Annotated in this window: 48 protein-coding genes, 1 tRNA gene and 1 pseudogene (1 of these 50 running past the window's edge); 24 read left to right on the forward strand and 26 right to left on the reverse strand. The window is 65.3% G+C overall.

Annotated elements, in window-relative coordinates; genetic code table 11:
- The 7 genes and pseudogenes from AC3DE2_RS12855 to AC3DE2_RS12885 form a co-directional block, all read left to right on the forward strand.
- Positions 1-380 (forward strand): annotated as a pseudogene (locus tag AC3DE2_RS12855) (methyl-accepting chemotaxis protein); the annotation flags it as partial.
- Between the two features lie 69 nt (positions 381-449).
- Positions 450-1,331, forward strand: a complete 882-nt coding sequence (locus AC3DE2_RS12860) for a CheR family methyltransferase (RefSeq protein ID WP_295376041.1) — start codon at positions 450-452, stop codon at positions 1,329-1,331.
- Positions 1,328-1,930: a chemoreceptor glutamine deamidase CheD gene (gene cheD, locus AC3DE2_RS12865; RefSeq protein WP_295376043.1), complete on the forward strand. Its 603-nt coding sequence runs from the start codon at positions 1,328-1,330 to the stop codon at positions 1,928-1,930. Before AC3DE2_RS12860 ends, cheD begins: the two co-directional genes overlap by 4 nt.
- Positions 1,930-3,003, forward strand: coding sequence for a protein-glutamate methylesterase/protein-glutamine glutaminase (locus AC3DE2_RS12870; protein ID WP_295376045.1), 1,074 nt, complete (start codon positions 1,930-1,932; stop codon positions 3,001-3,003). Before cheD ends, AC3DE2_RS12870 begins: the two co-directional genes overlap by 1 nt.
- 169 nt (positions 3,004-3,172) lie before the next feature.
- A complete protein-coding gene (locus AC3DE2_RS12875) occupies positions 3,173-4,363 on the forward strand; it encodes a methyl-accepting chemotaxis protein (RefSeq protein ID WP_295376047.1) in 1,191 nt (396 codons plus the stop codon).
- A gap of 124 nt (positions 4,364-4,487) precedes the next feature.
- The gene (locus AC3DE2_RS12880) at positions 4,488-5,147 is read left to right on the forward strand and encodes a sensor histidine kinase (protein WP_488426521.1); all 660 of its coding nucleotides are present in this window, start codon (positions 4,488-4,490) and stop codon (positions 5,145-5,147) included.
- Complete coding sequence (locus AC3DE2_RS12885) at positions 5,144-6,865, forward strand: EAL domain-containing protein (RefSeq protein ID WP_488426523.1); 1,722 nt, start codon at positions 5,144-5,146, stop codon at positions 6,863-6,865. Before AC3DE2_RS12880 ends, AC3DE2_RS12885 begins: the two co-directional genes overlap by 4 nt.
- 328 nt (positions 6,866-7,193) lie before the next feature.
- On the opposite strand, the gene AC3DE2_RS12890 is transcribed toward AC3DE2_RS12885, so the two are convergent.
- The 4 genes from AC3DE2_RS12890 to flgA form a co-directional block, all read right to left on the reverse strand.
- On the reverse strand, positions 7,194-8,360 hold the full coding sequence (locus AC3DE2_RS12890) for an ATP-binding protein (protein ID WP_295382519.1): 1,167 nt from the start codon (positions 8,358-8,360) through the stop codon (positions 7,194-7,196).
- A gap of 167 nt (positions 8,361-8,527) precedes the next feature.
- On the reverse strand, positions 8,528-8,878 hold the full coding sequence (locus AC3DE2_RS12895; protein WP_295382517.1) for a flagellar protein FlgN: 351 nt from the start codon (positions 8,876-8,878) through the stop codon (positions 8,528-8,530).
- Positions 8,875-9,183 carry a flagellar biosynthesis anti-sigma factor FlgM gene (gene flgM / locus AC3DE2_RS12900; protein ID WP_295382516.1) on the reverse strand — a complete coding sequence of 103 codons (309 nt, stop codon included), beginning with the start codon at positions 9,181-9,183 and terminating at the stop codon, positions 8,875-8,877. Before flgM ends, AC3DE2_RS12895 begins: the two co-directional genes overlap by 4 nt.
- 166 nt (positions 9,184-9,349) lie before the next feature.
- Positions 9,350-9,991: a flagellar basal body P-ring formation chaperone FlgA gene (gene flgA / locus AC3DE2_RS12905; protein WP_488426525.1), complete on the reverse strand. Its 642-nt coding sequence runs from the start codon at positions 9,989-9,991 to the stop codon at positions 9,350-9,352.
- A 179-nt stretch (positions 9,992-10,170) separates the two neighbouring features.
- On the opposite strand from flgA, the gene AC3DE2_RS12910 reads away from it, so the two are divergent.
- From AC3DE2_RS12910 to AC3DE2_RS12970, 13 genes are all read left to right on the forward strand, one after another.
- Positions 10,171-11,124: a chemotaxis protein gene (locus AC3DE2_RS12910; RefSeq protein ID WP_295382514.1), complete on the forward strand. Its 954-nt coding sequence runs from the start codon at positions 10,171-10,173 to the stop codon at positions 11,122-11,124.
- 306 nt (positions 11,125-11,430) lie between these two features.
- Positions 11,431-11,820: a flagellar basal body rod protein FlgB gene (gene flgB, locus AC3DE2_RS12915; protein WP_488426527.1), complete on the forward strand. Its 390-nt coding sequence runs from the start codon at positions 11,431-11,433 to the stop codon at positions 11,818-11,820.
- Between the two features lie 3 nt (positions 11,821-11,823).
- Positions 11,824-12,231 carry a flagellar basal body rod protein FlgC gene (flgC, locus tag AC3DE2_RS12920; RefSeq protein WP_295382512.1) on the forward strand — a complete coding sequence of 136 codons (408 nt, stop codon included), beginning with the start codon at positions 11,824-11,826 and terminating at the stop codon, positions 12,229-12,231.
- A 26-nt stretch (positions 12,232-12,257) separates the two neighbouring features.
- Entirely contained in the window at positions 12,258-12,938 is a 681-nt protein-coding gene (locus AC3DE2_RS12925; protein ID WP_295382511.1) for a flagellar hook capping FlgD N-terminal domain-containing protein, read from the forward strand.
- A gap of 50 nt (positions 12,939-12,988) precedes the next feature.
- The gene (flgE, locus tag AC3DE2_RS12930; RefSeq protein ID WP_488426529.1) at positions 12,989-14,209 is read left to right on the forward strand and encodes a flagellar hook protein FlgE; all 1,221 of its coding nucleotides are present in this window, start codon (positions 12,989-12,991) and stop codon (positions 14,207-14,209) included.
- 196 nt (positions 14,210-14,405) lie between these two features.
- The gene (locus AC3DE2_RS12935; RefSeq protein WP_488426531.1) at positions 14,406-15,158 is read left to right on the forward strand and encodes a flagellar basal body rod protein FlgF; all 753 of its coding nucleotides are present in this window, start codon (positions 14,406-14,408) and stop codon (positions 15,156-15,158) included.
- A 196-nt stretch (positions 15,159-15,354) separates the two neighbouring features.
- On the forward strand, positions 15,355-16,140 hold the full coding sequence (flgG, locus tag AC3DE2_RS12940; protein WP_141452527.1) for a flagellar basal-body rod protein FlgG: 786 nt from the start codon (positions 15,355-15,357) through the stop codon (positions 16,138-16,140).
- An 8-nt stretch (positions 16,141-16,148) separates the two neighbouring features.
- Positions 16,149-16,835: a flagellar basal body L-ring protein FlgH gene (gene flgH, locus AC3DE2_RS12945; RefSeq protein WP_488426533.1), complete on the forward strand. Its 687-nt coding sequence runs from the start codon at positions 16,149-16,151 to the stop codon at positions 16,833-16,835.
- Positions 16,836-16,968: 133 nt separating this feature from the next.
- Complete coding sequence (locus AC3DE2_RS12950) at positions 16,969-18,051, forward strand: flagellar basal body P-ring protein FlgI (RefSeq protein WP_488426836.1); 1,083 nt, start codon at positions 16,969-16,971, stop codon at positions 18,049-18,051.
- On the forward strand, positions 18,051-19,121 hold the full coding sequence (gene flgJ / locus AC3DE2_RS12955) for a flagellar assembly peptidoglycan hydrolase FlgJ (RefSeq protein WP_488426535.1): 1,071 nt from the start codon (positions 18,051-18,053) through the stop codon (positions 19,119-19,121). Before AC3DE2_RS12950 ends, flgJ begins: the two co-directional genes overlap by 1 nt.
- Before the next feature lie 12 nt (positions 19,122-19,133).
- On the forward strand, positions 19,134-21,017 hold the full coding sequence (flgK, locus tag AC3DE2_RS12960) for a flagellar hook-associated protein FlgK (RefSeq protein ID WP_488426537.1): 1,884 nt from the start codon (positions 19,134-19,136) through the stop codon (positions 21,015-21,017).
- Positions 21,014-22,216, forward strand: a complete 1,203-nt coding sequence (gene flgL / locus AC3DE2_RS12965) for a flagellar hook-associated protein FlgL (protein WP_295382505.1) — start codon at positions 21,014-21,016, stop codon at positions 22,214-22,216. The genes flgK and flgL overlap by 4 nt, the downstream gene beginning before the upstream one ends.
- A gap of 568 nt (positions 22,217-22,784) precedes the next feature.
- Positions 22,785-23,039, forward strand: coding sequence for an XAC0095 family protein (locus tag AC3DE2_RS12970; protein WP_488426540.1), 255 nt, complete (start codon positions 22,785-22,787; stop codon positions 23,037-23,039).
- A gap of 330 nt (positions 23,040-23,369) precedes the next feature.
- Here the strand turns inward: AC3DE2_RS12970 and AC3DE2_RS12975 are convergent, their stop codons facing one another.
- The 18 genes from AC3DE2_RS12975 to AC3DE2_RS13060 all read right to left on the reverse strand — a co-directional run bounded on the left by AC3DE2_RS12975 (position 23,370) and on the right by AC3DE2_RS13060 (position 51,198).
- Positions 23,370-23,906, reverse strand: coding sequence for a hypothetical protein (locus tag AC3DE2_RS12975; RefSeq protein ID WP_488426542.1), 537 nt, complete (start codon positions 23,904-23,906; stop codon positions 23,370-23,372).
- 12 nt (positions 23,907-23,918) lie between these two features.
- Positions 23,919-24,863, reverse strand: a complete 945-nt coding sequence (locus AC3DE2_RS12980; RefSeq protein WP_488426544.1) for an RHS repeat domain-containing protein — start codon at positions 24,861-24,863, stop codon at positions 23,919-23,921.
- Positions 24,864-24,877: 14 nt separating this feature from the next.
- A complete protein-coding gene (locus AC3DE2_RS12985; protein WP_488426546.1) occupies positions 24,878-30,292 on the reverse strand; it encodes an RHS repeat protein in 5,415 nt (1,804 codons plus the stop codon).
- A 750-nt stretch (positions 30,293-31,042) separates the two neighbouring features.
- Positions 31,043-31,306 carry a hypothetical protein gene (locus tag AC3DE2_RS12990; protein WP_488426548.1) on the reverse strand — a complete coding sequence of 88 codons (264 nt, stop codon included), beginning with the start codon at positions 31,304-31,306 and terminating at the stop codon, positions 31,043-31,045.
- The gene (locus AC3DE2_RS12995; RefSeq protein WP_488426550.1) at positions 31,303-32,355 is read right to left on the reverse strand and encodes an RHS repeat-associated core domain-containing protein; all 1,053 of its coding nucleotides are present in this window, start codon (positions 32,353-32,355) and stop codon (positions 31,303-31,305) included. Before AC3DE2_RS12995 ends, AC3DE2_RS12990 begins: the two co-directional genes overlap by 4 nt.
- A complete protein-coding gene (locus AC3DE2_RS13000; RefSeq protein ID WP_488426552.1) occupies positions 32,319-36,326 on the reverse strand; it encodes an RHS repeat protein in 4,008 nt (1,335 codons plus the stop codon). The genes AC3DE2_RS12995 and AC3DE2_RS13000 overlap by 37 nt, the downstream gene beginning before the upstream one ends.
- Positions 36,327-38,026: 1,700 nt before the next feature.
- A complete protein-coding gene (locus tag AC3DE2_RS13005; RefSeq protein ID WP_488426554.1) occupies positions 38,027-39,142 on the reverse strand; it encodes an HDOD domain-containing protein in 1,116 nt (371 codons plus the stop codon).
- Positions 39,143-39,327: 185 nt separating this feature from the next.
- Positions 39,328-40,197, reverse strand: a complete 870-nt coding sequence (locus AC3DE2_RS13010; protein WP_488426556.1) for a ribonuclease H-like domain-containing protein — start codon at positions 40,195-40,197, stop codon at positions 39,328-39,330.
- Positions 40,194-42,614 (reverse strand): DEAD/DEAH box helicase, encoded by a 2,421-nt coding sequence (locus AC3DE2_RS13015; protein WP_488426558.1) that lies wholly within the window; start codon positions 42,612-42,614, stop codon positions 40,194-40,196. Before AC3DE2_RS13015 ends, AC3DE2_RS13010 begins: the two co-directional genes overlap by 4 nt.
- A 136-nt stretch (positions 42,615-42,750) precedes the next feature.
- A tRNA-Val gene (locus AC3DE2_RS13020) sits at positions 42,751-42,825 on the reverse strand.
- A gap of 97 nt (positions 42,826-42,922) precedes the next feature.
- Positions 42,923-43,267: a RidA family protein gene (locus tag AC3DE2_RS13025; RefSeq protein WP_295379600.1), complete on the reverse strand. Its 345-nt coding sequence runs from the start codon at positions 43,265-43,267 to the stop codon at positions 42,923-42,925.
- A gap of 102 nt (positions 43,268-43,369) precedes the next feature.
- The gene (locus AC3DE2_RS13030) at positions 43,370-45,196 is read right to left on the reverse strand and encodes a diguanylate cyclase (RefSeq protein WP_488426560.1); all 1,827 of its coding nucleotides are present in this window, start codon (positions 45,194-45,196) and stop codon (positions 43,370-43,372) included.
- A 137-nt stretch (positions 45,197-45,333) separates the two neighbouring features.
- On the reverse strand, positions 45,334-47,202 hold the full coding sequence (locus AC3DE2_RS13035) for a tetratricopeptide repeat-containing diguanylate cyclase (protein ID WP_488426562.1): 1,869 nt from the start codon (positions 47,200-47,202) through the stop codon (positions 45,334-45,336).
- Between the two features lie 46 nt (positions 47,203-47,248).
- Complete coding sequence (locus tag AC3DE2_RS13040) at positions 47,249-47,527, reverse strand: hypothetical protein (RefSeq protein WP_488426564.1); 279 nt, start codon at positions 47,525-47,527, stop codon at positions 47,249-47,251.
- A complete protein-coding gene (locus AC3DE2_RS13045) occupies positions 47,502-48,347 on the reverse strand; it encodes an SAM-dependent methyltransferase (protein WP_488426566.1) in 846 nt (281 codons plus the stop codon). The genes AC3DE2_RS13040 and AC3DE2_RS13045 overlap by 26 nt, the downstream gene beginning before the upstream one ends.
- Before the next feature lie 106 nt (positions 48,348-48,453).
- Positions 48,454-50,190 (reverse strand): M1 family metallopeptidase, encoded by a 1,737-nt coding sequence (locus tag AC3DE2_RS13050; protein ID WP_488426567.1) that lies wholly within the window; start codon positions 50,188-50,190, stop codon positions 48,454-48,456.
- 106 nt (positions 50,191-50,296) lie between these two features.
- Complete coding sequence (trxC, locus tag AC3DE2_RS13055) at positions 50,297-50,743, reverse strand: thioredoxin TrxC (protein WP_295379614.1); 447 nt, start codon at positions 50,741-50,743, stop codon at positions 50,297-50,299.
- On the reverse strand, positions 50,740-51,198 hold the full coding sequence (locus AC3DE2_RS13060; protein WP_295379616.1) for an acetyltransferase: 459 nt from the start codon (positions 51,196-51,198) through the stop codon (positions 50,740-50,742). The genes trxC and AC3DE2_RS13060 overlap by 4 nt, the downstream gene beginning before the upstream one ends.
- A gap of 147 nt (positions 51,199-51,345) precedes the next feature.
- Here AC3DE2_RS13060 and AC3DE2_RS13065 point away from each other — a divergent pair, with 147 nt between their 5' ends.
- Positions 51,346-52,458: a tetratricopeptide repeat protein gene (locus tag AC3DE2_RS13065; protein WP_488426568.1), complete on the forward strand. Its 1,113-nt coding sequence runs from the start codon at positions 51,346-51,348 to the stop codon at positions 52,456-52,458.
- Between the two features lie 12 nt (positions 52,459-52,470).
- Here the strand turns inward: AC3DE2_RS13065 and thpR are convergent, their stop codons facing one another.
- Positions 52,471-53,049: an RNA 2',3'-cyclic phosphodiesterase gene (gene thpR / locus AC3DE2_RS13070; protein ID WP_488426569.1), complete on the reverse strand. Its 579-nt coding sequence runs from the start codon at positions 53,047-53,049 to the stop codon at positions 52,471-52,473.
- 131 nt (positions 53,050-53,180) lie between these two features.
- On the opposite strand from thpR, the gene AC3DE2_RS13075 reads away from it, so the two are divergent.
- On the forward strand, positions 53,181-54,164 hold the full coding sequence (locus tag AC3DE2_RS13075; protein ID WP_488426570.1) for a tetratricopeptide repeat protein: 984 nt from the start codon (positions 53,181-53,183) through the stop codon (positions 54,162-54,164).
- A 42-nt stretch (positions 54,165-54,206) separates the two neighbouring features.
- Here AC3DE2_RS13075 and AC3DE2_RS13080 read toward each other — a convergent pair whose 3' ends face one another.
- Positions 54,207-54,473: a DksA/TraR family C4-type zinc finger protein gene (locus tag AC3DE2_RS13080; RefSeq protein ID WP_488426571.1), complete on the reverse strand. Its 267-nt coding sequence runs from the start codon at positions 54,471-54,473 to the stop codon at positions 54,207-54,209.
- 92 nt (positions 54,474-54,565) lie between these two features.
- Positions 54,566-55,492 carry a M14 family metallopeptidase gene (locus AC3DE2_RS13085; RefSeq protein WP_488426572.1) on the reverse strand — a complete coding sequence of 309 codons (927 nt, stop codon included), beginning with the start codon at positions 55,490-55,492 and terminating at the stop codon, positions 54,566-54,568.
- A gap of 211 nt (positions 55,493-55,703) precedes the next feature.
- Here AC3DE2_RS13085 and AC3DE2_RS13090 point away from each other — a divergent pair, with 211 nt between their 5' ends.
- Positions 55,704-56,306, forward strand: a complete 603-nt coding sequence (locus AC3DE2_RS13090) for a DUF1579 domain-containing protein (RefSeq protein WP_488426573.1) — start codon at positions 55,704-55,706, stop codon at positions 56,304-56,306.
- 54 nt (positions 56,307-56,360) lie between these two features.
- On the opposite strand, the gene AC3DE2_RS13095 is transcribed toward AC3DE2_RS13090, so the two are convergent.
- Complete coding sequence (locus tag AC3DE2_RS13095) at positions 56,361-57,275, reverse strand: VOC family protein (RefSeq protein WP_295379633.1); 915 nt, start codon at positions 57,273-57,275, stop codon at positions 56,361-56,363.
- 266 nt (positions 57,276-57,541) lie between these two features.
- Between AC3DE2_RS13095 and AC3DE2_RS13100 the strand changes: the two genes are divergently transcribed.
- On the forward strand, positions 57,542-57,671 hold the 5' end (the start) of the coding sequence (locus tag AC3DE2_RS13100; RefSeq protein ID WP_488426574.1) for a YaiI/YqxD family protein. The gene runs 347 nt beyond the window's last position; only the first 130 of its 477 coding nucleotides appear in the window; its start codon is at positions 57,542-57,544; its stop codon lies off the right edge, out of view.

Consider the following 57,671-nt stretch of genomic DNA (forward strand, 5'->3'; position numbering starts at 1 on the left):
TGGGTGAAATCGTCGCCTCGGTGCAGCGGGTCACCGACATCATGGCCGAAATCGCCGCCGCCTCGCAGGAGCAGTCCGCCGGCATCGAGCAGGTCAACCAGACCATCACCCAGATGGACGAGACCACTCAGCAGAACGCCGCATTGGTCGAGGAGGCTTCCGCCGCCGCGCGCAGCATGGAGCAGCAGGCGCAGGGCCTGGCCGAAGCGGTGTCGGTGTTCGAACTGGACGAACTGGCGCCGGCGCCGGTGGCCGTCGCGGCCCCCGCCCCGCGCGCGGCAGCCGCTCCCGTCGCCCGCCCCGCGCAACCGCGCCAGACACCCGCCGCCATCGTCGAAGCCGCGCTGGCGACGGAAGGGGAAGACTGGCAGGAATTCTGATCCCGCCATTCGCTGCAACGGGCGCCTCCTCGGCGCCCGTTCTCGATAACCGCTTCCCACGAGTCCTCCATGTCCGTCCCGCTCCGCACCTCTCCCGCCGCAACCGATGACGACGCCCCGCGCACCCACGGTCGCGAGTTCGAATTCGGCGATCGCGACTTCCGCCGCGTCTGTGATCTGATCCGCCAGCGCGCGGGCATCGCCCTGGCCGACGGCAAGCGCGACATGGTCTACGGCCGGCTGTCGCGACGCCTGCGCGCGCTCGGCATGCGCAGCTTCCGCGAGTACCTGGACCAGCTGGAGAGCGACGGCGGCGACGAGTGGCAGGCGTTCACCAACGCGCTGACCACCAATCTGACCGCGTTCTTCCGCGAACCTCACCATTTCGATCGCCTGCGCGAGGAACTGTCCCGGCGCACCGGCGACGGCCTGCTCCGCCTGTGGTCGTGCGCCGCCTCCACCGGCGAGGAGCCCTACTCCATCGCCATCACCGCCTGCGAGGTGTTCGGCAGTCTGAATCCGCCGGTGCGCATCCTCGCCACCGACGTCGATACCCAGGTGCTGGCCACCGGTGGACGCGGGGTCTATCCGCTGGAGCGCATCGCCGGGCTGGACGACGGCCTGCGCCGCCGCTACTTCCAGCGCGGCACCGGTCCCAACGAAGGCCATTGCCGGGTCCATCCGGCCCTGCGCCAGTTGATCGAGTTCCGCCCGCTCAACCTGCTGGCGCCGCGCTACGACGTGGAAGGGCCGTACACGGCGATCTTCTGCCGCAACGTGATGATCTACTTCGACAAGCCGACCCAGCGCGGCATCCTGTCGCGGCTGGTGCCGCACCTGGCCGACGACGGCATGCTCTATACCGGGCACTCGGAGAACTACCTGCACGCCGCCGACATCATCCAGCCCTGCGGACGCACCCTGTACCGCCGCGCCGGGGTCCGCGCATGAGCGCCGCCGCCCTCGCCTTCGCCGACGGCGGCGTGCTGCGCTACCACGACGCCCGTTTCCAGACCCCGGCCGCCAAGTTGCTGCCCACCCAGTACCTGGTGGTCGACGACGACACCGCGCTGGTCACCGTGCTCGGTTCGTGCGTGGCCGCCTGCATCCGCGATCCGCTGCTCAAGCTCGGCGGGATGAATCATTTCCTGCTGCCCGATGGCCAGGCCGGCGACGGCGCGCCGTCGCGTTATGGCAGCTTCGCGATGGAACTGCTGATCAACGACCTGCTCAAGCGCGGCGCCAGCCGATCGCGGCTGGAAGCCAAGGTGTTCGGCGGCGCCAACGTGCTCAAGGGCTTCACCAGCAATCCGGTCGGCACCCGCAACGCCGAGTTCGTGCGCCGCTACCTGGACACCGAGCGCATCCCGGTGGTCGCCGAGGATCTGTGCGGCATCCACCCACGCAAGGTCTGGTTCTTCGCCGCCACCGGCCGGGTGGTGGTGCAGCGCCTGCCGCACGCGCACGACGCCGAGGTGGTCGCCGCCGAATCCGCCGCCCGCGCGCGGCTGTCGCGCACGCCGGTCAGCGGTGGCGTGGAGCTGTTCTGATGAGCGCGCCCTGCAAGGTCCTGATCGTCGACGATTCCGCGGTCGTGCGGCAGATGCTCACCGAGATCCTTTCCAGCGATCCGGGCATCGAGGTGGTCGGTTCCGCCAGCGATCCGCTGATCGCGCGCGACAAGATCAAGCGCCTGAATCCGGACGTGCTCACCCTGGACGTGGAAATGCCGCGCATGGACGGGCTGGCGTTCCTGGAAAACCTGATGCGGTTGCGCCCGCTGCCGGTGGTGATGATCTCCTCGCTGACCGAGCGCGGCGCCGACACCACCCTGCAGGCGCTGGCGCTGGGCGCGGTCGACTTCGTCTCCAAGCCCAAGCTCGACGTGGTCCGTGGGCTGGAATCCTATGCCGACGAGATCATCGCCAAGGTCAAGGCCGCCGCGCGCGCCAAGGTGCGCCCGCTGGCGCGTCCGGCCAGCGTGCGCCAGAGCGCCGACGCGGTGTTGCCCGCCACGCAGCCGGCGCGGGCCCTGCGTTTCCAGACCACCGATCGGCTGATCGCGATCGGCGCTTCCGCCGGCGGCACCGAGGCGCTGCGGGTGGTGCTGGAACAGATGCCGGCCGACGCGCCGGCGATCGTGATGACCCAGCATATTCCCGCCGGTTTCAGCCGCGCCTTCGCCGAACGCCTGGACCGGCATTCGGCGATGGCCGTGCGCGAGGCCGGCGACGGCGAGGCGATCCTGCCCGGCCACGCCTACCTGCCGCCGGGCGGACGCCACCTGCGGGTGATCCGCGACGGTGCGCGCTGGCGCTGCCGGATCGACGACGGTCCGCCGGTCAACCGGCACAAGCCGGCGGTCGATGTACTGTTCCGCTCGGTCGCGCACGCGGCCGGCGACAACGCCATCGGCGTGATCCTCACGGGCATGGGCGACGACGGCGCGCGCGGCCTGCTGGAAATCGCCCAGGCCGGCGCCCCGACCTTCGTCCAGGACGAGGCCACCAGCGTGGTCTGGGGCATGCCCGGCGCCGCCGTGCGGCTGGGCGCGGCCAGCGAGACCGTGGCGCTGGACAACGTCGCCGAGCGCCTGGTGCAACTGTCCGGACAGGCGCGCTGACGCCGCTTTCCCGGTGCGTGCGTTCCGGGGTGTGCTTTCCCGCGCCTGCTTTTCGACACATCCCCACGCCGGTCACAGTTTCGCCTGCGCATCGCGCATCGTCGCGACGAACGCTAAAGAGCCATCCCCCATGGCCGATATCCATACCGTGATTCAGTAGAGAGCACCCATGTATTCGCGCATTCTGGTTCGTCTTGCCGCTCCCTTGATCCTGACGCTGGTGTTCCCGCTGTCGGTCGCCTTCGCCTGGCCCGGCGCGGTCCAATGGGCCATCCTGACCACGATGACGCTGGCCTGGCTGCTGTTCGCCTTCCTGACCGTCTGGGGTGCGCAGAAACCCAGTGCCGAACACACCACCATCCTGCGCGAACAGGACAGCCTGCTGAACGAACTGCGCCGCTTCGTCGGCAATGAAATCGACGGTTCGCGCGCCGAAATCGAACGTGCCCGCGGCCTGATCCGCGACGCGGTCGGCGGCCTGGGCGAGAGCTTCGACGCGATGATGCGCAAGTCGCGCGAGCAGAGCCAGGCGGTGTCGCGCATCGTCGACCGCGCCGGCGACGGCGATCGCGCCGGGGTCGACGTGGCCCGCTTCGCCCAGCACGCCAGCCAGCGCATGGAACAGCTGGTGGAAGCGCTGGAGCAGGTCAGCGGCCAGAGCACCACCACCGTGCACCACATCGACGAGATGGCCCAGCATCTGGACGGCATCTTCTCGCTGCTGGAAGACGTCAAGTCGATCGCCGACCAGACCAACCTGCTGGCGCTCAACGCCGCCATCGAAGCGGCCCGCGCCGGCGAGGCCGGCCGCGGCTTCGCGGTGGTCGCCGACGAGGTGCGCAACCTGTCCGAGCGCTCGACCGCGTTCAACGAACAAATCCGCAAGCTGGCGCACAGCTCCAAGGACGCCATCGCCAAGGTCCGCGAGACGGTCTCGCACATGGCCTCGCGCGACCTGGACCGGTCCCGCGAAGCGCGCGGAGAAGCCGCCAGCATGCTGACCCAGGTCGCCGCCATCAACGCCTCGCTGGGCGACGGCATGCGCGAAATCTCCCAGTGCGGCCATGCCATCGACCTCAGCGTGGCCGAGGCCGTGCGCGCCCTGCAGTTCGAGGACATCGCCACCCAGTCGCTGGGCAGCGCGGCCACCCACCTGGATCGCCTGACCACCATCAACCAGGAAGCCCTGGCCCTGCAGGAACTGCTGCACCGCAGTGGCGGCGTGATGGACCAGGAACTGCTCTCGGCCCTGCGCCACATCGGCAACCGCCTGCGCGATCGCCGCAGCGAATGGGAGCGCCCGCCGCACAAGCCGGTGGCGCAGCAGAACATGGGCGCCGGCACCGTCGAACTGTTCTGATCCCGACGCCATCGCCATCCCCGACGCCGGTGCCGCTTCCGCGGTGCCGGCGTCGTCGCATCCGCCGCACCGGCCCCGCAGGCAACTGGCATACTGGCGCGGTTGTTTCCCTGCCCGTTGCCCGATGACGGCCCGCACGCCTCCAACCACCTCCACCGCCACGCCCACCGCCCCCGACGCCCTGCGCGAGCTGTACGCGCGCCAGGAAGCCGAGCGGAAGCAGGTCGCGCGGGCGCTGCACAACGAAATCGGCCAGGCGCTGTCGGCTATCAAGATGTCCGCGCACCTGGCCGGAGACGAGGAGGATGCCGACCAGCGTCGCCAGGATCTGGCCGACATCGTGCGCATCGCCGACGACACCGTCGCCCGCCTGCGGGATCTCTACGCCGACCTGCGACCGCCGCAGATCGACACGCTGGGGCTGGCCGCCTCGCTGCGCGGCGAGGCCGAACGCTGGCAGGCGCGCTGGGGCATCACCCCGCGGTTCGAACTGGTGGAACCGTCGCCGCGCGCGTCCGCGGCCATCGAGCTGGCGGCGTTCCGCCTGGTCCAGGACCTGCTGTGGCCACTGGCCGGCCTGTCGGCGCTGGAGCTGCGGCTGGCGCCCGCGCAGGCGGACACGGCCGTGCTGGAAGTCCACCATGACGGCGCGCTTCCCGACGCAATCACCGAAGCCTTGCTGCGTTCGCGCGCGGACGCGCTCGGACTTCCCCTCGCCCTGGCCGGCGACACCTTGGTACAGCCGCGCCTGCGCCTGGCGCTGCCGGTGATGGAGGAGGATTGAGCGTGTCCGCCTATCCTGCCACCGCCTCGCCGATCGCCCGCCTGGGCGCGCAGGATCCGGAACTGCAGGCGCTGATCGACGAGGCCATGCGCGGCGGCACGCCGTTGATGCTGCTGCACATCGACATCGATCACTTCCGTTCGATCAACGAGAACATGGGCGCCGATGTCGGCGATCAGGCGCTGCTGCTGCTCGGCCAGCACCTGACCACCCAGCTCGGCCCGGAGGCGCGGGTATGGCGCCAGGGCAGCGACGAGTTCATCGTCGCCATGCCGCGCCTGCCGCACGTCGCCTCGCCGGATGAGTTCGGCGCCTTCGTGCGTGACCAGGTGGAACTGCCGATGGCGGTGCTGCCCTACACCCTGTTCCTGACCGCCACGGTCGGCGTCGCGCTGTGCCCGGAAGACGCGACCACCGCCAGCGGCCTGCTGCAATGCGCGGAGACCGCGGTCGGCCAGGCCAAGCACGAAGGCCTGAACCTGGTCCGTCGCTACGCCCGCGATGCCGCCATCAGCGTCCGCAGCGACAGCATCATCGCCCGCCAGATCGTCAACGCGATCGACAACAACGAGTTCCGCCTGCACTACCAGCCGCAGATCAATGCCCACGACGGCCGCGTGGTCGGCATGGAGGCGTTGCTGCGCTGGCATTCACCGGCATTGGGCGTGCTGGTGCCGGAGCGCTTCATGCACGTGGCCGAGAAGCTGGGCGTCATCGTCCAGATCGGCGACTGGGTGCTGCGCCAGGCGTTCCGCCAGGCGCGGGTGTGGCGCGACTGGGGGTTCGACGACTTCGAAATCGCGGTCAACGTCTCCACCCTGCAGCTGCTGCGGCCCAACTTCGTGATGGAGGTGCTGGAGGCCATGCAGGACGCCGGCATCCCGCCGCAGATGGTGGTGCTGGAAGTACGCCAGAACGCGCTGGCCAAGGACACCCTGCTGGTCCACCGCACCCTCGCCAGCCTGCATCGCGAAGGCGTGCGCCTGACCCTGGACGATTTCGGCATGGGCGATTCCAACCTGGACTCGCTGGTGCGCTTCGCGGTGGACAAGATCAAGATCGACCGCAGTTTCGTCAAGGGCGTGCCGGCCAGCAACCGCGAGGTCGCGATCACCTGCGCGATCATCGCCATGGGCCACCAGTTGGGCATGAAGGTGATCGCGCACGGCGTGGAGACCGACATCCAGCTCGGCTTCCTGCGCCGCAACCACTGCGACATGTTCCAGGGCCATCTGTTCGGCGAACCGATGTCCGCCGAGGACGCCGGCGCGGTGCTGCGCCGCCGCTACCTGCGCGCCGACGCCTTCGCCGCGACCAAGCCGGATCGCACCCTGTTGCTGCTGGACGACGAGGAGAACATCCTGCGCTCGCTGGTGCGCCTGTTCCGCCGCGACGGCTACCGCATCCTGGCCGCCTCCAGCGTCAACGACGCCTTCGAACTGCTGGCCACCAACGACGTGCAGGTGATCCTCTCCGACCAGCGCATGTCCGACATGAGCGGCACCGAGTTCCTCGGCCGCGTACGCGTGCTCTACCCCGACACCGTGCGCCTGGTGCTGTCCGGCTACACCGACCTGGCCACCGTCACCGAGGCGATCAACCGCGGCGAAATCTACCGTTTCCTGACCAAGCCCTGGAACGACGACGACCTGCGCGAACACATCCGCCAGGCCTTCACCGCCTACGAAAACCAGCCGCATCACCGCGTGGTGGGTTGATATCCGGCTAGCGGGGCCTGGAAAGGCCCCGCGGAAGCGAAGCCTCGCGAAGACGGGTCATCGCAAAAACCCATGGATTCCAGCCTTCGCTGGAATGACGACAGTTTGTGCCCCCGCAACAGGGAGCACAGGCTCGTCATCCCCGGTGTTCATCATCCCGAGACTCATCACCCCGAGACTCGTCACCCCGAGACTCATCACCCCGAGGCTCGTCATCCCAGCGAAAGCTGGGATCCATTTGCTCTTGCCCTTGCCCTTACCGTTGCAGCCGCCCCAGCCTTCGCATTGACCCACTCCAACCAACGTCCCCCGAGCCTGCTTCACCCCCTCAGAAAGCCGCCACATCCTTCGCCGGCTGCCGCACCGGCAGGGTGATGCGGAAGCGCGAGCCTTCGCCCGGCTTGCTGTCCACCTCGATGCGGCCGTTGTGCTTCTTCACGATGCCGTAGGAAATCGACAGGCCCAGGCCGGTGCCGCTGCCGACCGGCTTGGTGGTGAAGAACGGATCGAAGATGTTCTGCAGGATGCTTTCCGGGATGCCGCTGCCGGTATCGGCGATCTCGATCCAGGCCTCCTCGCCGGCCAAGCCGGTGGTGACGCTGATGCGCCCCTTTTCCTCGATCGCATGGCCGGCGTTGAGCAGGATGTTCATGAACACCTGGTTGAGCTCGGACGGCAGGCACTGCACCAGCGGCAGCTTGCCGTAGTGCTTGTCCAGGGTGACCTTGTACTTGAGCTCGTTCCAGATGATGTTGATGGTCGAGTCCAGGCCGTGGTGCAGATCCGCCAGCTTCCAGGAGTCGTCGCGGCCGGAGTAGGAGAAGTCCTTCAGGCTGCGCACGATCTGGGTCACCCGCTCGATGCCCTCGCGCGATTCGGACATCAGCTGCGGCAGGTCGCTGGTGATGAAATCGATGTCGCAGCGCGCGCGCATGTCGTCGATTTCCGGCAGCAGCGCCTTGGGGTCCGGCGCGCGCAGGGCGCGCTCGTACACCTCGATCAGGGCGAACAGGCTGTGCAGGTATTCCTGCAGCGAACCCAGGTTGGAATGCACGTAGCCGATCGGGTTGTTGATTTCGTGCGCCACGCCAGCGGCGAGCTGGCCGATGGACGCCATCTTCTCCGACTGCACCAGTTGTTCCTGGGTGCCGGCCAGGCGGATCAGGGTCTGGCGCAGCTGCGCGTGGCGGCGCTGCAGTTCCTGCTGGCGCGCATGGCCTTCGCTGATGTCGTGGAACAGGATCAGCGCGTAGCCGTCGTCGCCCGGCGCATGGTGGTGATAGATCCGCAATTGCAGGATGCGACCGTCTTCCAGCCCCAGCTCGCCGCTCCAGCGGCCGGTCGCGCGGGCGGCGCGGCGGGCGTCGGCCGGCACCAGATCCAGCAACGCCTGCAGCGATTCCGGATCCTCGCCTTCGGGCAGCAGCGCCAGCGCGGACGCGTTGGCGTGCAGGGCGCGGTCATCGCCGCGGCACAACAGCACGCCATCGTCCATCAGCTCGGTGAGCGCCTGAATGTCGACGAAGGACGGAATGTCCGCGGGGAGACGGGAAGCGGGAGAAACACTCACGACGGATGGCCCTGCGAAAGGGTCTGGCGACAAACGGGGCCGCCAGTATCGGCAAGCGTCGCGATGGCGGCAAGCATGCGCCGCCGCCCGGCTCAGACCACCGCGAGCGGGCGGCTGCCGCGCAGGACGTCGGTCTGTCCGTTGGCGTCGTAGGCGCCGCTGCTTTCGCTGCGTCCCAGGTGACGCAGCGCCCAGTTCACTTCGCGGCGGCGGCGCGCCAGCAGCGCGCCGTTGGCCTGGTTGGCTTCGGACAGCTCGCGCAGGCGGGCTTCGAATGGTGCCGCCGGCTGCGCGGGCATCCGGCTTTCCAGCTCGCGCAGCGAGGCGAGCTTTTCACGCGTCGACTGCACCAGCGCCTCGACGTCGTGTTCCAGGATCGCGCGGCGCTCCTCGGCCAGCGCCGAGGCCAGGCGCTCCAGCGGCGTCTCCAGTCCGGCGCTCATCGGCCGAGCTGGCGTTCCAGGCTCAGCATGCCGTCGGCGATCGCCTCGGCATTGATCTGATAGGTGCCGGCCTGCAGCGCGTCGCGAATCTGCTGCACGCGCGCGGTATCCACGGCCGAGGCCGAGGACAGTTCACGCTGCAATGCCTGCAAGCTGGTCGCTTCGCCGGTCAGGCGCAGGCTGTCGCCGCCCGCGCTGGCTTCCACCGGACGGGAACGTTCGGCGCCGGAGGCCGCCACCTTGCCACCGACGGGTCCGGTGGTGCGGATGGCAGAAGGCGCGTTGCCTTCGATTTTCTGGCTCATGTCGGTCTACCTGTTGCGGGTTCAAACAGCATATCGGCCGTCAAAGGCAAAGCTTTAGTGACGGAATCCACAATTTTTCATCGGAAGCGCAGCCGGGGCGCACTTCCCTGCAAGCTCGGTATCGGCGGCGCCGGCCGGGACTTTAGGGCCGTCGCGCATCTTTCCTTCACCGGCTCACCCAGACGTCGCCGCCCGGCCCCACCACGCCCTGCACCACCCGGCGCGAGGACAGGTTCTCCACCGTCACCCGCTCGTTCTCGCCGGCGTCGGCCAGCGCCTTGCCGGCCACGCGCACCTCGACACTGCCACGCCGGGAGACCAGCGCCACGTTGTCGCCGCGCCGGATCAGCCGTGGCGCGACCAGATCATTGGCGCCCAGCACCGATCCGGCGACCAGCATGCGCCGGGCCACCTGCCCTGTCGCCTGCGCGGGATCGGTCAGCGCACCGGCGCCAATCCGGGCGCCATCGCGGGTTTCGGCGACGAAGGCATCGGCGGTGACCACCTGCCCCGGCGCGATGCCGCGATTGAGCACCAGCACCGTCTGGGTGCGACGCACCCGCACCGGCACGAACAGGCGCCAGCCCTGCGGGCAACCGACCTCGACCGAACCGCTGTTCTGCACCCGCGCCTCCAGCGGCGCCGCGCAACGCGGCAGGCGCAGGTTGGGATCCAGCGTGGCCTCGGCTTCGCCGGCCGACGCCATCGCGCCGACCGCGGCCTGGCGGATGCTGTCCACCGGCTGGAAGTCCGTCGCGGGCGCGGCGAACGCCGCCAGCAGCGCGGGCAGCAGCACGAGTCGTCGCATGATCGGGTTTCCTCGGTTCATCGTCCTGGCGGATGCAAGCGATGTGCCGGAACCGGGCTGCGCCCTGCGGCGTGTTCCCGCCGGCACGCGATTCCGCGCGATTGCGCGGCCCATGCCGGATCCGCACCGGCGCATCCGGACCACGCTCAAGCCGCCCACATCCCGGCCGATATGCCTGCATGACCCAGGATCTGCTCAACCGCATCGACCAGCGCACCCGCCTGGCCGGCCACAACCGGCTCGCCCTGTTGCTGTTCCGCCTGGGCGGGCGTCAGCTTTTTGGCGTCAACGTCTTCAAGGTGCAGGAGGTGCTGCGCCGCCCGCCGCTGTTCCAGCTGCCCGGCCTGCCCACCGAGTTCGCCGGCGCCGCCGACGTGCGCGGCCGCTCGATTCCGGTGCTGGACCTGGGCCTGAGCATCGGCCATCCGGAACGGGATCCGGATCCGGCGCGCGCGCCCAACTACCTGGTGGTCACCGAATTCAACCGCTCGGTGCAGGGCTTCCTGGTCAGCGACGTCGAGCGCATCGTCAACATCGCGGTGGAGGACATCCACCCGCCGCCGGAACTGGGCGCCGAAGCCAGCTACCTGACCGCGGTCACCCGCTTCCAGGGCGAGCTCATCCAGGTGATCGACGTGGAAAGCGTGCTGGCCGACATCTCGCAGGCGCGCATGGATGCCCCGCTGGCGCCGGAGATGGCGCTGCCGGCCGACGCGCCGCCGTTGCAGGTGCTGGTGGTGGACGACTCGCGCGTGGCCCGCTCGCAGATCCGCAGCGTGCTGGACCAACTGGGGGTCAGCGCCACCCTGCTGTCCGACGGCAAGCAGGCCCTGGACCACCTCCTGCAGATCCAGGCCGCCGGCGAGGACCCGGCCGAGCGCTACGCCATGGTCATCTCCGACATCGAGATGCCGGCCATGGACGGCTACACCCTGACGACGGAAATCCGTCGCCACCCCGGCCTGGCCGGCCTGTACGTCCTGCTCCACACCTCGCTGTCGGGCGTGTTCAACAACGCCATGGTCGAACGGGTCGGCGCCAATGCCTTCGTCGCCAAGTACAGCCCGCACGAGCTGGCGGACTATGTGCTGAACCGGTTGAAGCAGGTGGTGGCGACGAAACGGGCGGCGTGAGGCGGCGCCAGGCGGCTGAAGGAACGCCGGGATTGAGGACGGCGGGTCCGCACCCGAGGCCCCGTCGTCCCAGCGAACGCTGGGACCCATTTTCGCTCCTGCTCCTGCACCCCGCCGGCGATGCACGCCACGCAAAGCCACAGGGATCCCGGCTTTCGCCGGGATGACGACAGGACGACGACGGTTCCACCCTGCCCCGGTGAATCCCTGTCGACAAGGTGAACCGAACCGGCAGACGACCGGCGTTTCGGCGGACTGGCACAAGCCTTGCACCCACCCGGGCAACGTTCCCAACGGGGCCCGCCAATGTCCAATCCCATCCGCGATTATCTCGGCGTGCATGCCGCCGCCCTGCCGCTGCGCGAGCAGCGCATGCAGCTGATCGCCAGCAACCTCAGCAATGCGGACACCCCCCACTACAAGGCCAGGGATCTGAACTTCCAGGCCGTGCTGGAGAACGCCGCCGCCCGCCAGGCCGCGCCGCTGCAGACCAGCGACGCGCGCCATCTGAACGGACTCGAGTTTGGCCCGCAGATCTACGAGCGCCAGGGCGTGCAACCCAGCCTGGACGGCAACACCGTCGACGCCGACACCGAGCGCGCCGCCTACGGCCGCGCCGCGCTGGAGTACCGCGCCTCGCTGAGTTTCATCGAATCCAAGGTGCGCACCATGCTCACCGCCATCACGGGGCAATAAGCCATGAGCAACCTGCCGATCTTCGATGTCGCCGGTTCGGCCCTGCAGGCGCAGTCCGTGCGACTGAACACCATCGCCAGCAACCTGTCCAACGCCGATTCCATCGCCTCCTCGCCCGACGCGGTCTACAAGCCCATCGAACCGATCTTCCAGGCACGTCCGCTCAATGCCGACGGGTCGCTGACCTCGGTGCAGGTCAAGGAGATCACCCAGAGCGAGGCGCCGCCGATCAAGCGCTACGAGCCCGGCCACCCGATGGCCGACGCCGAAGGCTACGTCTACGCACCGGACGTGGATCCGGTCGCGCAGATGGTCAACCTCATTTCCGCTTCGCGCGGCTACCAGGCCGGCGTCGAGGTCCTCAACACCGCCAAGGAACTGGCCCTGGCCACGCTGACCATGGGCCGCTGACGCGGCCCGTCCACCGGAGCAACCGCATGACCACCGCCGTCAACGGCGATCCCTTCGCCGCGATCAACAACAGCACCACCGGCACCGGGTCGAACAAGAAGAAGGAGAGCCTGGGCCAGGCCGAGTTCATGCGCCTGATGACCGAGCAGCTCAAGCACCAGGATCCGCTCAAGCCGCTGTCCAACAGCGAGTTCATCGGCCAGCTGGCGCAGTTCTCCACCGTGCAGGGCATCAGCGAGCTCAACACCACCGTCAACGGTTTCACCACCGCGCTGACCGGCGACCAGGTGCTCAAGGGCGCCTCGCTGGTCGGCCACGACGTGCTGGTGCCGTCGGAAAAGCTCGCGCTCGGCGCGCAAGGCAACGCCACCGGCCTGGTGATGTCGCCCGCCACAGGCACGCTCAAGGTGGAAATCACCGACGCCAGCGGCGTGGTCGTGGACACCCTCGAAATCGACGCAGCCAAGGGCGAGACCGCGTTCGCCTGGGACGGCCTGAAGGCCAACGGCGAACGCGCGCCGGAAGGCGTGTATTCGATCAAGGCCACCCATACCGACGATACCGGCAAGGCCACCCAGCTCAATACCTACGTCGATTCCACCGTGGAAAGCGTGACCATCGGTTCCGATGGGCTGTACCTCAACCTGCCCGGCCTGGGCACCGCCCCGCTCGACTACGTGCTGCGCATCGGCAAGTCGGCTTCCTGATCCCTGACATCCACGGGCCATCCGACCCGGCATCCGCTAAGGAGTTCTCCATGGCTTTCAACAGTTCGCTCTCCGGCATGAAGGCGGCCAACGCCGACCTCAACGTCACCTCGCACAACATCGCCAACGTCGGCACCACCGGTTTCAAGGAATCGCGCGCCGAATTCGCCGAAGTGTTCTCCACCACCGGCTACGGCCTGCTGCGCAACGGCATCGGCGCCGGCGTGCGCCTGACCAACGTGGCCCAGCAGTTCTCCCAGGGCGACATCAACCAGACCGGCCGCTACCTGGATCTGGCGGTGGATCGCGAAGGCTTCTTCACCGTCAGCAACAACGGCACCAACGTCTACACCCGTGCCGGCAACTTCCAGCGCGACTCCAACGGCTACGTCACCACCCCCGACGGCTTCCGCCTGCAGGCGTTTCCGCCGCGCGCCGACGGCAGCGGATTCGATACCGGCCGCCTGGTCGACCTGCAGTTGCTGACCAGCGACAGCCCGCCTGCGCCGACCACCTTGGTCAATCTCGGCGTCACCCTGCCCGGCAACGCCGCCCAGCCGACCATCGCCCCTTTCAACCCCAACGATGGCAACAGCTACAACGAGACCACCTCGGTGACGGTGTACGACTCGCTCGGCGTCGCCCACCAGCAATCGGTCTATTACGTGAAGACCGCCACCCCCAACGAGTGGCAGGCGCACGTGTACGTCGACGGCACTTCGATGGGACCGGCCACCACCGTGCGCTTCGACAACAACGGCGCGCTGACCTTGCCGGCCAACGGCCGCATCACCCTGGCCCCGTTCACCCCGACCACCGGCGCGGGCGTGCTCAACATGACCCTGGACATCACCGGCACCAACCAGTACGGCGAAGCCTTCGCCAAGAAGGACCAGCGCCAGGACGGTTATGCCAGCGGCAAGCTCAACGAGTTCACCGTCTCGCCGGAAGGCGTGGTCTACGCGCGCTATTCCAATGGCGTGGATCGCGCCATCGGCCAGGTCGCGCTGACCAACTTCACCAACCCGCAGGGCCTGGTCTCGCAAGGCAACAACACCTGGACCCACAGCTATGCCTCGGGTGAGCCGCGCACCGGCGCGCCGGGCACCTCCGACTTCGGCCAGGTCGCCTCCGGCGCGCTGGAAGCCTCGACCGTGGACCTGACCGAGCAACTGGTCAACATGATCGTCGCCCAGCGCAACTTCCAGGCCAACTCGCAGATGCTGTCCACCCAGGATCAGATCACCCAGACCGTCATCAATATCCGTTGATGACGGCCCCTTGAGCACGCCGAAGTAGCCAGAACCCAAGCCCCTTTGAAAAAGGGGGCGGGCGCCAAAGGCGACGGGGGACTTTCTCTTCGCGCGAACAGCAAATCCCCCTCAATCCCCCTTCTCCGAAGGGGGAGGCAAAGCCAAAGCGGCCCTTCCCCAATCCCGAATCCCCAATCCCGAATCCCTGCTCCCAATGGACAAAGCCCTCTACGTCGCCATGACCGGCGCCCGCGCCTCGCTGCAGGCCCAGGGCGCCGTGTCGCACAACCTCGCCAACGTGGACACCAAGGGATTCAAGGCCGCGCTGGCCGCGACCGAGGCGTTCAAGATTCCCGGCCAGGGATTTCCCTCGCGCGTGGACGCGGTGCTGACGGATCCGGGTTTCGACTCGCGCACCGGCACCCAGATGGTCACCGGCCGTTCGCTGGACGTCTCGCTGCAACCGGGCCGCTGGCTGGCGGTGCAGGCGCCGGACGGCGGCACCGCCTATACCCGCAACGGCGAACTCAGCGTCACCCCCAACGGGCAACTGGTCACCAACGGCGGCCGCGCCGTGCTGGATGAGAACGGCAATCCGATCGCCATTCCGCCGGCGCAGTCCTTCGACCTCGGCGCGGACGGCACCATTTCCATCGTGCCGCAGGGCGAAGGCCCGCAGACCATGGCGATGGTCGCGCGCATGCGCATCGTCGACCTGCCGGCCTCGCAGCTGGCGCGCGGCGCCGACGGCCTGATGCGCCCGGCCGACCCGACCCAACCGCCGCCGCCGATGGCCCAGGGCAACAGCCTGACCACCGGCGTGCTGGAAGGCAGCAATGTCGACGCCGCCGGCGCCCTGGTCCAGATGATCCAGCTCCAGCGCCAGTTCGAGATGCAGGTGAAGGTCGTCCGCACCGGCGACGACATGGCGCAATCGTCGAACCAGTTGCTGCGGCTGGGGGGTTAGGGGCCGTGATTGGGAAGTCGGGATTCGGGATTGGTAACAGCGACTTTGTGGCCGTCGTCCCGGTTCTTGTCCGCGTCGAAATCCCGACCACCGGGTTGGCACGGACCTTGCCTCATCCCCATGCGAAGAAGGATCCGACGCCCACGTCGAATCCCCAATCCCGAATCCCCAATCCCATCGCTCAAAGGACCACGCCATGAATCAGGCACTCTGGGTCGCCAAGACCGGTCTCGATGCGCAGCAGACGCGCATGTCCGTGGTCTCCAACAACCTGGCCAACACCAACACCACCGGCTTCAAGCGCGACCGCGCCAGCTTCGAGGATCTGCTGTACCAGCAGCTGCGCCAGCCCGGCGGTTCGACCTCGCAGCAGACCCAGTTGCCGTCCGGCGTGCAGTTGGGCACCGGCGTGCGCGTGGTCGCCACGTCCAAGGATTTCCAGCAGGGCAATCCGCAGCAGACCGGGCGCTCGCTGGACGTGATGGTCAACGGCCGCGGCTTCTTCGAGGTGATGCTGCCCGACGGCACGCCCGCGTACACGCGCGACGGCTCGTTCCAGATCAACGCGCAGGGCGAACTGGTCACCAACAGCGGCTATGCCGTGCAACCCGGCATCCAAGTACCCGAAGGCGCCCAGTCCATGACCATCGGCAACGACGGCACGGTCAGCGTGACCATGGCCGGCGAGGCGCAGGCGGTGGAAATCGGTTCGCTGACGCTCACCGATTTCGTCAACCCGTCCGGCCTGCAGGCCAAGGGCGAGAACCTGTATGTGGAAACCACCGCCTCCGGCCCGGCCCAGAACGGCACGCCCGGCCTCAACGGCCTGGGCAACCTGGTGCAGGGTTCGCTGGAAGGTTCCAACGTCAACGTGGTGGAAGAGCTGGTCAGCATGATCGAAACCCAGCGCGCCTACGAAATGAACGCCAAGGCCATCTCCACCACCGACTCCATGCTCGGCTATCTGAACAACAACGTCTGAGGCCCGCCATGAACCGCCTGTCCCGCACCGCCACCCTCGCCTGCTGCCTTCTCGCGCTGGCCGGCTGTTCGCGTTCGTTCGGCGACGTGCGTCCATTCGCGCCGATGCAGCCGGTGCAGGTGGTGATGGCGCCGCAGGCCGAGCCCACCTCCGGCGCGATCTACCGTGCCGGGCCGGGCCTGAACCTGTACTCCGATCGCCGCGCCCGCGACGTCGGCGACCTGCTGACCATCAATCTGGTCGAGAACACCAACGCGCAGACCAGCGCGACCACCCAGGTCGACAAGACCAGCGAGATCACGATGGCGGCGCCGAACATCGCCGGCGCGCCGCTGACCTATAACGGCCGCGACCTTCTCAGCGCCTCGGTCAAGGGCGATCGCGGCTTCAACGGCAACGGCAAGAGCGCACAGAGCAACCGCCTGCAGGGCAGCGTGACCGTCACCGTCATCCAGCGCCTGCCCAACGGCAACCTGGTGGTGCAGGGCCAGAAGAACATGCGCCTGAACCAGGGCGACGAGCTGGTCCAGATCCAGGGCATCGTGCGCGCCGCCGATATCGCGCCGGACAACAGCATTCCCTCCAGCAAGGTCGCCGAGGCGCGCATCGCCTACGGTGGCCGCGGCGCCATCGCGCAATCGAACTCGATGGGCTGGCTGGGGCGTTTCTTCAATTCGCCGATCTATCCCAATTAACCCTCTGGACTGACGAGTCACCCGGGAGCGCCGCACGATGGCCATCCGCCTGCCCTTCCATCGCAACCCTCGCGATCCCAACCGTCGCCGCGTCGATCCGTGGACCACGATCGGCGCCCTGCTGTGGTGGCTGATGGTGCTGGCCTGCCTGGCGCCGTCGGCGCGCGCCGAGCGCATCAAGGATCTCGCCCAGGTCGGCGGCGTGCGCAGCAACCCGCTGGTCGGCTACGGCCTGGTGGTGGGCCTGGACGGCAGCGGCGACCGCACCAGTCAGGCGCCCTTCACCGTGCAGAGCCTGAAGAACCTGCTGGGCGAACTGGGCGTCAATGTGCCGCCCAACGTCAATCCGCAGCTCAAGAACGTCGCCGCGGTCGCCATCCACGCCGACCTGCCCGCCTTCGCCAAGCCCGGCCAGCCGATCGACATCACCGTCTCCTCCATCGGCAACGCCACCTCGCTGCGCGGCGGCAGCCTGCTGATGGCCCCACTGCGCGGCGCCGACGGCGAGGTCTACGCCATCGCCCAGGGCAATCTGGTGGTCGGCGGTTTCGGCGCGCAGGGCCGCGACGGTTCACGGGTGTCGATCAACATCCCCAGCGTCGGCCGCATTCCCAACGGCGCCATCGTCGAACGCGCGGTGCCCAACGCGATGAACGACGGCAGCGGCAGCGTCACCCTCAACCTGCACCAGGCCGACTTCACCACCGTCTCGCGCATGGTCGCCGCGCTCGACCAGCGCTTCGGCGCCGGCGCCGCCTACGCGATCGACGCGGTCACCGTGGCGGTGCGCGCGCCGGCCGATGCCGGCAGCCGGGTCAACTTCCTGGCCCAGGTCGAGAACCTGGAACTGACCCCCGGCAGCGCGCCGGCCAAGGTCATCGTCAACGCCCGCACCGGCACGGTGGTGATCGGCGCGCAGGTGCAGGTGATGCCGGCCGCGGTCACCCACGGCTCGCTGACCGTCACCATCACCGAATCGGCCAACGTCAGCCAGCCCAACAGTTTCAATCGCGGCGGCCAGACCGTGGTCACCCCGCAATCCGACGTGCAGATCACCGCCGAAGGCAACCGCATGTTCAAGTTCGAGGGCGGCACCTCGCTGGACGAAATCGTCCGCGCGGTCAACGAGGTCGGCGCGGCGCCGGGCGATCTGATCGCCATCCTGGAAGCGCTCAAGCAGGCCGGCGCATTGCGCGCGGAGCTGGAAATCATCTGATGAACATCCTGCAGCCCGCCCTGCCGCTGAATCCGACCGCCAATCCAGCGGCGGACAACGCGCGCATCCACGAGGTGGCGCGGAAGTTCGAGGGCCAGTTCGCGCAGATGCTGATCAAGTGCATGCGCGAAGCCAGCTTCGGGGACTCGCTGTTCCCCGGCGAAAACCAGATGTTCCGCGAGATGTACGATCAGCAGCTGGCCAAGGCGATGACCCAGGGCAAGGGCATGGGCCTGGCGCCGATGATCGCGCGCCAGCTCGGCGCCACCGATACCGCCGCGCCGGTACCGGTCAACACCGCGTTGTCGCAGTACCGCAAGATGATGCCGTCCGGCGCCGAGCAGATGCTGGACGTGATCGCCGGGCGCTCACCCGCGCCGTCCAGCACGTCCGCCGACGCCGGCGATCCCGGTGCGGCGATGGGCCTGCCGCGCATCGACTGGGCCGCGCTGACCGCGCCGGAAACCCAGGCCGCCTGCGACGAGGTCGAGCAGGTCGCCAGCGCCAATCCGCAGCAGTACGCCCGCAACACGCCCGAACGCTTCGTCGCCGAGATCTGGGACCACGCCCAGCGCGCCGCCAAGGAACTGGGCGTGGATCCGCGCGCCCTGGTCGCCCAGGCCGCGCTGGAAACCGGCTGGGGCAAGCGCGTCATCCAGCGCAACGACGGCGGCAGCGCGCACAACCTGTTCGGCATCAAGGCCACCGGCTGGAAGGGCGAGCGCGCCCGCACCGGCACCCACGAATACCGCAACGGCGTGCGCCAGAACGAAACCGCCGACTTCCGCGCCTACGCGTCGCCGGCCGAGAGCTTCGCCGACTACGTGCGCATGCTGAAGAACAATCCGCGTTACCAGAAGGCGCTGGCCGCCGGCAAGGACATCCACGGATTCGCGCGCGGGCTGCAACAGGCCGGCTACGCCACCGACCCGTCCTACGCGAAGAAGATCGCCAGCATCGCCAACGGCCCCACCCTCGGCAAGGTCATCTCGGCCATCGGCGGCAGCGTCGGCGGTTCGATCGGCGCCACGGTGGGCAATGCGCTCGCCAGCCGCTTCCTGGGCCGCTGAACGGAGTAGTCCATGTCCAACCTCCTCGCCACCGGCAGCAGCGCCCTCCTCGCCTTCCAGCGGGCGCTGTCCACGGTCAGCCACAATGTCGCCAACCTCAACACACCGGGCTACTCGCGCCAGCGCACCGAGTTCGCCGCGCGCGACGGCACCTTCCACGGCTACGGCTACCAGGGCGGCGGCGTGCAGATCGTCGACGTCCATCGCATGGCCGATTCGCTGGCCACCGCGCGCCTGCTCGACAGCACCGGTGAATTGAACCGCCTGCAGCAAATGTCGGTGCTGTCCAACCGCCTGGACAGCCTGTTCTCGGAAAAGGCCACCGGCATCGCCGCGCCGTGGTCGGGTTTCTTCGATTCGATCAGCGCGCTCTCCTCCAGCGCCGCCGGCGCGGCGGATCGACAGAGCGTGCTGGCCCAGGCCAACGCACTGGTCACCCGCTTCAACCAGCTCGACCAGCAACTGGACAAGGTGGATGGCGAGGTCAACAGCGGCCTCACCTCCAGCGTCGGCGAGGTCAACCGGCTGGCCAAGGAAATCGCCCAGCTCAACGGCCGCATCGGCAACAACGCCGCCAACGCTTCCGGCGATCTGCTGGATCGCCGCGATCAACTGATCAGCCAGTTGATCGGCTACACCGGCGGCACCGCGGTCCAGCAGGACGGCGGGCAGATCAACGTGTTCACCGCCGGCGGCCAGCCGATGGTGGTTGGCGCCACCGCCAGTTCGCTGGTGACCGTGGCCGATCCCTACCGGCCCGAGCGCCTGCAGGTGGCGCTGGAAACCAACGGCCAGCGGGTCACCCTGGACAAGCGCGCGCTCGGCGGCCAGATCGGCGGGCTGATGGAGTTCCGCAGCACCGTGCTGGACCCGGCCATCGCCGAACTCGGCCGCATCGCGATCTCGCTGACCGAAACCTTCAACGAAGGCCACCGCGCCGGCATGGATCAGTACGGGCAGATGGGCGGGGATTTCTTCACCGCGCCGCAGCCGCAGATCTCGTCGCATTCGGGAAACACCGGCAACGCGGTGCTGCAACCGTCGCTGGGCGATCTGGGCTCGCTCAACGGCAAGAACGTGATGCTGCGCTTCGACGGCAGCAACTGGGTCGCCAGCGATCCGGATACCGGTACCGCCATTCCGGTGACCGGCACCGGCACCGCCGCCGATCCGCTGGTGATCAACGGCGTGGAACTGGTGCTCGCCAGCGGTACGCCGGCCACCAACGATCGCTTCCTGCTGCAACCCACCGCGGGCGCCGCCGGCACCATCAAGGTCGCCATCAGCGATCCCAGTCGGATCGCTGCCGCCAACCCGGTCAAGGCCAAGGCGGATCTCGCCAACACCGGCACCGGCAAGCTCGGCGCGGTCACCGTCACCAACCCGGCCGATCCAAACCTGCTCGCGCCCTCGGTGATCGAGTTCATCGATGCCAACCAGTACACCATCGACGGCGCCGGCCCGTTCACCTACACGCCCGGCCAGGCGATCACCCACAACGGTTGGAGCGTCACCATCGACGGTGCGCCCGCCGCCGGCGACGCCTTCAACCTGGGTCCCACCGGCGCCAACTCCAGCGACAACGGCAACGCCAGGCTGCTCTCCAACCTGGATGACGCGCGCAAACTCAACGGCGGCACCCTCACCCTCAATGGCGCGATTTCCGGCCTGACCACCACCGTCGGCTCGGCCGCGCGCCAGGCCGACTACTCGGCCGAGGCGCAGCAGGTATTGCAGGATCAGGCGCAGGCCGCGCGTGATTCCATTTCCGGCGTCAACCTGGATGAAGAGGCGGCGGATCTGATGCGCCTGCAGCAGGCCTACCAGGCCGCGGCGCAGATCATCTCCACCGCCGACACCCTGTTCCAGTCCCTGCTGAGCGCGACCCGCCGATGAACAATCGCATCTCCACCGGACTGATGTACCAGCAGTCCATCACCACGATGCTGGCCAAGCAGGCCAGGCTGGCCCACACCCAGCAGCAGCTCGCTTCCGGGCAGAAACTGATCAGCGCCAAGGACGATCCGGTCGCCGCCGGCAACGCGGTCGGGCTGGATCGCACGCTGGCCGAACTGGAGCGCTTCGCCGCCAACGCCAGCACCCTGCAGAACCGCCTGGGCCTGCAGGAAAACGCGCTCAAGCTGGTCGGCGACGCCATGGCGCGCGTGCACGAACTGACCGTACAGGCCAACAACGCCGCACTCGGCGACGACAGCCGCAAGGCGATCAGCGCCGAACTCAAATCCATCCACGACGGCCTGCTGGATCTCGCCAACAGCACCGACGGCACCGGCCGCTACCTGTTCGGCGGCACCGCCGACGGCAGCGCGCCGTTCGCATTGGCCGCAGGCGGCGTCATCTACAGCGGCGACCAGACCCAGCGCCAGATCGAAGTCGCACCGGACACCTTCGTCTCCGACACCCTGCCCGGCAGCGAAATCTTCCTGCGCCTGCGTACCGGCACCGGCCGCATCGACGGCGCCGCCGCCGGCGCCAACACCGGCACCGGCCTGCTGATGGATCTCAGCGTCACCGATTCCAGCGCCTACGACGGCGGGCAATACAGCATCCGTTTCACCGGCCCGACCACTTACGAGGTCTACGGCGCCGGCCCCACCCCGATCTCCACCGGCACCTACACCAAGGGCCAGAGCATCGCCTTCGCCGGCGTGCAGGTGAAGATCGATGGCCAGCCCAACGCGGGCGACGAATTCAACGTCGGTCCTTCCGCCACGCGCGACGTCTTCGCCACGATCCAGAACCTGATCGGCGCCCTGGAAACCAACCCGACCACCGACGCCCAGCGCGCCGCCATGCAGAACCAGCTGCAGGCCGGAATGCGCGACGTCGCCAGCGCCCAGGGCCACATGATCGACGCCCGCGCCAGCGGCGGCGCCCAGCTGATGGCCATCGACAGCGCCGCCGAACTGCGCGACGCCAACAGCGTCACCCTCAAGGGCACCCTGTCCAGCCTGCGCGACCTCGACTGGGCCGAGGCCATCGGCCGCTACAACCTGGAGAACACCGCCCTCCAGGCCGCGCAGAGCGTGTTCATGCAGATGCAGCAGCTGTCGCTGTTCAAGATGATGGGGTGAGGGGCGGGATTCGGGAGTCGGAAGTCGGAAGTCGGAAGTCGGAAGTCGGCCAGAGCTTCGCCCAGTGACACCATCGTCGCAGGGAAGGCTACCGTGACGCACGCAGTCCACGCGTTCTTCAAGATAACCAACATCCCAGCAAAAACGACTACCTCTGCCTCCCCCTTTGAAAAAGGGGGACTGAGTGGGATTTGCTCCTGGCGCCGACCACCACCACTCGCCACTTCGCCAAACACAACGGACGCCCATCGTCATGCGAATAAAAAAGTGAGCCCAGAAACACTGAAGCGAAAACGCTCAAAGTTAGTCGACACCGCCCAACCACATCGGCAGACTCCGGCATCAGGAAGTCAGAACTCCTACTCACAAAACGGTAGCACCCGTCATTTCAGCGCTATTCCATGCCATTGGAATGACAAACCGGCGTTCTTGTTCCAACGCCGGGAGGGTGGTGAATACAACACCCGAAAGGGAAATAACCCCACCGATCTGTGAGCGGTTTCTGACCTCCCGGCACCCGGCCGCACTCTCGCGCGCCGGGATTCTTCAACGAAGAAATGGAGGTCCCATGACCAGTGTTCGAATGGTCTATCTGTTGGAAGAACAAACCCAGCTGAATCTCATCCAGCTGCGTGATCACCTCAAGCTGCTGTCCCTGCTCATCAGTCCCCGCTTCCGCCAGGACGAGCACCACAGCCTGCCCATCCCACTGCAACCCCTGAGCGACTGCTTCGCCGGCCTCGCCCACGACGCCAGCCACATCCTCGACCAGCTCCGCTGGCACGCCGGCAAACCCAACGTCGAACCGGCCAACGACGCGTAACAAAAACGCGGGCTGCTAGCGCCCGCGTTCTGTTGAAGATTCAATACATGCAGTTGGCAGGCATAAGCAGTACCCGCCCACGTGTTGCGTCACGCCCGCCGAATCCAACCGGGAATTCCTTAGCATGCTCGCGTCCTTTGCCCGTAAGAGTCTTCCTGCATGCCTCAGGAAAAATAGGCACGCCCGCCCCTTCTCTCTTCCGTTCTTCAAGCACAAAAAAAATGTGGCCATCCAGGAATCCCGCCCTCCCCCAACAAACCGAAGACATGTGAACGGCAGCGGTGAAAGTCGAAACAGGCCTGAGAGATGCTCTCCACCTTCTTGCCACCGTCATATATTTCGCCTGCATTCGACCATCCTGACTTTCCTTAGTCTAGACTCCATCGCTTTCCCGCGCCACAAGTCTGGCTTGCTCGAGAAAACCGAAGAATAGAGGGATGGAAAAAACCTCAGCTTCACATAGCGAACTTCCGCATGATTCTTGTACTCGTCCTGTATCGGCTCATTTATCGAAAACAGCACATGTCCTCCAGGCCGAAGCGTCCACGTCAAATTTGAGTAGTCACTATCTTCAACTGGCAACATCATGCCGTGGTAGTGGTTTCCAATAATCAGCGGATTTTTGTTCTTGTCGAAAGCCAAGAATTCAAGGCCACCATATGCCCCCCAGTCAGGTGGAAACAAGATATCCACGTTCTGGCGACTTGAGTTCGTGACGCGCATGTCCACTTGGATGATTCGTTTTCCATCCGAATCACAGCCAGGATAGAAATCAGCATTCAATCCCAACTCGCCATCCTCGCCGGAGGGACGAACGGTGCATGCGCACAAGATTCCGCAGAGCGCTGCAAAGGTCAAACTACGCATGGCTAGAATCTCCTACTTCCCGTTTCTATAGTCGACCACGCTTGCAGGATCATTGATAAGCCTATTGATGTACTCAATCTCACCCTTTGGCGCCCCCATTGACTCCAGGGCTGACTTTTGAAGTCGCAACGGCCCTATTTCTTCCTGCCTTTGCGAAGAGTTGCTTCTAGAAGTACTGAACCCCTGCAAGAAATGACCACCATCGTGAACAATCTGACTAGCGATATACGTGGGCGTCGCGGTGCTACTCAGCACCTCATCAGCCCTCAGTACAACGCCACCCTTCCCGGTCCCTTGATAGTTCATATTCGCGTGAGAAGGGCCTCTCATATTGCTATCCACAACAATTGAAACCATGGTTGTCAGCGCCTGTTTCGCACCACTTTCCAGTTTGGCCTTAGAAAGTTCATCTGCGGCGCCATCGAATTTTCGAGATATCTCATCTTGCTTCTTCTTGCTTAGATCATCAGAGACTGCCAATCTAATTTTGTGGTCACCAACTTCAATGTTGCGAACCGCTCTCTTGCAATCCCCGTCTCCACAACCCTTTGGCTTTCTGCCATCAGGATCAGCAAATCTGTAGGGGTTGTCATTGGCATACCAGTATCGATTGAAATTTACACCGGGACTTGAGTAAGCGGTTACTGGATCTACGCTCAAAAACCGACCAAGAAGCGGATCATAGTATCGCTGTTGCATATAGGTTAGTCCTGTGGCCGCATCTTGCACATGTCCCGTGAAGCCTGGCCCATCCGTCAGCGGACGATTGAGCAATTGCCCGAAAGGCTCGTATTCGCTGCGTTCTATCACATTGCGATTGGCATCCGTTACAGCGACCGGTGTACCCAGTGCATCGGTGTGGATGTACTCCACAACGGCCTGGGCTTGAGCGTTCGAAATGAATACGCAAATGTACAAAGTCACGAGCGCCACCAAAAAAAACCTGCACTGACTCATTCTTGTCTTCCCTTTCAAGGCGTGATGGGGCCGGCCCAGGCCGAGCATCCGTTCGCATTGCACGCGCGCACCCAGAATTGCCGGGAACCGCGTCCGGTAACGTTCCAGTACGTATTCGATCCACTGTATGGAATCGTCGGCGTGGACGTGGCCTGCTGCATCTGGACGTCGTAGGAGGTCGCTCCGGGTGATGCATTCCAGTAGATGGACCAGACGTATAACGGTGGCCGGATATCCGGCATCGCGTCTGCGGTGCCGTTCAATCCGGTCGGTACCGGCGGAGGCGCATTGGTCACGCTGGTGGTCACCACCGGCGAGTAGGCGCTGCAGCCGCCTGCATTGCAGGCCATCGCCCGATACCTGTAGGTGGCCGGCGCCCTGCCGGTCAGGCCAATGGACGTTGCGGTCCCGTTGTATATCGTGGACCACGCGCCGCTATTGACCTGCTCACCCAGTTGGTAGCTGGTTGCACCGCTCACCTCCGTCCAGCTGACTGTGTAGTTGCCGACACCCGTGGTGCCGGGAGCGCTGACCAACGGCGCGCTCGCAGGCGGAAAGACAACCTGCGTGGTGACTATTGCGGAATAGTTGCCGCACCCGGCCACGTTGCAGGCCTGTGCCCGATACCGATAGCTGGCCTGGCCCTTTCCGGTGACCGCCACGCTGAGATTCGCACCCGTGTAGAAAGCGGACCAAGCAGCGCCGTTGATGCTCTCCTCCACGCGATACGTAGCGGCTCCTCCCACGATGCCCCAGGCTACGCTGTAGCTGCCGTTGCTGCTGATCGCCGGGACCGTCAACGAAGGACTTCCGACGGGTATGTACACCGCCTGGACGTACACCGCAGCCGAAAAAGGACCGCATCCGGCTGGGTTGCAGGCCTGGATACGATAGCCATAGCCACCTTCTGGCTTCGCGGTATAGGCCTGGCTCATCGCGTTGCCGCTGTAGACCGCCGTCCACGTGCCGCTGTTAAAGCTTTGCTCCAGCTTGTAGCTGGTCGCACCGCTGATCGCCGTCCAACTGACCGTATAGTTGCCCCCCACGCCATAGGTGGGTGCGCTGGGAACGGGGGCGCTGGCCGGCGCAAACTGCACCGCCACATCACCCGTGCCACTCCAATTGCTGCAGACGGCATTCAGACACGCTCGAACGCGGTAGGCATAGTTGCCCGCCGGCTTGCCCGCCAGCGCATGGCTGGTGCCCGCACCGCTGTAAACAGTCGACCATGCGCCGCCGGCTGCGGACTCCTGCAATGCATACCCATTGGCATTCGCGACCGTTGTCCAGTTCACGGCATAGCTGCCGGTGGTGTTGAAACCCGGAACCGTCAGGACAGGCGTGGCGGGTGCGGTGGAATTGACCACCCGGGCGACCAGGCTGCCTCCCAGATAGACATAGGCCGTATTCTTGGCTTGCCGTTGATCTTCCTGGTACAGCAATTGGCCGCCTTGGCTGTACTGGGAGCGGATATCGCCGCTGACAGCACTGGAAGCCAGCAGACGGCGGCCGAGGCCATCGTATCGATAGGTTTCCTTGTTGGTTGCCTCGCGCAGGCGATTGCCGTAGTCAAACTTGAAGCCTTGCCCATTCTTGTTCGCCAGATTTCCCTGCTTGTCGTAGCTCAGGCCCACCACGGTGGGTCCCCCAATGCCGTTGGTGACGCCGATCAACTGTTGGGCGTCATCGTAGACATAGGCATAGTTGCGACCGTTGACCTGCAACGTACTGAGGTTGTCCAGGACGTCGTAGCTATACCGGGCGACGTTGTCGGTTCCGCCGAACATGACAGACTGCGCAGTCAACAGACGGTCCAGGCCATCGTAGGTCATCGTCCTGGTCTGCCGCCCCGTCGCGTAGTCGGTGATACCCGACACGTTGGCGTTGGCGTCGTATCCGTATCCAAGATCCAGCGGTGAACCTCCTCCGCTGTCGGTGCTGCGCGCCGGTAGTTGCCGTGCGTTCTGCGCCATCGCATGCACGATGCCGTTCCCATAGGTGAACTGCTTGATCGCGCCGTTCGGGTAGTAGCTCACTCCCGTTGCGTAGCCACCCGCCTGGGTAGGCTGTCCGAAAACGTTGGGCGCATAGGCCACCGACATGCCATTCGGATAAGTTTGCGCCGCCAACGCACCCAGGGTGTTGTATCCGTAGCCGATGGTCCAGGCACCGCCGCCGCTTTGCTGCAGCGACTCGCCCGTCAGCAGGCGGCGCTTGTTGTAGCTGTACTGGTTGGTGACCGTTCCCAGAGCAGGACCCTCGTTGTCGGTGACAATCGTCTTGATCTGCCCATCAGGCCAATAGGACCAGGTCTGGTTGCCCCGACCATCCAGGAAAGCCAAGGTCTTGATGCGGTTGCGAGCGTCGTAGGTTCGCAGGGTGTAAGGCGCCATCTGCGGGGGCAGTGTTCCGCCGGTAGGAGGGCCATCCATCGCCGCCATCCCGGCAGGCTCGGCGCATGGCGAGGCCGACGCCGGCATGCCGAAATCCGTTCGTACCAGATTGCCGGCACCATCGTACTTGTATAGCGTGCTACCTGTTTCGGGTTCCGCGCTCCGGCAGAGTTCCTGATATTGGTTGTAGACGTAGGCGCGCGTGACCGACTGACTGCCGTCCTCGTTTCGGCGGCGGAGCGCGGTGACCTTTCCGAACGCATCCCGTGCGATCTCGGTGTACGCTCCTTCGGGATGATCAATGCGGACGGGAGTATCGTAACCCGGCGCATCAAACACCTGATAACGGGTCACCGTCGATTGATTGCGGGGATTGGTTACCCGGGTTTCGAAACCATTGAGATAATCCGTGGTTGTCTTCAAAAGTCCTTGCGGATTCGCCTGCGAGGTGAGCTCACTGTTCTGTTGGACTTCCTTTATCCGGCCCAGCGCGTCATATGCCGTCCACGTCCCCACTGCGGCCGGAACCTCGTCCGTTGACGGGTAAGACTGGAAGACTACACGACCAGCATTGTCGTATTCGGTACTTGCAGCACGGAGCGTACCAGCCATGTTGGTTGCGTCGTAGCTATGGTTGAGAATCGGCCGCCACCAGGCATCGTAGTACGTCACCTGACGGTGGTTGCCTGTGCTCGTGGTCTTCCGCCAGTGACCGGCCGGAATGCCGTGCTCAGGCACGGCGACCGATACGAAATCCTGGGTGGTTTCTACCCAGGCCACGGTATCACCTGCCGGATACTGGACACGGGTCACGCGTCCCATGACGTCATAGTCATAGCTCGTCGCATAGCCATTTTCGTCCGTCGCCGAACGAATCTGGCCGTGCTCGTCCACGACGGCCGAGCGCGTTGTGTTGTCGGCGAAAGTGATGGATTGCGGAACGCCGCGTTTCCAGCCGCCATAGGTAGTGACGTTGTTATTGCCATCCTTGGCCGATCTCAGCGTACCCAACTGGGCGCTGGCTACGGTCGAGGTACTATTGTAGGTCAAGGTCTGCTGCAGCTTGCCATAAGCCTTCACCGTCGCCGGCATGGCGAATGCATCGTAGGTCGTCTCCGACACGACGATGCCCGTCGGCGCCCAACTCGGCGTGCACTCAGCCGGCGCCACGCAGGTCACTTTGGCTATCTGCCCCATGACCCACTTGGCTGGATTGTCGTGATAGACCGTCTCTTCTGTCCGGGTGCTGCCCAGAGAACTTCCCTTCGTCACCCGGGTGGGTCGCATCATTGCGTCCAGGCAATAAGGCTTTCCAGCGCAGGTGGTGTCTACTTTCCAGCTGAATGTGACACCTTGTTGGGAGGTGACATTCGCCACCGCGGGAAGTTGCTGCTCAATCGGGGCGATGTTGGTTCCATAGCTGTAACTCAGCATCTTTCCTAGTTTGGTGGGGTAAGGTCCCGTCCCCGGCGTCGCGTAGGTGATGGTTTCTGACCGGAGAAGAGTGGAAGCCGCATCGAAGGCATCCTCACGAAGCGTTCTTCCTTCCGTGATGTCCCAGCGGTTGCTGATGGTATGACGGGAAAAATCGCCGTCTGGTTCGACAACATCCACCCAGCGAGTATCTGGACAGGTGTTGTTGGCAGCACAGGCATCGCTGTTGGCACTCGCTTCGGGCGGCGAGTAGCGATATCGCCAGGTTTGAGCTTCAACACCAGGCCCGGAAATCGTCTTTTCCACCAACGACTGCCGGCCGACGAGCACAGGAGGATCCATGTAGGGCATCACTCCTTCCGGGCGCGAACAACCGGAAGGAATGTAGCTTCTGGAATGCCAGGTGGGCTTGCGGACAAAAACTCCCTTCAGACCCGCCGGACTGGTCACCGTGGTCGTGTATGCCAGGCTTCCATCCACTGGATAGCCGTTCCTGACGTTGCATTCATTCGGGTTGTATATTCCGGGCAGAAAATCGGTCCCGGCGTAGGTCCATCGGCTGGCATCGGGTAGCGTCACCGATTGAAGTTGCGCCCGCCATTCACCGCTTTCCCGCTGGGTGATGCCTGTGTACTGATAGGCCCATACCCGCTGCGCCGGGCCGGGTTGCACGGTAATACTGTCGATCACCGCCACGTCCTGGCGCCACGCAATGGCAATCGCCCGCCCATCGCTTGCGGTAATTCCAACCAGCTTCCGGCCGTCGTATTGATACTTCACCCAGTTGCCGAAACGGTCTTCGACCTTGCTCGCATACATGGTCGCGTACATCCGCGGATACCAGATCCTGGCGCCGCCTATCAGGTATTCGACAACGTTGCTGGCCCTGACGCCCGTGATGTAGTCCAGGTAGTACTTCGTGCCATCCGGCGCGACTGCAAGAAATCCCTCACCAGGCTCTGCAGTCCCTGTCATCGCCAAGTTGCTGGTCTGCGGGAGGCAGCCGAATTGCCAATCGCCCTTTGCCACGGCCGGAAACACCATGGACGCACCCGACGGGTCCGTCATGCTGGGCATGACGGTATTGGCAGGATCCCGTTTCAGGATTTGCTGGCGATCACCCTCGCCGGTGACGAATTCGTACCCGCTCCACCACATGTCAAAAGCCTTGTAGGGCGAGTCGAACTGGCTGCATCGGGCGTAATTGCCGACATCCATTTTCCAGTTTTCACCGGGCGCGCCAGGATCGGCAGTGATGAATCGGCTGGCAGCCTGCACCATCGTTTGTATTCGTGGAATCGAAAGATCCCAGTTTCCAAGCATGGGCGGTTCAAACCCGCGCTCAAAATCACTGAGAAACGCGGTTCGTCTCAGCGTAATCGTCGGCCCACTGCCTTCCAGTACGATGTCGGCGACAGAGAACCCGAGTTCCCCGGTAAACAGGCTGACTGTCTCGCCAAATGGCGAACTTCCCAGCGGCTGCGCCGTCCCGCCGAACTTTATTCGCTTTTCATACTCTTCTTGTGGCGAAACATCCTGCGCGATCGCACCAGAGCACGCAAAAGCGAGTAGGAACAGATAACACTCCGACACGTAACGCATGAGCATTCCTTGAAGAGGTCCATTTCAAGCCAGCCCGCGTGCACCTTCCGGGTGGCTTTCCCGAATCATTGGCAACACTTTCCCGTCATCCGTCACGGCAGACGGATCTCAGGAAAAAGCACGGAAACACACGTATTGTCGGCGGATCTTGATCACGACCAATGCTTATTTACTGATTGCGTTTTCACCATCAGAAAGCAGATCGAAACCTCGTTTTCCGCTGCGATGCCCCCTGCATCCCCATCTAGAATGATCATTACGCTACTGTAAGGTGCAAGTCAAACTGGCTGTGTGCCACTAACTTCCGTCTTTCATTTCAGAGCCACACGGAGTCTTGTGCAGGCATTGAAAATTTGTGAGCTCGTCACCCACGCGACCACCGCTGGTGTCACTCCCGGCTCCCGGCCGCACCTACGTGCGCCGAGATTCTTCAACGAAGAAATAGTGCACCCATCATCAACGCACGGATGATCTATCTGTTGGGACAACAAATTCAACTGAATCCCAGTCAGCCAACGACGCGCAAGAAAAAGCGGGTCACCGGCGCCAAATTCCAAGAAGAGCAATTGTGCAAGATCCGAAGAATCCCACTATTGACTCTTAAAATCCTCGTAATCTTTCCATTTGCATGAAAGATGCAGCAATGAAAGGCAATATCCGGGCGCATCAGGAATCTACGCATCTTTTTTGGCTACAGGCCTGAAATTCCTGTCATGGAAAGGTGTTCTTTCCTCTATCTTACTTATCCGGTCATTCTGACTTCTTAGGCAGCCTTGTCCAAATTGTTCCGCCTGCAACCCCTGCAACGAGCCCAAGGACCCAAGGAATACGTGAAATCCAGATCTCCCCTTCAGTGAGATAGACTGTTTTCCCGTGGGATAAATACGGCAACAAGCGTCCATCCGCCGAAGTAGGTTGTGTAGGCCGAGTCTTGGCAAAGTAGTCCTCGACCCAGTATCCCACAAGGATAGCGCCGCCCATGACGATGAAAAGCAGAATTGAGATGATCTTCATTCTTCAATTTCCCCGAAAACAGGATAGAGCTTTGTTTGCGTAGCGGTAGTGGTTGCACCACCTCCCCCACCCAACCCCAACGTCGTGCCACCCCCAACAATAAGCCGGCCGTCACTTGTCCTTGCGACGGTAGCGTCTGCTGAAGCATGAGGGCCAAGCCCACCATTCAAACTTGCGTTATATGAAGTTCCAGCAAGGTCATTCACGGTGCGCCCATTAGTGGTCTGGAATGCAACACCTGCATTTGCGTCCGCCGCCGCTGCCGCACCGAAACCCCACTCCGTGTATGCTGCTGCATTGCCCTTATTGTCGAAGGCGACACCAACGCCTGCCGTGAGCGCAACAGGCCCAGCAGCACCATTGACAACCAATCCGATTTGAGTTGCTCCGGTTCTCTCTCCACTACTGGTCGGAGACCATGCTTGGGTAGTCACGGCCGGAACGTAGTCCCCTCTAAGAGGACCGAAAGTCTTGGCGCCTTTGGGCGCTGCCGAAGGCGAGCGCGACTTGACCGACGTAACTTTAGATAGGCCTTGTGACTGACCGGATACGTTGTTCCAACCTGCCTTTTTACAAGTACCATCACCACAACCTTTTGGCTTTCTACCGTCGGGATCGGTAAATCGGTACGGGTTGTCGTTGGCATACCAATAGCGATTGAAGTTCGCACCAGGAGTGGAGTACGCCGTCACAGGGTCCACCGACAGGAATCGCCCGATGACCGGGTTGTAATACCGCTGCTGCATGTAGGTCAGCCCGGTGGCCGCGTCCTGCACATGCCCGGTGAAGCCCGGCCCGTCCGTCAGCGGCCGGTTGACCAATTGCCCGTAGGGTTCGTATTCGCTTCGTTCGATGACCACGCCGGTGGCATTGGTCACCGCGACCGGCGTACCCAGCGCGTCGGTGTGGATGTATTCCACCGTGGTCTGTGCGTTGGCCGCGCCTGCAACCAGCAACGCACATGAAACAAGCAGTGCGGACAACGCCCAAAAGATTCCGTTCTTCATTTCATTCACCATATCGGAAAGGCCTTGACCGCTACCGACCATGCGGAGCAACCACCTGCGTTGCACGCCCTGACCGAGTATTGGTACTGCGATGGGTTGGTCATGGTGGTCTGGTAGCTGGTGGCCGCACCCGAGTAACTGATTCCACCACCACTCAACTGATAGGTGGTGGTACCGCTGGCAGCATTCCAGGTGAAGTTCATCGGACTTGGCGTCACGTCAGGGTTGTACGTGACGGAAAGTCCGGTGGGTACAGCGGGTATTGGAGGCACGACCGTGACGCTACCCAGCGACGAGACCGGCCCACATCCACCGCCATTGCAGGCACGTGCACGGTAGCCATAGGTGGCCGGCGCTCGTCCGGTCAGGCCGATGGACGTGGCAGCGCCGGTGTATACCGCCACCCAGCCCCCGCCATTGACCTGTTCCTCCACTTGGTAGCTGGTGGCATTGGCCACCGCCGTCCAGCTCACCGTGTAGCTGCCCGTGGTATTGCTCGCCGGCACCGTCACCGTCGGCGCGCCGGTCGGCGGCAAGGTCACCTGCGTGGTCGCCGTAGCCGAGTACCCCCCGCAACCGGCGCCGTTGCACGCCCGCGCCCGGTAGGCATAGCTGCCCGTGCCCTTGCCGCCGATGGCCTTGCTGGTACCGGCCGCGTTGTGGATGAGCGTCCAGCCACCGCCGTTGGCGCTCTCCTCCACCTGGTAACTGGTCGCGCCGCTGACGGCCGTCCAGCTCACCGTGTAGCTGCCGGTGTTGTTGCTGGCCGGTGCGCTGACCGTGGGCGCGCCCGCCGGCAGGTACACCGCCTGCACCGTGCCGGTGGCCGAGTACGCCCCGCAGCCGGCCGGGTTGCACGCCTTGACCCGGTAGCCGTAACTGCCCACCGGCTTGCCGGTGTAACCCTGGCCCAGGTTGGTGCCGGTGTAGGCCTGCGTCCACGCCCCGCCGTTGGCGCTCTCCTCCAGCGTGTAGCTGGTGGCCGAACTCACCGCGCTCCAGCCCACCGTGTAGGTGCCCCCGGCCGCCGTGGCCGGCACGCTCAAACTCGGCGCGCTGCCCGGCGCGAACTGCACCGCCACCTCGTGGGTCCCGCTCCAGTTGCTGCAACCGGCGTTGAGGCATGCTCGCACCCGGTAACCGTAGTTGCCCGCGGTCTTGCCGCTGAAGGCCTTTGAGGTGCCCGTGCCGCTGTACACCGTCGTCCACGCCCCGCCCGACACCGCCTCCTGCAAGGCATAGCCGTTGGCCGTGGCCACCGCGTTCCAGCTCACCGTGTAGCTGCCGGTGGTGTTGAACCCCGGCACCGTCAGCGTCGGCGTGGCCGGGGCGGTGGAGTTGACCACCCGCGCCACCAGGCTGCCGCCCAGTTGCACGTAGGCGGTGGTCTTGGCCTGGCGTTCGTCGGACTGGTACAGCAACTGACCGCTCTGGCTGTATTGGGAGAGGATGTTGCCGCTGGCAAGACTCGCTCCCAGCACGCGCCGGCCATGGCCGTCGTACCGGTAGGACTCCTTGTTCGGCACATTGCGCAGCCGGTTGCCGAAGTCGAACTGGTACACCTGCGCGTCCTTCTGGGCCAGGTTGCCCTGCGGGTCGTACTGCAACCCCACCACCGTGGGGCCGCCCACGCCGTTGGTGAGGTTGGTCAGCCGCTGGTTGGCGTCGTACACATAGGCGTAGGTCCGCGGCTGGCTGCCGCCGGTCATGCCCACCGTCTTCAGGTTGTCCAGCGCGTCGTAGGTGTAGGTCGCGGTGCCGAAGCTCGGGCCCGTGGCCTGGGTCAGGCGGTCCAGGCCGTCATAGCTCAGGCTGCGGCTCTGCCGCCCGCCGGCCGTATGGTCGGTGATGCTGGCCACGTTGGCATTGCCGTCATAGGCATAAGCCAGGTCCAACGGGTTGCCGCCACCGCTGTCGGTGCTGCGCGCTGGCAACTGCCGCGCGTTCTGGCTCATGGCGTGGACAATGCCGTTGCCGTAGGTGAACTGTTTGATGCCGCCATTGGGGTAGTACTGCACCCCCACCGCATACGGCCCGGCCTGGGTGGCTTGGCCCAGCGCATTGGGCGCATAGGCCACCGACAACCCGTTCGGGTAGGTCTGCGCGGCCAGATGGCCGTTGGGGCTGTAGCCGTAGCCGGCGTTCCAGGTGTACCAGCCGGCTTGGGTGACGCTTTCGCCGGTCAACAACCCGCGCTTGTTGTAGCTGTAGTGGTTGGTGACCGTGCCCTGCCCCGGGCCGTCGTTGTCCGTCACGATGGTCTGCACCGCCCCGGTCGGCCAGTAATACCAGGTCTGGTTGCCTTTGCCGTCCGGGAATGCCAATGTCTTGAGTCGGTTGCGCGCGTCGTAGGTGCGGCTCACCCCCCGGCCCGAGGCCCAGGCTTCGGGGCGGTTGCAGGCGGCCGCATCGCCCAGGTTCGCCACCCCGGCCGCGCTCCAGGACAGGTTGCCGGCCGGGTCATAGTCGTACACCGTGGCGCCCGTCTCCGGCTCCAGGGTTTTGCACAACTGCTGGGAGATGTCGTAGGTGTAGTACCGCCATACCTGCTCGCTGGCCGTGGCGTTGCGCCGACGCAAGGCCGTCACGTTGCCGAACACGTTGCGGTGAATCTCCGTCGAGGCCCCTTCCGGATGGTCGATGCCCGTCGGATAGTCATACGTGGGCTGGTCGAAGGCCTGATAACTCGTCGTGGTCACCTGACTCTTCGGGTTGGTCACCCGCGTCTTGAACCCTGCCTCGTACGCGGTCAGCGTGGTCAGCGGACCCAACTCGCTGTCCTGGCTGACCGAAGTCGTCCGGCCCAGCGCGTCGTACTCGGTCCAGATGCCGGTGGCCAGTGTGTCCGTCGTGCCCGGATACGAGCTGAAGGTGGTCCGGCCCTCATGGTCGTAGGCCAACCGCTGGAACCGCTTGGTCAGCGTCTCGGTCGTGCCGTTGGTGGCATCCAGTTCCTTGGTCAGCACCGGACGCCACAACGCGTCGAAGTAGCTAATCTTCCGGGCGGAACCCGTGCTCACCGTCTGCCGCCAGTGGCCGGCGGGAATGCCGTACTCGGCCACCGCCACCGGCTCGAACACCAAGGTCGTGTTGAGCCAGTTCACCGTGTCATTGACGGGGTACTGGATGAGGGTCAACCGCCCCATCGCGTCGTACCCGTAGTTCGTGGTGGCACCGCCCTCATCGGTGACCGAGGCAATCCAGCCATGGTCATTCACGACCGCCGACTGACCGGTGCTGTCCGCATAGCCGATGCTCTGCGGAATGCCCCGCTTCCAGCTACCGAACGTCGTGACGTTGTTGTTGGCATCCTTGACCGTGGCCAGGGTGCCGTCGGTGTTGTAGGTCAGCGTCTGCTTCAGCTTGCTGAATGCCTTCACCGTCACTGGCACAGCGGTGACCGGGTCATAGCTAGCCTCGGACATCACGATGCCCGATGGCCCGCAGGCCGTCGGTGTCGTGCAGGTCACCGAAGCCAGTTGCCCCAATACCCATTTGCCGGAATGGTCGTAGTACACCGTGCGCTCGGTGCGGCTGTCGCCAAGTGTGCTGGTCCGCGTCACCTGTGTGGGCCTGGCAAAGACATCGAAGCAGAACGGCCGACCGTCGCAACCGACATCCACCTGCCAGGTGAACGTCGTACCCTGTTGGAGAATCGTCTTGCTCTTCTGCGGCGTATGCCGCGTCGCCAGGTAGCCGTCACCGCGCTGCTGACCACTCACGCCAACCGGATCCGGATAGGGACCCGCATCCGGTGCGGCATAGCTGTAGGTCGTGGTGCTGATCGCACTGCTGCCGTTCCATCCTGCGTCCGTACGCTCGAGTTGGCCTTCCGTCGTCTCGAAGCGGTTGCCGAAGACATACCGGGTGACGATGCCTTCCGGATCGGTCACCGTGACCGTGCGCGTGACGGGCGCGCCTGTCGCGCAACGGACACCAATCTGAGGCCATGGACCACCCGGCGCGTAGCAGGCATTCGCGGCGCCATACGCATAGCTCCAGACGAGCCCCATGGAGGGCAATCCCGGTCCGGACAACTTCTTTTCGGATAGCGCAGGCGCGATGTGTTCAGACGGGATGCGGCTATAACCCTGCGAGCCGCCTTCTCCACCGCCGCCGCTGGCCATGTCGCGGCAATCCAGCGGAACCCACGAACGCCCGAAAGTTACCGGGGCCACGGTGAAACTGCCCACCGCTCCGCTGGGATGCGTGATGGTTCCGGTTCGCGGACCAAAATTGGCCATTCCCGGGTGACCGCAACTGCCTCCCTCGACATAGGGCGTCATCATCCGGATGGAGTTCAGCTGAAACGTCCACTTGCTTGCATCCGGCAACGTCACAGACTCCAGCGTCGATGTGCCATTCAAGGCGACGTAGTTGTAGGTCCAACTACGGGGACCGTCGCTTATCGCAGCAATCTGGTGGGTTCCCTCAACATACGAGAAGGTCAGCTGGCGTCCATCCGACGCCGTGATGCTGTCCAGACGCCACGGATCCGTGGCGTTCCACTGATAGGTCACGGTATTGCCGAAACGATCCGTCACCAAGGTCGGAAGAAGCCATACCTCCTGTCGCCTGAGCAGATACCCCGTGGGCGCCCGCGCGGTCACCGGTCCAGGGTTGGATTTGGTCAACGCGGGGTGGTAGCGCTTGACGAGATGATCAAAGCGATAGCGGATGCCATCCGGTGAAAGCGCTTCGAAGCCCTCCCCCTGGTCCATGCTGTTCGGTGCCAGGTTCGCCAGGCAGCCCACCGCAAATCCCGATTTCGTCACCAACGGGTAGGATTTTCCGTCCGCGGGCGCGGGTGCGACAGAGCGGCGCAGGACTTCCTGCTGGCCGGAGCCTGGTACATAGAGGAAGTTGCCCTGCCAGTATTCCTGGGCGTCGAACGTTCCCCCGGCCGAGGTACCCGTAGCCGCGGGAGGGGCGCCGAAGTTCGTGCAGCGCAGATAAGCGTCAGAGGCTGGGTGCCCTACGTCAACCGGAACCGTCCAGGCACGCTGGGAATCGAACACCGCTTGCATGCGGGGGATTTCTAGTTGCCAGTCGCCGAAGTGCCCGCCGGGATACATGTCCTGATTGGGCGAAAACTGCCTGCCGACAGCCATCGGCAACGCATTGTTGCCCGGTAGGCTGATGTCGGTCTGCTGGAACTCCAGTGAACCGGAGTACATGCTCACCTGCTCGCCAAACAGGTCATTTCCGAGCGCTCCAACGACCTCTCGGCTCTGAATGAGTTTGCTGTACTCATCGAAAATCGTGACGCTGGACTGTGCATGCACTGCCGGTGCGATCAGTCCCCCCAATGCCAGCGCGCACATCGTCCGTTCTAGAACACCCATCCTTCGTCGCCCCTTCCTTGTCATGTCCTGCCACCCCGAAGAAGGATGGTCCCCATGACCGGATGTTGGAGGCGAGGCCCAGACGCGTCAAGTAATTCGCATTACCGCCCAGTGGTGGCGCTCACGCCCAGGTCGCCAAAGCGTGAGATAGCGAGAGCGAGCACGCGGAAAGTCAATGGGCGCATGGATGTCGCACTCGGGTCACATCGGACCCTGCGGAGTTGTGATCATCAGAACGTCACAGGTCGACCTAAAACAAAAGGTACCAGACGCAGGAATGTTACCGGCAAGAAATCGAATGCATTGCGGCGTCCAGTACCCATTTCCACTCTTCTCGCCATCGCGGCAACTGGAACATACCCGACATCTCAAGCCGCGCTCGCCATCCGATCCATCAGGTTGTCCGCCATCTCCCGCCAACCGGCCAGTTGATGCAGCACGCCCAGCGATTTGAGGTAGTCCTCGTCGACTTGCTCGTTGCTGGCCAGTGCGCCGGCGACGTGCACGGCGCCGGGGACCCAGAAGCTGCGCAGGCTCGAGCGCTGCGGCTGGCGATGGAAGGCGACGGCTTCGACGATGGGCATGGGCAGGCCCCACAGGCCGAGCAGGTAGGCGCCGGCTTCGGTGTGGCCGGGACGGTCGTCGCCTTCGGGCAGCGGTTCGCGTTCGTCGCGCACGCCGGGCAGCAGCAGGCCGACGTCGGCCAGCAGCGCGGCGGTGGCACCGAGTTCGGCGCTGGTGTGCGGCAGGATGCGCGCGGCCAGGCGCGAGGCGATCAGTGCGCGCTGTTGCAGGGCCAGGCGATCGACGTTGCTGCCGGTCTTGATCGAGAACACTTCGCTGGCCAGGACCAGGTCACGCAGCGTGGCCAGGCCCAGGCGGGTGACCGCGGCGCGCAGGTCGGTGATGGCGCGGCCGTTGGAGAAATAAGCCGAGTTGCACAGCTGCAACACCTTGGCGGCGATCGCCGGATCACCCGAGACGATGCGGGCGATGTCGGTGCTGTCGCCCTGCTCGTCTTCCAGCGCGCGGGTCAGCGCGAAGTACAGGTGCGGCGGCGAGGGAAGGTGCTCGACGCGACCGATGACACGGCGCAGGCGCGGACTGTCCAGCAGATCGCGCAGCTCTTCCAGGCTGTGGATGGCTTCCAGCACCGTCTCGGAGGCCAGCGGCAACGGCAGGAAACGGTGGGCCACGCCAATCAGCTTGATGGGCGGCGACAGGCCGGCTTCGGTGTTGTCCAGCAGGGCGATGCGGATGGTTTCCGGGCGCAGCGTGCGGATCTGGCCCAGCAGGGTGGCCGGCGGCAAATCCGGCAGGTTCGGGCCGGCGATGAGCACGTCGATCGGGGAATTGGCCACCGCGAACATGGCCGCGTTGCCGTCGGCGGCGAACTCGACCTTCCATTCGTCGCCCATGTCGCCGATGTAGTCGGACAGATCGTCAGGCAAACAGGCGGTATCGCCCACGTACAGAATCCGCAAGACACTTCCCCTTGAACTTTGCTCGATGGCGTTGCTCGACGGCGCATCCCTGTTCCGGATACACGCCCGCGCGAAAATCTACCGATTTTTCGGCCGCGCGATGACATTCCTGAAGGGCCATCGCGTGATATTGCGCAGCCCTTCACACAACCGGCTTCATCTCGCCGTGTCGCACGCCGGATTCGTCAATTTTTTGGCGCGATTCCGGGCAGCGCGCGCCCTTCCACCGGTCCCAGGACCGACAGATGCGCGAGCAGACGGGCCAGGGTCACCACATCTTGGAAATTGTGTTCGGCCACCCGGCACAGCAGTTCCGACGAACCGCCGCGCAGGTAGCCCAGCCAGGCAGCCGGCGCTTCCGAACCGGGCAGATCGTCCTCGCGCACGATGTCCAGCGCGCGCCGCTCGATGGTCGCCAGCCGGCAGTTCTCCCACACGCTGCGATAGCGCCGGCGGGTGGGATACAGCAGGTCCAGGTGCGGCAGGCCCTCCAGCGGATTGCCGCGCCGCGCCAGGCGGTAGCGGGTGATCAACAGCGGCGCGTCGTAGCAGCGGCCGTTGTAGCTGACCAGCCGCGTGCCAGGACGCAGCCAGTCGGTGAAGGCATCGAGCATGGCGCGCTCGGCGGCCAGGTGCGCGATCAGCAACTGGCGCACCCGCAGTCCCTGCGGCACGAAATCGGAAGCGCCGATCATGAAGGCGCGGGTGCCGGTGCCGCCGGCGAGTCCGGTGGTTTCGGTGTCGAAAAACAGCAGGCCCGCGGCCGGCAACACGTCCTCGCGCGCGAACGCGCCATCGAACGTCGCGGGCGTCCCCGGCCAGGGCAGCACCCGTTCGATCAGGCGCAGGCCGCCGGCGATCTCCTCGCCAGGCAGCCCGCGCTGGTGCGCCGGCGCCCGCGGTGGCGTGGTGGCGCGGGTACGCACGCCCAGCATCCGCCGCAATGACGCGACCGCATCCTGCTCCTTCGTGCGTGTCGGCGTCGGCGATGCGGCGGCCAGGCCGTGTCCGGACTGCTGGCGCAGCCGGCGCAGGTGTTCCAGCGCGGTGCTCATGCCGCCGCCAGCAATTCCAGCACGCGTCGCGCCAGCGTCTTGGGCGTCATTTCGGCGGTTTCGTCCGCGGCCAGGATCGGCCCCACGCAAGCCGGACATCCCGCGCGGCAGCCGCAACCATCAATCAGTTCGCCGGCGCGCCGCACCAGCTCGGACTGGCGCCGCCACAACGGTTCGCTCAATCCGATGCCGCCCGGGTAGTTGTCGTACAGGTACAGGGTGGGCACGAAGCGGTCGCCCTCCAGTGGCGACAGCAGTTGCCCTTCGCCACCACGCAACTGTCCCCTGCCCTGCGCGTCGGGCAGTGCGAACCAGGCGCCGTCGCCATCGCCCACCGCCTTCTGCAGATCCCGGCCCTCGGCCATCACCGCCACCGTCGCGGCGATGTGCAACGCGTTGGCCGCGCCCAGGAAACCATCCAGTGCTTCCTGCCGCGAAGCGAAGCCCGCATGCAGGATCTCCGGCGGCAGTTGCCACCACACGCTGGTGGTGTGCATTTCCTGGTCCGGCAGGTTGACCGGGCCGTAGCCGATGTTCTCGTGGGTGTAGTAGCGGATTTTCTTGTAGCCGGCCACGCGCCGGACCACGTGCACCTCGCCGTGATGGCAGGTGCCCTGCCCGGCGCGGCTGCCATCGAAACGCTCCAGCACCTTGAGCTTGGTGTAATCGATGGCGTCGGTGTAGTAGTCCACGTGTGTGCGGGTGACATAGGCCTTGCGGCCCTCCCAGTCCAGCCGCTCGACCTGGTAGGGCGTGGACTGGATCATGTGGATCGCGCCTTCGTACAGGGTCAGCGGCGCGGCGCTGAAATCGACCTCGGCGATGATCGTCTGGCGTCCGTCGGTGCGATCCACCACCACGAAGTTGCCGTCCGCCACCGCGCGCAGGCTGACCGCATTGGCCGGATAGCTGTCGGCGATCCATTCATAGCGATCGCCCTCGCGGTGCACGACGCTGTCCTCGCCCAGCAGTTCCAGGAACGGCGCCGGATCCACCGGGCCGAAGTGCTCGCCCGCCAGGAACGGCAGCTCGAACGCCGCGCAGCGGATGTGATCCAGCAGGATCATCGGCTGGTCCGCGGCGATGCGGGCGTGTTCGGGCGGACTGTCGGCGAAGAAGTCCGGATGCCGCACCACGTACTGGTCCAACGGCTGCGAACTGGCGACCAGAACCCCCAGCGACGGCTGCTGGCGACGCCCGGCGCGGCCGAAGCGCTGCCAGGTGGCGGAAATCGAACCGGGATAACCATTGAGCACCACCGCGTCCAGGCTGCCGATGTCCACGCCCAGCTCCAGCGCCGAGGTGGAGACGATGCCGTCGATGCGACCGTCGCGCATGTCGCGCTCGGCCTGGCGGCGTTCGGTCGGCAGGTAACCACCGCGGTAGGCGCGGATCCGCGCCGGCTTGCGGGGGTCGTGGTCGAACACATCCTTCAGGTACTTGGTCAGCACCTCCACCATCGTCCGCGACTGCGCGAACACCAGCGTCTTCAAACCGGCCTTGATTGCCAGCCGGGCAATCCGGTTGCTCTGCGAGCGCGCCGATGCGCGCAGGCCCAGATCGGGGTTGACCACCGGCGGGTTCCACAGCAACACATGCTTGTCGCCACTGGGCGCGCCAGAATCGGTGATGGCGTGCACGTCCGCTTCCAGCAGCGCCTCGGCATGGGCCTGCGGATTGCCGATGGTGGCCGAGCACAGGATGAACTGCGGCGAGGAACCGTAGAACGCGCAGACCCGGCGCAGGCGGCGCAGCACGTTGGCCACGTGCGAGCCGAACACGCCGCGATAGGTGTGGATTTCATCGATCACCACGTAGCGCAGGTTCTCGAAGAACTGCGCCCACTTGGTGTGGTGCGGCAGGATGGCCTGGTGCAGCATGTCCGGGTTGCTCACGACGATATCGCCGTGCAGGCGGATGGCCTGGCGGGCGTCGCCGGGGGTGTCGCCGTCGAAGGTGAACGCCTTGATGCCCAGTTCGCCGGCCGCGTTGAGTTCCAGCAGTTCGCTGACCTGATCCTGCGCCAGCGCCTTGGTCGGGAACAGGTACAGCGCCTTGGCGCTGCCTCCCATCACCGCCGACGCCACCGGCAGCGTGTAGCACAGCGATTTGCCGGAGGCCGTGGGCGTGGCGATGACCAGATGCTCGCCGGCGGCCGCGTGGGTCCAGGCCTCGGCCTGGTGCGCGTACAGGCGCTCGATGCCGCGACTGCGCAGGGCTCGCGCCAGTCCTTCCGGCAGGCCCGCCGGCAGCGGTTCATAGCGCCCCTCCCGGCCCGGCACCATCAGCTGCCCGGTCACCCGATCCGGATACTTGGCCGCCAGCCGCTCGGACAGGCGGCTGCCATCGGCGGCGGCGGCGGCGGCCGGCAGCAGATCGCGGTGGGAACGGGCGAGTTGCCGGGCAGGAACGGACATGGGCGGCCTCCAGTAAGGGCCGACATGACAATCCATCGCCGTCGCAGGATTTGAGATTGGCGCCGCAGGAGGCCTACGCGGGCAAACCCGCAGGCAAAAACAAGGGCCCGGCTTGCGCCGGGCCCTTGTGTGCAACTGGTGGGCGGTACAAGTTTCGAACTTGTGACCCCTGCCGTGTGAAAGCAGTGCTCTACCGCTGAGCTAACCGCCCGAATCTCGGGTCGCGTATGTTAATCGGGCCTGCCGGATTGGTCAAACTTTTTTGCCGGCCCCGCCGGGAAGGCCCGCCACGCGGGTGTCCGCGGAACTCAGACCGCGGCCGTCACCAGCACTTCGATGCGCCATTCCTCGTTGGCCAGGCGCGCCTGCACGGTGGCGCGCGGCGGCGTATGGCCCGGCACCACCCACTCGTCCCAGATCTGGTTCATGCCCTCGAAGTCGGTGATGTCCTTCAGGAAGATCTCCACCCGCAGCAGCTTGCCCTTGTCGGTGCCCGCCTGGGCCAGCAGCGCGTCCACGGCGGCCAGCACCTGGCGGGTCTGGCCGCGGATGTCCTGGCCGGCATCGTCGGCAATCTGGCCGGCCAGATAGACCACGCCGTTGTGGATGGCCATTTCCGACATGCGGGGGCCGACATCGAAACGCTGGATCATGGTGAAGCTCCTCGAATTACCGGCATCGCTCATGCCGAGGCGGGAAGCTTAGCGCAGCGTGTGGGGGGCGTGGACCAGGCCGGCCGCGCGATCGAAGTGAACTCAGGCTTCCTGGCCCTGCGTTTCCCATCGACTGGCATCGGCGTGGGCCGTCTCCGGCCCGCCCGACCTGCGCTCCGGCAGTGAATAGCCGCCTTCGTAGGCGCTGACCTGGTTGCGCCCCTCGTGCTTGGATCGGTAGAGCATGCGGTCGGCCAGCGAGAACAACCGCGCGATCGGGTATCCGGCGAGCGCGGTGGTGGTCACGCCAAAGCTGGCGGTCACCTGGAAACGATGGCCGGTCGCCGAGGTATCGATGTCGCTGATGCGCTGGCGGCAGTCCTCGGCCACCTCGGTGGCACGAGCGAGATCCATATCGGGCAGCAACAAGGCGAACTCCTCGCCGCCGAGGCGCCCCACCACGCTGTTCCGATGTTCCATCCGGCGGCACAGTTCGGCTACCCGCACGAGGACCTGGTCGCCCGCCGCGTGGCCATAGCGATCATTGATGGTCTTGAAGTGATCCAGGTCGAACATGACCAGGGCGACCTCCTGGCCATTGCGCGCGCACTGCGCCAGCAGACGCTCGGACTGGTGGCTGAAATGGCTGCGGTTGCCGATTCCGGTCAGTGCGTCGGTCTGCGCCAGCCGCTTGAACATCATCTGGGTGCGCTTGGTGCGATAGGCCCAGTACCCGATGCTGGCCAGCAGCATGACCAGCAGCACCACCACGAGCCGGGTATTCTGCACGGACTTGGTTTCCAGTTTGCGCTGCAACTGCAGCAACTGGTTCTGGCTGCCCAAGCGCTGGATTTGCTCGGATTTCTCGAAGGTCTCCTGGCGGACAATCTGATAGGCCAGCTCGCGCGTCTTGACCTCGTTCAGATAGGCCTTGTCGGCCTCCGCGTAACGACGGTAATAAACCAGCGCGGTTTCCGTATCCCGCCTGCGCTCGGCGATCCGGTACATGGTGCGATACGCACTGACCAATGACTGGGTGCTGGCACCCACCGCGCCACTCAGGGCAATCGCCTCCGACGCATAGCTTTCGGCTGAACTCAGATCACCCCGCTCGAACAGCAGTTCGGCAAGCGTGGCCTTGACCAGCACCGCCAGGTAGGGATAGCGCAATGACTCCACTTCGGCCAGATGAGACCTCAGCAAATTGATGGCGTCGGCCCGCTTGTTCTCCGAAGCCATCGACATGGCCACGATCACGCGGATGTGGTTCGCCAGCAGTCGCTCGCCGCCCCCTTCGCAGTGGGTGATGGCTGCCTGTAGCGGCGCATTGTCCGCAGGCAGCCTCGCCAGGTTCCGCATCGCATCGTACTTGAGGTACTCGGCAAAGCATCGCGCGCGCGAGTCCGGGTGCTCAGCCAGGATTCGCTCGGCATATTGCAAGCCCAATGGGTACTGGCCGATTTCATTGTGCAGGTAGGCGGCTTCCACCAGCGCATGCACGCGCAGCTGCGGGTCCTTCACCTTGTCAAGTTGCGGCAGGATGGTGCCCAGTTGGCGCAAGCTCTCCGCGAAGCGGCGCGTCTTGGTGTACAGGTTCACCAGCAGCGCGTTGGCCCGGAAGCGGATGTTGTCGTCCTGGGCGGAGTTGATGAGCGCCTTCAGGCGCGGGATCACGACATCGTAATTTCCGCCAAAGCCCTGTCGGTAGATTTCCAGGTATGCCAGTTGCTCACGCTGGCGTGGCTTGAGTTCCTCGCGGCGCTCCTGCAGCACATCAATGATCGCGGCGAACTTGGCCGGGTCGGCGCTGCGGATCGATTCCGCCTGCTCCAACAGCTCGCTCACTCCGTCCTGCGGAGCGCCCAGCGCTGCCGCCATCGGGCACAGGAGGGTGAACCACAGCAGGCAACTCCGCAGGCGACGGGGCATCGTCAGAAACCCTGCGCGATAAGCGCAGCCAGCGCTTGCGCATCCGTCATCAATGCGGACAGACCCACCCCCATGGAAACTGGACTACCTCGCTGATGGAACGCCGTAGGCCCGATCGGGCCGCCCTTGGGCGGATTTTAGCGTATCGCTTCCGATGGCGCCCGTGCGGGTTCAGCCGGCGTGGCCGAAGGAGCGCCCGTCCTGGCTGGCCAGCATGCCCCGTCGGCCTGCCCCGTCCAGTCCGCCTGGGTAACATCGGCTTCCTCCTGCCCCCCAGCCTGCTCCCGGTAGGCCGTGACCCGGTTCCGCCCCAATTCCTTGGAGCGGTAGAGCATGCGATCTGCATCGGAAAGAAGCCGCTCCAGCGCGTAGCCCGAAACCAGAGTCGAGGCGACCCCGAAACTGGCCGTGACGGAAAACCGATGCCCGGTCTCGGTGGTATCGATGGCAACGAGCCGGGTCCGGCAATCTTCGGCCAGGCGGACCGCCGAGCGCAGGTCGCACCCGTACATCAACAAGGCGAACTCCTCGCCTCCCAGGCGCCCGAGTACGTCGATTCGGCGACAGAGCGACTGACAGACCAGTGCCACCCGCCGAAGCACCCAATCGCCGGCCGGATGTCCGAAACAATCGTTGATGGATTTGAACTGATCGAGATCGAACATGATCACGGCCACCTCCTCCCCGTTTCGTTCGCACTGGCTCAACGTGCGTTCGGCCAACTGGGTGAAATGGTGACGGTTGCAGATGCCGGTCAGCGCATCGGTCTCCGCCAGATGCTTCAGCGACATCTGGACGCGTTTAGTCTTGTAGGCCCAGTAGGCGATGGTCGCCAGCAACAACACCAGCAGGACAATAATCAGGCGGGTATTCTGGGCCGCCTGCTGTTCGACCTTCCGCTGCAACTTCAGCAACTGGTTCTGGCTGTCCAGGCGCTGGATCTGCTGCGATTTCTCCAGGGTTTCCTGGCGAACGATCTGGTAGGCCAGCTCGCGCGCCTTGACCTCGTTCAGATAGGCCTTGTCTGCCTCGGCAAAGCGCCGGTAATACACCAACGCCTGGTCCGCGTCGTTGCGGTTATCCGCAATCCTGTACATGGTCCGGTAGGCGCTGGCCAGCGATAGCGCCCCCCCGTCCATGTTTGCCTGGTTAATCGTCTCGGACGCATAGGTCTCCGCGCGCGGCAGGTTGCCCGCGTCCAGCAGCAGGCCTGCCAGCAAGGCTTTCACCTGCGCGATCAGATAGGCATATCCGGTCTTCTCCACCGCACTGATGTTCGACTCAAGCAAGGCAATGGCTTCATTGCGCTTTCCAGTGGCAGCCCATTTGTTTGCCAGGATGACCCGGATGGCATTGGCGGCGGCGATTTCCTTCTGTTCGGAGCATTGCCTTACCCCCTGCTGCAGATCTCCATCTCCCTCGGGAAGCCTACCCAGGCTGTACAACGCTTCGAACCGTGCCTGATTCGCGAAGCACTCGGTCCTGGGCGGGGGTTGCTCATCCAGAATCCGGGTCGCATAGCGCAGGCTGAGTTCGTGCTGCGCCACTTGGTTGTACGTGAATGCCGCCACCCACAGGCCCTGATGGCGAATCTCTTCGGTCTTGACCTTTTCCAGCAGCGTCATGGCCCGTTCCAGGTGACGCAGGCTCTCCGTGTATTGCCGGGTAAGCGTATAGGTATTGGCAATGAAAACGCCGGCCCTGAACTGGGTATCAGGATCCGCCGACGAGCGTTCAAGCCTGCCGGCGATGGCAACGGCCTGCTCATATCGTCCAAGGAAGCCCAGCCGATACGCCGCAAGATAGTCGATATGCTCGCGTTGTCGCAGCTCGGCTTGTCCACGGCGATGCTCGAGGTTCTGCACGATCGCCTGAAAGGCCTTCGTGTCGGAGCTTCGAACCTGCTCCGCTCGTGCGAGCAGGTTTTCGATGGACTGTTCGTCGTATGAAGACATCACGGCGGCAAGCGCCCGCCCAGACAGTGGCCCCGCCAGGGCCACCGCCATGAGTGCAACGAGCGCTCGCCTGACGATAATCACGCCGAGGCCTGGCTCATTCCTCTTCCTGCTCGGGCGCAGGTTCGTCCAATGGCTGATCGAGGGGCTCTTCGCCTTCCTTGCGTTCCTCACCCGGCTCGAAAATCAGGCACATCATCTTGGCACGACCGCCCATGAGGTCGTTCAACGCCTCCTGGTCGGCAGCCAGGAGGGCATCGCGCTCCGCCCCGTCCACACCGAAAGACCGGATCATCTGCTCCAACTGTTCGGGGGAAATCCCGCTGGGGCTGGCGTGACCGCCCAGCGATTCAAGCAACCGTATCGTGTTCGACATCTTGCATCCTCTGCGTTTGGGAGTGATGGTTGAAATTGCCTGCTTCCAACTTCGCCAAACGCTCACGCAGTTCGACGTTCGGATGCAGCGGCCTGGCCGGTGGAATGACCAACGTCGTGCTTTGCTTCAGTTCCATGCGCGCCAGTTCCGAAAGTTGGAACTGCTCCCGTCTGGGTTGCGCAATCGGCAACGTCGCCGCTTCATAGGCGATGACATCGTGATCCAACGGATAATCTTCCGCCAACAGGTCGACCAGGAGTTGCCGTTCGGCGGAAGACGTGCTGAACCGGCGCAGGCTGCGGTCGCCGGCCAGGCCCACCTGCCACAGGATGAGGTAGGCCGAAGCATCGATGCGGCGGCGATAGAGCATGAACTGGCTGGCTTCGTAGTGCTGGCATCCGAAGGTGCCCGGGTCGATGCCCAGATCGGCGTAGAGGCAATCCTCGGCGGAGACGCCAGGCTCCATGCGGGCCTCGAAGCCTTCGCCAAGCGCCTGCTCGACCGCCATGTGCGGCGCTAGCGCGAACACCCCGGGATGCCCATAGAACGCACCGCAGACGCGTCGTCCGGCACGGACTTCGGCGAGCATGGCCTCCACCATCTGATGGTAGGTATCACGCCGCGACTTGCCTTCCGCGTACAGCGGTTGCAGGCTGCGCACATCCGAATGCATGCCCTGGATCCACAGCTCGACCAGCGGATCGGACACGGCCACGAAAACCACATCGGCTTGCTCGATGTGGTTACGCGCTCGTGGGCCGATGTGGGCCCCCAGCATCATCCCCGTTCCCACGCAGACCAGGCTTCCCCGCACGTCCATCGCGCCGCCGAAGGTTTCAAAGAGCGAAATCTAACGGTCTGGCCGCCGCAATGCAAAAAAAGTCGATGACAAGGCACCGGACCCGCGGGAATTCGCGCCCGGCAACTCAGTCCCGCTTGCCTTTCGCCGCCTCCGCGGCCGCCTTGCGACGGGCCTCGGCATCCTGCTGGAATTCGACGATGTGCGGCAGGACGCGCAACAGCCTGGATTCCGGGTCCAGGGTGTAGGTCTCGCCCGCCGGCAGTTCCAGCCGGCCTCGGCCGTTGTCCATCGGCACGGTCCGGACCTGGCCGTCCACGCCGCCGACGCGGACCTGCACCGGCACCGGGAACGGCAGGTCGTCCGGGGTCTTCCAGCGCAGCGACAGGCCGCTGGCGTCGCGCTCGGCCACCAGTTCCGGCAGGGCCGCGCGATACAGGTAGACGTCGAAGAACCAGCCATAGTCGCGGCCGCTCACCTTGCGGACGATTTCGATGTAGTCGCGGGTGGACACGTAGCGCGGCTTGAACTTGCCCGGCTCCGGCTTGTCGGTGCCGTACACGGCCTGGCGGATGCTGGCGAAGAACGCCTCGTCGCCGATCAGCCCGCGCAGCATGTGCAGCATCAGCGAGCCCTTGTAGTAGATGTCCAGGCCCGGGCCGTGCTCGCGATCGTAGACGGTCTTTTCGGTCTGGCTCTTGCCGGAGACGATCGGGTACTTGTTGACGAGCGCGGCGCGCTGGTCGAGCAGCGCCGCGTGGTATTCCATCTCGCCGCGCAGGTACTGCAGGTACAGCGGCTGCATGTAGCTGCCGAAGCCCTCATGCAGCCACATGTCGTCCCAGTCCACGTTGGTCAGCTGGTTGCCGAACCACTCGTGGGCGAACTCGTGCTGCAGCAGCCAGTCGTAGCCGTACTTGTCCTTCTTGTAGTCGTTGCCGTAGGCATTGATGGTCTGGTGTTCCATGCCCAGGTGCGGAGTTTCCACCACGCCCATCTTCTCGTCGCCGAACGGATACGGGCCGATGTTGCGTTCGAAGAAATCCAACACCTGCGGGAACTCGGCGAACAGGCCGCGCGCCTTCGCCGTGCGCCCCTTCAGGTGCCAGAAGTGCAGCGGGATGGTGTTGCCGAAACGGCTGCGGTACTCGCCCTTCATTTCCTCGTAAGGGCCGATGTTCAGGGCAATCGCATAGGTATTCGGATCCCGCGCGCGCCAGTGGTAGGTACGCCAGCCATCCTTCTCCTGCATGCCCAGGGCGATGCCGTTGCCGGCCGCCACCAGTGGCGCCGGGACGGTGATGTGCTGGTCCACCGTCAACGGTTCGCCCTGCGGATGATCGATGCACGGCCAGAACAGGTCGCAGCCCTCGCCCTGCACCGCCGAGGCGATCCAGGGTTCGCCGGTCGGCGCGGTCGCCCAGACGAACCCGCCGTCCCACGGCGCGCGCTTGGCCACGTGCGGCTTGCCGCCATAGACGATGCGGATCTTCACCTGCTGCTGCGCCGCCACCGGCGCGGGCAGGTCGATGCTCATGCGCCCTTCCGGATTGCGCCAGGCGCTGGCCGGCAGGACGGCGCCGTCCGCTTCCACCCGGCTGACCGCCAGGTTGCGATCCAGATCCACCACCACCCGCTGGATCGGGGTCTTGGCGCGGAAGGTCAGGCGGGCGTCGCCTTGGATGGCTTTCTCCGCCGGCACGACCTTGAAACTCAGGTCCGCATGCTCGAATACGACCGCTTCCTGTTCGGGCGCACGCGGCACGCCGGAATCGCGGGTCAAGTCGGTGATGTCGGGCTGTTCGGCCAATGCGCCCGCGGACAGGCTCAGGGACAGGGCAAGCGTCAGGCAGGAGGACTTCATCGGTGTCTGGACTCCGGTCGGTGCAAGGCGGGAACCACGGTAACCGCCGATGGTGGCATGGACGGCAGCCGAGCCGGTATCCGACTGAAGTCATGCCTCCAGCGGGTCAGGCACCCGCCAGGGCCTGGTCCGCCCAGGCCACGATCGGGTCGCGGGTCATTGCCCCGGAATGACGGGCCAGTTCGCGGCCACCCCGAATCAGCACCAGGGTGGGAATGCTGCGGATGCCGTAGCGTGCCGCCAGCGCGGTCTCGGCCTCGGTGTCCACCTTGGCCAGGCGCATCCGGGGCTCGAGCACCGCGGCCGCGGCTTCGAAGTGCGGCGCCATCGCCAGGCAGGGACCGCACCAGGGCGCCCAGAAATCGACCAGAAGGGGCAGATCGCTGCGCAGCGCGTGGCGGTCGAAGTCGCCGGTCGCCAGCGCCAGGGGATGTCCCCGGAACAGCGGTTGATGGCACCGTCCGCAATGCGGCGACTGGCCGAGCCGCTCGGGTGGCAGCCGGTTCATCGCGCCGCAGTCCGGGCACGGCAGCAGCCAGGTCGCGGCGGTCATGCGGGCCTCCCTCCCCCATCCGGCAGGCGCAGGTGCAGCAATGGAAACGGCTTGCCCAGTCCATCCAGCTCGGAACGCGATTCCACCTGGAAGCCCATGTGCAGGTAGAAGCCCACCGCACCCGGATTCTGCTCGTTCACGTCCACCCGATCCGCGCCCCGCTGCTCGACGGCATGGCGCAGGAGTGCCTTGCCGGCCCCGGTCCCGTGATGGGCCGGATCGACGAACAGCATCTCCACTTTCCCCGCTTCCACACCCACGAACCCGCAGGGCTGGCCGTCCGCGTCCCGTGCCACGGCGAGCCACTCGGCAGAGGGGAGATAGCCGTCACGGACCAGCGGCCGGAACAACTGGATGTCGGCTTCGGCCAGGAAATGGTGGGTGGCGCGTACGGCCGATTCCCACACTTCGAGCAGACGCGGGAGATCGGCGGGCGCAGCGGCATCGATTTTCATCCGAATAGCTTGCCATGCCCGCGGCCGGCACGGGCCTGTAATCCACGCTCTCGTTTCTCGGCGAAGCATCTGCCTTCACTCCAGCCGCCACGGAAAGGACTAGACTGGCGTCGACCGGAGTTTGGCCGAAGACGTGGAGGTACGCGTATGGCCACGTGGTTGCTCGCCGCCGCACTGGCGCTCTCGCCGCAGCCTGCGCTGCCGGACGCGTTTGTCCCGCCGGATATCCCCACTACCGAACAGGTACTCGCCATTCCACCGGAACTGGACGCCCAGTTCCGCCGGTGGATGCCCCAAGTCGATGCCCCCCCGTCTCCCGCCCGGCTCGATCGGCTGGTCGAGTTCATGTTTTCCAAGGAAGGCGGCCTGGGCATGGAATACCGCGCGGACGCCACCTACACGGTCGCCCAGGCGTACCAGATGCGCCATGCCAACTGCCTGAGTTTCACCCTGATGGTGGTGGCGCTGGCGCGCGCCGACGGGCTGCAGGCGTACGCGCAGGAAATCGAGGACGTGCTGACCTGGTACCAGGAGGGCAACACCGTCTACCGCAACAACCACGTCAATGCCGGCATCCGCATTGGGCACCAGCGCTTCAGCGTGGACGTGGCCTGGGACGAAGTGATTACCCGCCACCCGCCCAAGGCCATCTCCGACTCCCACCTATTCGCGATGTTCTACAACAACCGTGCCGTGGATCTGCTGGGCAAGGGCCAGATTCCGCAGGCCAACGCCTATCTGGCCCGGGCCCGCGCGCTTAGCCCGGACTATCCCGCGTTCTGGAGCAACGCCGGTGTCGCCGCATTGCGCGAGGGCAGGATGGACAGCGCCGAGAAACTGCTGCTGCACGCACTCGCGTTGAACAAGAATTACTCCTCCGCGCTGTTCAACCTGGTCACGTTCTACAACCGCAGCGGACGCGGCAGCGAGGCAAGGCTGCTGCAGAAGCAACTGGAACGTGTGCGCGCCCGCGATCCGTTCGACCAGTTCCTGCTGGCCCTGGAGCACGAGCGTTCCGGCGACTACAAGGGCGCCGTCGGTTATTACCTGCGTGCGATCCGCCTCTACAATCAGGAACATCGGTTCTACCAGGGCCTGGCGCGTGCCTACCTGCATCTGGGCGATTCACGACGCGCCGGCCGCGCACTGGCAAAGGCGCAGGTGCTCACCGAAGGCGCCACCCGTGCGCAATACCAGGCCAAGCTCGAGCGCCTGCGACGGCCACGCGAACCAAGCATCTTCGGGCCGCAGCCGCGCTGACCACCACTGGCGTCAGGGGGCGCGAAGCGGCCAGCGGCCGAGGAAGGTGTAGTCGGCCTGCCCTTCCACGCTCTGGACCAGGGCGAATCCCGAGGGCGCCAGGCTGATGGGGGCGACTTCCGGCGTGGCCGGCTGCGGTTCGCCGTACCCCAGGGTGAGGTGGGGAATGAAATTCCTGCCGACATGATCCTTGAAGCCGGCGCGGATCAGGCATTCCTGCAATCCGCGCCAGAAGCGCGTCAACTTCGGGGAGGACGACGAAGCCGCCAGCGTCAGCGCCGGTCGCCGTGGATTGCCCAGCGCCAGGAGATGGTCCAGTTGCAGTTCGAACGCCTCGCCGGTGAATCCATCCGCCGCCTGCCGTGCCCGCACCGTCCAGTCCTCGCGCGGACCGCTGCTTTCGCCCAGGTAGTGCAGGGTCAAGTGATAGCGCTCTGGATTCACCCAGCGCGTCTGCGGATGGGTGGCACGCAGTCCGCTCGCCACGGTGGCCACCTGCATGCGTTCCGCTGCGGAGGGCAGCAGTGCGAAGAAAAGCCGGTGCAGCGGCTGCGGCGCACTACCGAAAAGATCATCCTGATGGTTCGCCACGATCGACTGCCTCCTCTTGCGCGCCTGTACCGGCGCGGACGCATCACGGCCATTGAAGGCCACATGATAGGCAATCCGCTCCGGTCATTGCCGGGGGCATAATGCACGCGCCATCCGAATCACGGGCAACAATGACCGACTCCTCCCCGGAAGCACTCGCCGCCCTGCACGCAAAGGCTTACGACGCCATGCATCGAGGCGATCTGCGCGAGGCTTCGCTCGCGTTCGAACGCCTGCTCGCGCAACGCCCGGACCAGCATTACTACCACTACATGCGCGGACTTGCGCACAAGTACCTGCTGGACTGGCCGGTGTCGTTGCACCACAACCTGCGCGCAATCGAGCTTGCGGATGAGATGGACGAGGCAGAGCACTGGAATGCCGCCATCGCGGCCACCGCGTTGGGTGAATGGGCGCAGGCCCGCCGCTTGTGGGCCGACTGTGGCGTCCGCGTGCAGGAAGGCGAAGGCCCCATCGAAGGCGATTATGGCGTTGCGGTGGTCCGCCTGAACCCCTGGCATGCCGGCGAAACGGTATTCATGCGGCGCATCGATCCGGTCCGTGCCCGCCTGCTCAACGTTCCCTTGCCCGAAAGCGGGCATCGCTTCGGCGACATCGTGCTGCATGACGGCGCATCGACGGGCAGTCGCCTCGATGGCGAACGCGAAGTGCCGGTCTTCAACGAACTGGAACGGCTGGTCGCCTCCGAATTCCAGACCTTCGTGGTGTTCGCTTCCTGTCCCGGGCCCGACGACCTGGAAGCCTTGCTCGCTGCCAGCGTGCCCGGGCTTGGTTACACCGAAGACTGGACCGGCAGCATCCGCAACTACTGCATGCGCTGCAGCTATGGCGCTCCCCATCGTCACGCAGAAAAGGACGAGGCGGACGGTGGCTGGCGGGTCGAACGCCATCTCGGCATCGCCGCGCAAAGCCGCCACTCGATCGAAGCCCTGCTGCAGGGCTGGGCATCGCAGGCACCTGGCCGTTCGGTCGATGCCATCGAAACCCGCGAATGCCCGGTCCCGGAGTACCGGGAAGGCGGGAACTGGTGGGTCGGCCCGGAAGGCGAAGAAGAAGAAACGGCAGAAGACGCCGTGGACGAGTCTCCCCGCTGAAGCTCATTCCGCGTTTGCGGCAGTCCTGCCGGTCAGTCCGCCCTAGCGCAACTGGCTGTCCTTGCTCCCGCGCCGGTTGTACATCTGGCCCTGCTCCTGGGCCTGATCGGCCGCTTGCTGGCAGGTCACGCACAGGCGCACGCCGGGCACGGCCTTCTGGCGCGCCGGCGGAATCGGCGCGTCGCACTCCTCGCAATGGCTGAGGCTGGGGCCGGTCGGCAGGTTCCGGCGCGCACGCGCAATCGCGTCCTTCACGGTCGCGTCGATTTGATCCTGTACGGCGCCGTCGCCGGCCCATCCGGTTGCCATGGCCCTGCCCTCCTGCGGTGTCACCGGATGAGGTTACACCCGGTGCCTGGAACGATGTTCACGGAGTGAAATGGGGCCGCGACCGGTGGGCTTCAAGCATGGGCCAGCGCGTAGTCGATGGCCGCGCGCACCGCCGCCACCTGGGCGTCGTTGCACTGTTCCGGGGTCGCCTTCGGGCTGTCCGGATAGACCTCGGTGGTGGTGGTATAGCGGGCGTTGGTCACCCCGGCGCACAGGCCCAGCGGCTTGAACGCGTACTCGATGACGCCCGGCGCCACCACCGGCGAGCCGATGATTTCGCCGCTGGCGTCGGCCGGGGCGATATGGGTGACCTTCTCCACGGCGGCAATGATCGCCCGCTGGAAATCCGGCTGCGGGTTCCCGCTGTCGTCGACCAGGTAGAAACCGTCGGGAATCCCGCCCGGCTCGAACGGTTTGCCGTCGCGGGCCGCCAGCGCGGGCCGGAATTCGCTCTCGTCGGTATCGGTGGTTTCGTGCAGATCGATGTGCATCGCCACCACGTCGCGGATCGGTGCGACCAGCCGGATCAGCGCGGCCGACTCCTGCGCCGGGCTGTTGTCGCGGAAGGAGCGGTTCGGGTCGAGCGCGTCGGCATTCCAGCGATGGATGCGTTCGTAGCCCCACGGACTCACGCACGGCACCACCAGCAGGTTGGCGCGACCGGCGTAGTCCGCGGCGTGCTGTTCGAGGAATTGCAGCGCACCATGCACGCCACTGGTCTCATAGCCGTGGATGCCGCCGGTTACCAGCATGACCGGCAGCGCCGGATCCCAGTCGCGGCTGCGCACGGCCAACAGCGGGTAGCGGCCATCCGTCCCGTAGTCCAGCTCGCCGTACTGCGCCACGTCGAACCGCGCGCGCAGGCGCTCGATCACCGCCAGCACGTCGGCGGCGTAGCTGCGCTGGACGGTCTGGCGGGCGCGCCATTCGGCTTTCTCGGCGGCGCCCCAAGGCTGGCCGGGCGTGCCGATGGGATAGAAGCGGTCGGTCGTGTTCATGCGTATGCGGCGGGCGGGAGCGGAAAAGGAGCCGCACTTTAGCAGGGTCGCGCGGGCACGCGGTCCGGACGGCCGGTCGTGCGCCACGTCCACAAGTTTCTCCATTGCTGACGAACGGACGTCCGCCTTCACGCCAACTGAGCGCGGACTGGTGCAAATACGGCGCACCCCCATGCCCACCGCAATCTGGCCATGTTCCGGAGGTCCTGCCATGAAGTGCAGTTCCATTCTTTCCCTCGCCCTCGCCTGCCTGCTGCCCGCTGCTTCGGCCTCGGCGCAGGACGACAAGGCACCGCCCATGACGCCCGAGATGAAGGCGATGATGGAAGCCTTCCAGAAAGCCGGCACGCCGGGTGCCGAACACCGGAGACTGGCCGCGCTGGACGGCACCTATGACCTGACCGTGAAGAGCTGGCACAGCCCCGATGCGCCGCCGAGCACCGATACCGGCATCGCCACCCGCAAGATGATCCTCGGCGGCCGCGTCCAGGTGGAGGAAGTGAGTTCGCAGATGATGGGCCAGGCCTTCAGCGGCCAGGGCCTGCATGGCTACGACAACGTCACGGGCAAGTACTGGGCGATCTGGAACGACAGCATGAGCACTGGCCTGATGGTCAGCGAAGGCACCTGCGACGACGAGCAGACCTGCACCTACACCGGCACCTACCACGATCCGGTCAGCAAGAAACCGGTGACTTCGCGCATGGTCAGCCGCTGGCACGACAAACGTACCGAGGTGCTGGAAATGTATGCGCCCGGTCCTGATGGCAAGGAAGCCAAGATGATGGAGATTACCTACAGGAAGCAGCCATAGCCGAAGCCCGCTTCGGACAGGAGCGGATCGTGTCCGCTCCTGTCCGGGCCACGACTAGGCCTCGCGTGCCGCCGCCTCGATCTTCGCGACGTCGAGTTTGTGCATGTCGAGGAAGGACCGGGTCACCCGCGCCACCAGGGCCTCGTCGCCCGAGGTCATCAACTCGTCCAGCACCTGCGGCGAAACCTGCCAGGACAGGCCGAAGCGATCCTTGCACCAGCCGCACTGTTCGGATTCGGGCACCGACGACAGCCGTGCCCAATAGCGATCGATCTCGGCCTGGTCGCGGCAGGTCACCAGGAAGGAAATGGCTTCGTTGAACCCGAAGCCGTGCGGATAGCCGCTGTCCATTGCCGCCATCCAGGTATCGCCGAGGCGGAAGTCGGAGAACATCACCGTGCCGGCGCGATCGTTGGCGGTGTCCTCGGTGTAGCGGGCCATCTGCCCGGCTTCGGAGTCGTCGAATACCGAACGGTAGAACGTCGCCGCCTCCTCGGCCTTGCCGTACACCTCGCCGGTGAACATCAGCGCCGGTTCGATGCGTGGCCGCGACGGCGCGCCCGGCGGGCTGAGCATCAGCTGCCAGGACAGGCCGTAGCGGTCCTGGACCCAGCCGTAGCGCTCGCTGAAGGGGTACGCGTCCAGCGGCATCAGCGCCTTGCCGCCCTCGATGAGTCTGGCCCAGGCCGCATCCAGGGCCGCGCGGGCGTCGGGCTCGCGCGCCGGGTCGAAATGGACCAGGAAGGAAATCGAGGGATTGAACGTGAACACCGGGCCGGCGCTGATGGCCATGAACGGCTGACCGGCCAGCGTGAACGACACCAGGTCGCAGTCGCCGGAGGGCGTGTCGCGCAGCCGGACGAGGGAATCGATCCTTGAATCCGGGAACAGCGAACAGTAGAAATCAGCGGCCTCGCGGGCCTGGGTGTCGAACCAGAGATGCGGAGTGATGGGCTTTGCCAGGGACATGCGGATGGCTCCTGTGGATGGGTTTCTCTCTCTTTCGACGGTCCGGGATACCGGAAATCGACACCCTCCCACAGTCCGCGTAAAGCCCCCGTCCCCGCGCTGGTCCCGCTTTCCGGCCGCGCGGCCGGTCGCGCGGCCGGTCGCGCCTGCTTCATTGCGTGCCGGCCAGCAGCGTCCGGTATGCAAGAATGGCCCGCCACAGGAACCACGACGCCCATGCCTCTGCCCGCAGCACTGGATGCCGCCACGCCCGGAAGCACCGGGCCATGAACAACGACGACACCGGGCCGGCCCCCGCCTGTATCTGGGTGGATGCCGATGCCTGCCCCGCCCCGGTCAAGGAGATCCTGTTCCGCGCGGCCGAGCGCGCCCGCGTGCAGGTCACCCTGATCGCCA

Source organism: Pseudoxanthomonas sp. 68-E7, assembly GCF_057773145.1.

Bases quoted from the DNA above. Each gene is read 5' to 3' on its own strand.
- flgA (WP_488426525.1), bottom strand. From the start codon at position 9,991: ATGCGACGACTCGTGCTGCTGCCCGCGCTGCTGGCGGCGTTCGCCGCG.
- AC3DE2_RS12935 (WP_488426531.1), top strand. From the start codon at position 14,406: ATGGACAAAGCCCTCTACGTCGCCATGACCGGCGCCCGCGCCTCGCTG.
- AC3DE2_RS12970 (WP_488426540.1), top strand. From the start codon at position 22,785: ATGACCAGTGTTCGAATGGTCTATCTGTTGGAAGAACAAACCCAGCTG.
- AC3DE2_RS13095 (WP_295379633.1), bottom strand. From the start codon at position 57,275: ATGTCCCTGGCAAAGCCCATCACTCCGCATCTCTGGTTCGACACCCAG.
- AC3DE2_RS13090 (WP_488426573.1), top strand. From the start codon at position 55,704: ATGAAGTGCAGTTCCATTCTTTCCCTCGCCCTCGCCTGCCTGCTGCCC.
- AC3DE2_RS13050 (WP_488426567.1), bottom strand. From the start codon at position 50,190: ATGAAGTCCTCCTGCCTGACGCTTGCCCTGTCCCTGAGCCTGTCCGCG.
- trxC (WP_295379614.1), bottom strand. From the start codon at position 50,743: ATGACCGCCGCGACCTGGCTGCTGCCGTGCCCGGACTGCGGCGCGATG.
- AC3DE2_RS12895 (WP_295382517.1), bottom strand. From the start codon at position 8,878: ATGAGCGCCGGACTGGAGACGCCGCTGGAGCGCCTGGCCTCGGCGCTG.
- flgK (WP_488426537.1), top strand. From the start codon at position 19,134: ATGTCCAACCTCCTCGCCACCGGCAGCAGCGCCCTCCTCGCCTTCCAG.
- AC3DE2_RS12990 (WP_488426548.1), bottom strand. From the start codon at position 31,306: ATGAAGATCATCTCAATTCTGCTTTTCATCGTCATGGGCGGCGCTATC.
- AC3DE2_RS12880 (WP_488426521.1), top strand. From the start codon at position 4,488: ATGACGGCCCGCACGCCTCCAACCACCTCCACCGCCACGCCCACCGCC.
- flgG (WP_141452527.1), top strand. From the start codon at position 15,355: ATGAATCAGGCACTCTGGGTCGCCAAGACCGGTCTCGATGCGCAGCAG.
- AC3DE2_RS13000 (WP_488426552.1), bottom strand. From the start codon at position 36,326: ATGGGGCTCGTCTGGAGCTATGCGTATGGCGCCGCGAATGCCTGCTAC.
- AC3DE2_RS13080 (WP_488426571.1), bottom strand. From the start codon at position 54,473: ATGGCAACCGGATGGGCCGGCGACGGCGCCGTACAGGATCAAATCGAC.
- AC3DE2_RS13040 (WP_488426564.1), bottom strand. From the start codon at position 47,527: ATGTCGAACACGATACGGTTGCTTGAATCGCTGGGCGGTCACGCCAGC.
- AC3DE2_RS12910 (WP_295382514.1), top strand. From the start codon at position 10,171: ATGACCCAGGATCTGCTCAACCGCATCGACCAGCGCACCCGCCTGGCC.
- flgC (WP_295382512.1), top strand. From the start codon at position 11,824: ATGAGCAACCTGCCGATCTTCGATGTCGCCGGTTCGGCCCTGCAGGCG.
- AC3DE2_RS13015 (WP_488426558.1), bottom strand. From the start codon at position 42,614: ATGTCCGTTCCTGCCCGGCAACTCGCCCGTTCCCACCGCGATCTGCTG.
- AC3DE2_RS13035 (WP_488426562.1), bottom strand. From the start codon at position 47,202: ATGGCGGTGGCCCTGGCGGGGCCACTGTCTGGGCGGGCGCTTGCCGCC.
- flgH (WP_488426533.1), top strand. From the start codon at position 16,149: ATGAACCGCCTGTCCCGCACCGCCACCCTCGCCTGCTGCCTTCTCGCG.
- AC3DE2_RS12975 (WP_488426542.1), bottom strand. From the start codon at position 23,906: ATGCGTAGTTTGACCTTTGCAGCGCTCTGCGGAATCTTGTGCGCATGC.
- AC3DE2_RS13010 (WP_488426556.1), bottom strand. From the start codon at position 40,197: ATGAGCACCGCGCTGGAACACCTGCGCCGGCTGCGCCAGCAGTCCGGA.
- AC3DE2_RS12925 (WP_295382511.1), top strand. From the start codon at position 12,258: ATGACCACCGCCGTCAACGGCGATCCCTTCGCCGCGATCAACAACAGC.
- AC3DE2_RS13065 (WP_488426568.1), top strand. From the start codon at position 51,346: ATGGCCACGTGGTTGCTCGCCGCCGCACTGGCGCTCTCGCCGCAGCCT.
- AC3DE2_RS12995 (WP_488426550.1), bottom strand. From the start codon at position 32,355: ATGGTCGGTAGCGGTCAAGGCCTTTCCGATATGGTGAATGAAATGAAG.
- AC3DE2_RS12870 (WP_295376045.1), top strand. From the start codon at position 1,930: ATGAGCGCGCCCTGCAAGGTCCTGATCGTCGACGATTCCGCGGTCGTG.
- AC3DE2_RS13045 (WP_488426566.1), bottom strand. From the start codon at position 48,347: ATGGACGTGCGGGGAAGCCTGGTCTGCGTGGGAACGGGGATGATGCTG.
- flgM (WP_295382516.1), bottom strand. From the start codon at position 9,183: ATGAGCCAGAAAATCGAAGGCAACGCGCCTTCTGCCATCCGCACCACC.
- AC3DE2_RS13060 (WP_295379616.1), bottom strand. From the start codon at position 51,198: ATGAAAATCGATGCCGCTGCGCCCGCCGATCTCCCGCGTCTGCTCGAA.
- AC3DE2_RS12985 (WP_488426546.1), bottom strand. From the start codon at position 30,292: ATGCGTTACGTGTCGGAGTGTTATCTGTTCCTACTCGCTTTTGCGTGC.
- AC3DE2_RS12950 (WP_488426836.1), top strand. From the start codon at position 16,969: ATGGTGCTGGCCTGCCTGGCGCCGTCGGCGCGCGCCGAGCGCATCAAG.
- AC3DE2_RS12890 (WP_295382519.1), bottom strand. From the start codon at position 8,360: ATGGACGATGGCGTGCTGTTGTGCCGCGGCGATGACCGCGCCCTGCAC.
- AC3DE2_RS12980 (WP_488426544.1), bottom strand. From the start codon at position 24,863: ATGAGTCAGTGCAGGTTTTTTTTGGTGGCGCTCGTGACTTTGTACATT.
- flgB (WP_488426527.1), top strand. From the start codon at position 11,431: ATGTCCAATCCCATCCGCGATTATCTCGGCGTGCATGCCGCCGCCCTG.
- flgJ (WP_488426535.1), top strand. From the start codon at position 18,051: ATGAACATCCTGCAGCCCGCCCTGCCGCTGAATCCGACCGCCAATCCA.
- flgL (WP_295382505.1), top strand. From the start codon at position 21,014: ATGAACAATCGCATCTCCACCGGACTGATGTACCAGCAGTCCATCACC.
- cheD (WP_295376043.1), top strand. From the start codon at position 1,328: ATGAGCGCCGCCGCCCTCGCCTTCGCCGACGGCGGCGTGCTGCGCTAC.
- AC3DE2_RS13075 (WP_488426570.1), top strand. From the start codon at position 53,181: ATGACCGACTCCTCCCCGGAAGCACTCGCCGCCCTGCACGCAAAGGCT.
- AC3DE2_RS13030 (WP_488426560.1), bottom strand. From the start codon at position 45,196: ATGCCCCGTCGCCTGCGGAGTTGCCTGCTGTGGTTCACCCTCCTGTGC.
- AC3DE2_RS13025 (WP_295379600.1), bottom strand. From the start codon at position 43,267: ATGATCCAGCGTTTCGATGTCGGCCCCCGCATGTCGGAAATGGCCATC.
- AC3DE2_RS12875 (WP_295376047.1), top strand. From the start codon at position 3,173: ATGTATTCGCGCATTCTGGTTCGTCTTGCCGCTCCCTTGATCCTGACG.
- AC3DE2_RS13085 (WP_488426572.1), bottom strand. From the start codon at position 55,492: ATGAACACGACCGACCGCTTCTATCCCATCGGCACGCCCGGCCAGCCT.
- AC3DE2_RS12860 (WP_295376041.1), top strand. From the start codon at position 450: ATGTCCGTCCCGCTCCGCACCTCTCCCGCCGCAACCGATGACGACGCC.
- flgE (WP_488426529.1), top strand. From the start codon at position 12,989: ATGGCTTTCAACAGTTCGCTCTCCGGCATGAAGGCGGCCAACGCCGAC.